We start from the raw sequence: 57671 nt of genomic DNA, 5'->3' as shown, positions 1-57671 counted from the left end.
CCGCAGGCTCGCCGGCTTCGAGCCCAGCCGCGGCCAGGTCGGCGTGCGCAACCGGCCGGGTGTCGTGCAGGTCGGTGACCGGACCGTGCGGGTGGGCGCGTTCCCGATCTCCATCGCCTCCACCGAGCTGGACAAGCTGGCGCGCAGCAAGGACGTTCAGCAGCGCGTCAAGAAGCTGCGCGCCGACCTGGGCAACCCGCGCAAGATCATGCTCGGCGTGGATCGGCTGGACTACACCAAGGGCATCGACGTGCGGCTGCACGCGATGCACGAGCTGCTCGCCGAGGGCCACATCAAGGCCGAGGACGTGACGATGATCCAGGTCGCCACGCCCAGCCGGGAACGAGTCGAGCACTACAAGCAGATGCGCGAGGACATCGAGCGCGAGGTGGGCCGGATCAACGGCCTCTTCGGCCGGGTCGGTCACCCAGCCGTGCATTACTTGCACACGTCGGTGGACAAGAAGGACCTCGTCGCGCTCTACACCGCCGCCGACGTCATGGTCGTCACCCCGGTGCGCGATGGGATGAACCTCGTCTGCAAGGAGTACGTCGCCTGCCGCCACGACCTGGGCGGCGCACTGGTCCTCAGCGAATTCGCCGGGGCCGCCGCGGAACTCACCAGTGCGTTCTTGGTCAACCCCCACAACCTGGATGGCGTGAAGGACGCGCTGCTCGCCGCCCTGGAGATCGACGAGGCGGAGGGCCGCCGTAGGATGCGCGCTCTGCGTAGGCAAGTGCTCACGCACGACGTCGACCGCTGGGCGCGGTCGTTCCTCGAAGCGTTGGGCGCACCCCTCGTGGAGTAGCTGGCGGCAAACCGGTCCGGAACACGGATCGCGCGACGTCGGCGATACTGAGCAGAACCGGTCGCCAGCAGACGGTCTTCGCCGGCGGCGAACCGGATCGATCCATCCAGACTTGACCCGCCCCCAAGGAGTATGGCGTTGACCGCCGAAGCCCTGCCTGCGGAGCTGCGACGCATGATCGTGCAGCTCGCGCGGACGCCTCGACTTCTGGTCGCCTGCGACTACGACGGCACGCTCGCACCGATCGTGGCCGACCCGACTCAGGCCAAACCGCTACCCGAATCGGTGCACGCGCTGCGGTCGCTCGCCGCGCTGCCCGCCACCACCACGGCGGTGATCTCCGGACGCGCGCTGCGCGACCTGGCCACCCTGTCCCGGCTGCCGGCGGAGGTCCACCTCGTCGGCAGCCACGGCTCGGAGTTCGACGTCGGCTTCGTGCACGGCCTCGAACCCGAGGCCACCCAGTTGCGCACCGAACTCCAGGTATCCGTCCAGGACATCGTGCGCGGCCAGCCCGGCGTGACGCTGGAGGCCAAGCCCGCCAGCGTCGCGGTGCACGTCCGCCGCGCCGAGGACGACGTGTCCGAGTCCGTCCTCGACGCCGTCCGCAACGGCCCCGCGCGGTGGGAGGGCGTGCAGGTCACCGAGGGCAAGGCCGTCATCGAGCTCTCCGTGGTGCAGACCGACAAGGGCAACGCCCTCGACGCGCTGCGCCACCAGGTCAGTGCCACCGCCGCGATCTTCCTCGGCGACGACGTCACCGACGAGAAGGCGTTCGCTCGGCTCCAAGGTCCTGACCTGGGGATCAAGGTCGGCGAAGGCGACTCGCTGGCCGCGCACCGGATCAGCAGCACCACCGACGTCGCCACCGTGCTGGCGTTCCTCACGGAGGAGCGGCGCACCTGGCTCTACGGCGAGCAGGCGCCGCCCATCGAGCGGCTGACCATGCTGTCCAACGAGCGCAACATCGCCCTCGTCACCCCGGACGCCCGGGTGACCTGGATGTGCCACCCGGGTCCCGACTCGGCCGCGGTGTTCGCCGATCTGCTCGGCGGTCCCGCCGCCGGTCACTTCAGCATCCGCCCGCACGTCGGCGGCAACGGCGGGCAGCGCAGCCCGCTGCCGCTCGGCCAGCGCTACGTGCCCAACACCATGACGGTCGAGACCCGCTGGTCGCGGCTGCTGGTCACCGACTACCTCGCGCACGGCACCGACACGCACCGCACCGACCTGGTGCGGGTCCTCAGCGGCAGCACCACGGTGTCGGTGGACTTCGCGCCACGTCCCGAGTTCGGCCAGGTGCCGGTGCGGATCACCCCGGAAGCCGGGGGTCTGCGCGTGCAGGGCACCTCCGAGCCGATGGTGGTGTACTCGCCGGGCGTGCAGTGGGAGATCGCCTCAGACGGCGTGCACCAGTCGGCGAGGGCCGTCATCGAGCTCACCGAGGGCGAGCCGGTCGTGCTGGAGATGCGCGGCGGCACCGAGGACCTCACGCCCACCGACGAGCCCGCCCGTCGGGCCGAGACCGAGGCGTACTGGTCGGAGTGGATGAAGACCCTGTCGCTGCCGGAGGTCGAGCGCGAACTGGTGGCCCGCTCGGCGCTGACGCTGCGCGGCCTGGTGCACTCCGACACCGGAGCGATCATGGCGGCCGCGACCACCTCGCTGCCGGAGGAGATCGGCGGCGTCCGCAACTGGGACTACCGCTACTGCTGGCTGCGGGACGGTGCGATGACCGCTCAGGCGCTGGTCACGCTGGGTTCCAAGGCTGAGGCGGAGGCGTTCCTGGACTGGCTGCACCGGGTGCTGGAGACCGTTCCCGGCCCGGAGCGGCTGCACCCGCTGTACTCGCTGCAGGGCACCGGTCTGGGCCCGGAGGCCGTCATCGACAGCCTGCCCGGCTACGCCGGATCGCGTCCGGTGCGCGTCGGCAACCTCGCCGACCAGCAGGTCCAGCTGGACGTGTTCGGTCCGGTCGTGGAGCTCATCGCGCACCTGGCGCAGGCCACCGGCACGGTCCGGGACAACGACTGGGAACTGGTCACCGCGATGGCCGATGCGGTCAGCAAGCGCTGGTTCGAGCCCGACCACGGCATCTGGGAGGAGCGCGACGCGCCCCGGCACCACGTCTACTCCAAGGTGATGTGCTGGGTGACCCTGGACCGCGCGATCAAGATCGCCGAGGCCTACGGCCGCGAGGTCGAGGACGGCTGGGTCCCGCTGCGCGACCAGATCTCCGAGGACGTGGTGAAGAACGGCTGGCACCCGGACGTGCAGGCGTTCACCACCGCCTACGAGGGTTCCGACCTCGACGCGGCCTCGCTCTACGTCGGGTTGTCGGGGTTGATCGACCCGTCCGACGAGCGGTTCCGCGCCACCGTCACCGCGATCGAGGCGGAGCTGCGCAGCGGCTCCACCGTCTACCGCTACCGGCGGGACGACGGTCTGCCGGGTGACGAGGGCGGTTTCCACCTCTGCGCGGCGTGGCTGATCGAGTCCTACCTGCTCACCGGTCGCCGCACCGAGGCCGAGGAGCTCTTCCAGCAGATCGTGGACACCGCCGGGCCGACCGGCCTGCTGTCCGAGGAGTACGACCCGATCGCGGAGCGCTCCCTGGGCAACCACCCGCAGGCGTACTCCCACCTGGGCCTGATCCGCTGCGCCCAGCTGCTGTCCGCCTGATCAACCCTGGAACGGGCCGCTCACCGATCGGGTGAGCGGCCCTTCTCCTCTTCCCGCCGCGATTGGTCACGTTTCGGGGTTTTGGGCCACTCGGGTGATCCGCGAGCGATAGCCTCGGCCCGGAAATCGCGCGGAAGGGGCGTACCGGAATGGCCGAAATGCTGGTCGTCTTGGTGTTGCTGCTGGTTGTGGTCGGGGTCGTCGCCGTGGTGCTCGGGATGCGGGCGCGGCGGGCGGCCCGGCAGGGGGAGTCCCGGGCAGGAGTGCCGCAGGACCCCTTCGGGACCGGCGACCAGGACTCGTTGCGAGGTGATCCCCGTGCGCTCAAGGCCGGGGACATCGTGGAGATCCGCTCGACCACCTACACCGTGCGCGGGAGCCTCCGGCTCGACGAGGGCGGTTGGGGCTGGTCGGAGCACCTGCTCGACGACGCCAAGGGCACGCAGCTGTGGCTGGCGGTCGAGGAGGACCCGGACCTGGTCCTGACGCTGTGGAAGCCGGTCACCGGCGTCGGTGCCCCTGGTGAGGCGACCGTTGAGCACGACGGCCGCACCTACCGCTCGGGCGAGTCGGGCTCGGCGACCTTCCGCAGCGAGGCCACGACGGGTCTCGATGCCGAGGGAACCGTGCGCTACCACGACTACGAGGCCTCCGACGGCGCGCTGCTGGGCTTCGAGTCCTACGGCGGCGCCGCGTGGGAGGCCTCCGCGGGCGAGGAGCTCGGCCGCTACGACGTGCTCATCTACCCGACGGCGGATTGATCGATGAAACACAAGTACTGGTTCGTCATCGCGGCGGTGGCCGTGGTGATCGCCTTGATCGTCGGGCTCGTGATGATCTTCTCCGGTGGTGGCGGGGCGCGCGGCTACGTCGCGCAGACCTACACGCGCGCCGCGCACCTCGACATCGCCGGTGACGACGACAACGAGGCCTACACCAGCCCGAAGCCACCGCAGACCGTCGCCGCCGAGATCACCGCCAAGTGGCGTCCGCAGGCGCAGTCCTCCGACGCCTCGGGCATCTACTTGCGCTACTCCGACGACGCCGTGATCATCCAGCCGCACCAGCGCGGATCGGTCATCCACCTGATGGACGCCGACCGCGCCTACCACCGCTACCACAGCCACGTCGGTCACGTGTGGGGCTGGACGTCCACGCGCGGCGAGAGCTTCCGCGGCGGCGGACCGGGAGTCGGCAAATGATGAGCGGACTCGCCGCCGGAACCGCGCACCGACCACGACCTCCGCGGGCGGCTCCGGCCGGGCCCCCGCGCTGACGCACCACGACACGGGAAGGGCACACCACCTTGCTCAACGAACTGCTCGCCGGCCTGCTCGCCGCGGTCGCCTACGGGGTGATCGGCGTGGCGATGATGGCCCTCGGCTACGTGCTCGTCGACCTCGCCACCCCCGGCAAGCTGCGCGACCTGATCTGGGTCAACCGCAACCCGAACGCCGCGCTGCTGCTGGTCTCCGGCCTGATCGGCGTCGGGATCATCCTCACCACCGCGATCATGGCCAGCGCCAACGACCTGCTGCTCGGCCTGGTCGGCACGGTCGCCTACGGCCTGCTCGGGATGGTGCTGATGAGCCTGTCGTTCCTGCTCATCGATGCCATCACGCCGGGCAAGCTCGGTGACGAGCTGGCCTCGCCGAACATGCACCCGGCCACCTGGGTGTCGGCTGCTGCGCACGTGGTGATCGCGGTGCTCATGGCCGCATCGATCTATTGACGACCACCGAAGCCGCTCCGGCGCAGGACGAGACCGCTGGAGCACCGCGAGGCCGCACCGCGCGGTTCGCGGTGCTGGTGGCCGTGTTCGTCTGCGCCGCGTGCGGACTGGTCTACGAGCTCGCGCTGGTCGCGCTCGGCAGTTACCTGATCGGCGACACCATCGGGCAGGCATCGATCGTGCTGTCGCTGATGGTGTTCGCGATGGGCATCGGCGCGCTGACCGCGAAACCCCTGCAACCGTGGGCCGCTGCCGCCTTCGCCGGGATCGAGCTGCTGCTGGCGCTGCTCGGCGGGCTCAGCGTTCTCGGGCTGTACGCGGCGTTCGCGTGGCTGAGCCTGTACTTACCGGCGCTGATCGCGACGGCGCTGGTGCTGGGACTGCTGATCGGTGCCGAGATCCCGCTGCTGATGGTGCTGCTGCAGCGCATCCGCAGGCAGGACGCGGGTTCCGCGGTGGCCGACCTGTTCGCGGCCGACTACGTCGGTGGGCTCGTGGGCGGCCTGGCCTTCCCGTTCCTGCTGCTGCCGCTGTTCGGGCAGGTGCAGGGTGCCCTGCTGGTCGGGATGGTCAACGCCGCAGCCGGTTTGGGCCTGGTGCTCACGGTGTTCCGCCGCGAGCTGACCAAGCGCGCCCGACTGCTGCTGATCGGCGCGTCGATGCTGGTCGGCGGCCTGCTGCTGGGGGCGTACGCGTTCGCCGACGACTTCGAGATCACCGCCCGGCAGGCGCTCTACGCCCATCCCGTGGTGCACGCCGAGCGCTCGCCCTACCAGGACGTGGTGCTCACCGAGTCGGTGTCGCTGAGCGGGGCGAAGGACACCCGGATGTACCTCAACGGCGATCTCCAGTTCAGCTCGGTCGACGAGTACCGCTACCACGAGGCGCTGGTCCACCCGGCGATGAACGGCCCGCGCGAGCGGGTCCTGGTCCTCGGCGGCGGAGACGGCCTGGCGGTGCGGGAGGTCCTGCGCTACCCCGATGTCCGGGACGTGACGCTGGTCGACCTCGACCCGGCGGTGCTAAAACTGGCACGCACGGATCCGCGCGTGTCCTCGCTGAACCGCAACGCCTTCGACGACCCGCGGGTGCGCGCGGTGGCGGGCGACGCCTTCAGCTGGCTGCGGGAGAACCGCGAGCGCTACGACGTCGTCCTGGTCGACATGCCCGACGCGGACTCCACCGCCACGGCCAAGCTGTACTCGGCGGAGTTCTACGGCCTGGTCTCCCAGGCCATGTCCGACCACGCCCGCGCGGTCGTGCAGGCGGGATCGCCGTACTTCGCGCCGAAGGCGTACTGGTGCGTCGAGGCCACGCTGCGCTCGCTGGGCCTGCGCACCACGCCCTACGAGGTGTCGGTCCCCGCCTTCGGCGAGTGGGGGTTCCACCTGTTCACGCAGGAGGGGCCGCCGGAACCGCGCTTGCCGCAGGACGTTCCGCCGCTGCGCTCGCTCGACGCCGAAACCCTGCGCGCCGCCCAGACCTTCCCGCCGGACCGCGCCCGGCTCCCGGATCTCGCGCCCTCGACGCTGATGCACCCCACGATCCTCGACTACGCCCAGGGCGAGTGGGTCAACTACTGACTCCGGACGTGAACGATCGCCGCCCACCTGAGGTGAACGGCGATCCCTCCGCGGCTGCGGGAATCAGGGGCCGAACCAGAACTCCTCGCCGGAGCGGGGCGGACCCGACGTCGATCCGGTGATCAGCTGCGTTTCGAGCTGGATGTGACGGGGACGGCTCGGTTCGCTGGTCTCCAGCAGGAGGCGACCCGCCGCGCGGCCCTTCTCAAGCCAGGGCTGGCGGACCGTGGTGAGCCCGGCGCGCTCGGCGTCCGGGATGCCGTCGAAACCGGTGATGGTCAGGTCTTCCGGCACGCGCAGGCCGCGGTTACCGGCCTCGCGCAGCGCGCCGAGCGCCAGGATGTCCGAGGTGCACACCAGCGCGGTGATCTCCGGGTCGATCTCCAGCGCCTGAGCGGCGGCGGAGGCGCCCGAGTCGAGGGTGTGGTCGAAGCGCTCCACCACGGGCACCGTCGTCCAGTCCACGCCGGCCTCGCTGAACTCCTCGGCGAGCGCGGTCAACCGAGCCTTCTGCACGTGGAAGCTGGCGTTGGCCTGCCGCTGCACGGTGGCCGGGCCGTCGTTGCGGCCGCGCGCCAGGCGCATGCACAGCACGCCGATGCGCCGGTGCCCGAGACCGATCAGGTGATCTGCGACTGCCTTGATGGCCTTGCGGTCGTCCGGCCCGACCCAGTCCAGGTTGTCCAGGCGCGGCTGGTCGCAGACCACCACGGGCACGGGGCGTTCCAGCACGGCGGCCAGGTGCGGGTCGTCCTCGGGAACGGAGTAGACGACGAAGCCGTCGACACCGGCGCGGTGCACCGCCGCGACGTCCTCGCGCTCCGGGCTGGCCGGTATGAGGGTGAGGCCCTGTCCGGCGTCCTCGCAAGCGAGCGCGAGTCCTTCCAGGAATCCGACGGCGCCGGGGTCGCGGAAGGCGTAGGAGAGGTTCTCGGTGAGGAGCAGGCCGACGGCACCCGCCTTGCGGGTGCGCAGCGAGCGCGCGACAGGGTCCGGTCCGGGGTAGCCGAGCCGCCGCGCCGTCTCCAGGACGCGCTTGCGCAGCTCAGGGGACAGCTGATCCGGACGGTTGTAGGCGTTCGACACCGTCGTCCGGGAAACCCCGAGTTCCGCAGCGAGCGACGCGAGGGTCGCAGGCCGCCGGGCATTCGTTGACCGCGCCATGGAGGAACCGTAACGGTTCAGAACCCGAGCGTGAAGCGAGCATGACCTACGTCCCACTGATGTTCGAATGGTGAACACGGAGCGACGCGGAGTGATCACGCTCCGGAATTGGTTCAGTCGGTGGGGTGACGTTCGGACAAAACGACGCTACTTTCTCGGGGACCGATTGTAGTGAAGGGTGTCACAAATGGCTGAGGTCGCGTACGTCAACGCCTCTCGCGTATATCCCGGCAGCCCGCCGGTCAAGGCGGTTGACCAGCTGGAACTGGACGTCGCCGACGGCGAGTTCCTCGTTCTGGTGGGGCCCTCCGGCTCCGGAAAGTCCACCGCGCTGCGCATGCTGGCCGGACTCGAGGACATCGACGAGGGTGGTATTTCCATCGGTGGCAACGATGTCACCAACACTCCGCCCAAGGCTCGGGACATCGCGATGGTGTTCCAGTCCTACGCGCTCTACCCGCACATGACGGTCGCCGAGAACATGGGCTTCGCGCTCAAGCTCCGCAAGGCGCCCAAGGCGGTCATCAACGAGAAGGTGACCGAGGCCGCGCGGATGCTGGACCTCGAGAAGTACCTGGACCGCAAGCCCAAGGCGCTCTCCGGCGGTCAGCGCCAGCGGGTCGCGATGGGACGCGCGATCGTCCGCGAGCCCAGCGTCTTCCTGATGGACGAGCCGCTGTCCAACCTGGACGCGAAGCTGCGCGTGGAGACCCGGGCCAACATCGCCGCGCTGCAGAAGCGGCTGGGGACCACGACCATCTACGTCACCCACGACCAGGTCGAGGCGATGACGATGGGCCACCGCGTGGCAGTGCTCAAGGACGGTTTGCTGCAGCAGGTGGCGACCCCGCGCGAGCTCTACGAGAACCCGGCCAACGCGTTCGTCGCGGGCTTCATCGGCTCGCCGGCGATGAACCTCAAGACGGTCCCGCTGACCAGCGAGGGCGCGGTGCTGGACGGCACCACGGTCCCCCTGTCCCGCGAGGCGATGGCCGCTGCCGGCGATCTCGAGGAGGTCACCTTCGGCGTTCGCCCGGAGGCATTGGAGCTGGCCTCCAGCGACGCCGACGGTCTGGACATGACCGTCGAGCTCGTCGAGGAACTGGGCGCGGACGCGCTGATCCACGGCTCGATCTCGGTCGGCGGCTCCTCGGAGCGCTTCGTGGTCCGCGCCGACGGCCGCACGCCTCCGGCCCTGGGGCAGCAGGTCAAGGTCGCCCTGCGCGACGCGGGCGAGGTGCACCTGTTCCACCCCGAGACGGGTGACCGCCTGGCCGCCTGATCTCGGACGGCTGCTGGTGGTCCCGCTGCTCGGCGGTCGGGCGGCGGAACCCGAACGGAAAAGCGCAGCGGTGACGGCTGCGAGGGTGGTTCCACGCCTCGCGCCGCGCCGCTCGCGCGAGATCTTGAGAGCAGTTCCGATCGCCGCTGCCTCCTGCGGGGCAGGTGATCTCGCGAACGCCTCCGCCTGGTTCCCGGGCGGAGGCGTTCTTGCTGCGTGTGGTCGATGTCGCGTTCGGGGAGTACGCCTGGTGCTGGAGCGTTCGGTCCAAGGGTGCTTAAACTGTAGTTGACAACGGTTCCCGTTACCGTTCGCATCTGGAGTCGCTCGAAAGCGTCCACCTGATCACCCGGGAGTGCACTCATGACCGTCCGCAGCCACACCGCTGTGACCGCTTTAGCCGGACTGACCGCCGGCGCCATCGCGCTGACCGCTTGCTCCTCCGGTGAGACCGCAGCCCCCGGGCCCGACGACAAGATCAAGGTGGTCGCCTCGACGAGCGTGTGGGGCAGCGTCGCGCAGGCCGTCGGCGGAGATGCCGTGGAGGTCGAGTCGATCATCAACGACGCCGGAGCCGACCCGCACTCCTACGAGAGCAGCCCGCAGGACGCGGCGAAGATCAGCGACGCGAACCTGGTGGTGCTCAACGGCGGCGGCTACGACGAGTTCATGACCCAGGTGCTGGGCGACAACCCCAAGCCGACGGTGCAGGCGGTCGATTCCGAGCACGAGCAGCCCGCGCCGCCGCAGGGCGAGCAGCCCGCGCCGCCGCAGGGCGAGCACGCGGGCGAGCCGCACGCCGGCGAGCAGCCTGCGGGCGAGCCGCACGCCGGTGAGCCCCAGGCAGGTGAACAGCACGCCGATGAGCACGCGGATGAGCAGCCCGCGCCGCCGCAGGGCGAGCAGCCCGCGCCGCCGCAGGGTGAGCCGCACGCCGGCGAGCACGCCGGGCACGACCACTCCGTCAACGAGCACGTCTGGTATGACCTGCACGTCGTGCACGAGGTCGCCGACGAGGTCGCCGCCGAGCTCGGCAAGGTGCAACCCGCCAAGGCCCAGCAGTTCGAGGCCAACGCCGCGGCGTTCGAGCAGCAGGTCGCCGGTCTGGAGAGCCGCGTCGGCGAGATCGCCGCAGCTCACCAGGGCAAGCCGGTGATCGTCACCGAGCCGGTCGCGCACTACGTGGTCGAGGCCGCCAAGCTCGACGACGTGACCCCGCCTTCGTTCGTCAACGCCATCGAAGCCGAGACCGACCCGTCGGCCGCCGCCGTCGCCGACATCCAGAAAGCGATCAACTCCCGCCAGGCCGTTGCCTTGATCTACAACCCGCAGACCGAATCGCCGGTCACCCGCAACGTGCGCGCCGCCGCCGACTCGCAGCGCATCCCGGTCGTCGAGATGACCGAGACGCTGCCGGAGGGCCAGAGCTACGTGCAGTGGATGGACGCGCAGATCACCGCCCTGCAAGGTGCGCTCAACCGATGACCTCAGAACGAATCGCGGAAACCACGACGGACCCGGTGACGGCTGAGGCCGCCGCCGGGCCTCCGGCCGTCTCGCTGCGCGGCGCGACGCTGGCCTACGGCGAGCGGACCCTGTGGTCCGGCCTGGACCTGGACGTCGCACCGGGCGAGTTCGTGGCCGTGCTCGGTCCGAACGGGTCCGGCAAGACCAGCCTGCTGCGCGTGCTGCTCGGCCTGCAGGAGCTCAACTCCGGGACCGTCCACATCGGTGGGGAACCGGCCCGGCGCGGTAGCGACCGGATCGGATACGTCCCGCAGCAACGCGCGCTGGAAGCCAACGTGACCGTGCGCGGCAGCGACCTCGTCGGCCTCGGTCTCGACGGGCACCACTGGGGCCTGGGCTTCGGCGGTCGCCGCGAGCGCAAGCGCCGGGTCGCCGACGCGCTGCGCGCGGTCGAGGCCACCGAGTACGCGAAGATGCCGGTCGGCCTGCTCTCCGGCGGTGAGCAGCAGCGGCTGCGGGTGGCGCAGGCGCTGGTCAGCAACCCGTCGGTGCTGCTGTGCGACGAACCGCTGCTGTCGCTGGACCTCTCGCACCAGCGCAAGGTCTCGCGGCTGATCTCCGAGCAGGCTCGCCGCACGAACGCGGGCGTGCTGTTCGTGACGCACGAGATCAACCCGGTGCTGCCGCTGGTGGACCGGGTGCTGTACCTGGTCGACGGCCGGTTCCGGATCGGCGCTCCGGACGAGGTGATGAACTCCGGAACGCTCTCGGAGCTCTACCGCACCGACATCGAGGTCGCGCACGTCGGCGGGCGGCTGGTCGTGGCCGGAGCCGAGAACGACGATCACCACGTGGTGGGGGCGGAAGAAGCGTGAACGACGTAGTGGAGTCGCTGAGCAAGGTGTTCGACTTCGACACCATGATCGACCTGCTCGGCTACCCGTTCGTGCAGCAGGCGCTGCTGGCCGCCGCCGCGCTCGGCCTGGTGTCGGGATGCCTGGCGCCGCTGGTGGTCGCCCGCAAGATGTCCTTCGCCGTGCACGGCACCGCCGAGCTGGCCTTCACCGGCGCGGCCGCCGCGCTGCTGGTGGGCGCGAGCGTCGGTGTCGGCGCGCTGGCGGGCGCCGTGGTGGCCGCGCTGCTGCTCGGTCTGCTGGGGCAGAAGCACAGCGAACGCGATTCGGTGATCGGCGCGATCCTGTCGTTCGGGCTCGGCGTGGGCGTGTTCCTGCTGTGGCTGAACCCGGAGCGCGCGGCGAACAAGTTCAGCCTGCTGGTCGGGCAGATCGTCGGGGTGGACTCCTCCGACGTGCTGCTGCTCAGCGGCTCCGCGATCGTCGTGCTGCTGGTGCTGGCCTTCGTCTACCGGCCGCTGCTGTTCGCCAGCGTCGACCCGGACGTGGCGACCGCGCGCGGTGTGCCGACCCGCGTGCTGACCCCGCTGTTCGCGGTCCTGGTCGGCGTCGCGACGGCGCTGGGCGTCTACACCGTCGGCGCTCTGCTGGTCCTGGCCCTGATGGTCACGCCCGGCGCGGCTGCCGCGCGGGTGACCGCGAGCCCGGTGCGGGCGACGGTCCTGGCCGTGGTGTTCGCGGAGGTCGCGGTGCTGGGCGGCATCCTGCTCTCGCTGGCTCCCGGAGCCCCGGTGAGCGCCTTCGTCACGATCATCTCGTTCGTGATCTACCTCGTCTGCCGGGCCATCGGCACCCGCCGACTCGCCCGGGCATCCCGAGCGCCCGCTCCGGCTTGACTGGCGCGGCCGCCGACGTTGACCGACGCTGACGGCCGTGCCAAGGACGTACACCTCCGCCAGCACCGCCTTCGCGGTGGCGCTGTGCACCACCGGCTACTACCTGCTGCCGGTCGGCGAGCACGGCCTGGGAGGCACGGTCTGGGCGGTGGCCGCCTTCGCGGTCGGCCTGATCGTAATCGCGGTGCTGGTCTACTTCCAGGTCCGCGGGTACCGCTCCGGGCGCACTTCGATCGCCTGGGTGGTGGCGGCTTTCTACCTGGCGGTGCTGTTCTTCGCGGCGGTCTACCACGCCATGGCCGTCCACGCCCCGGACGCCTTGGCGGGGCTGAGCACCAAGACCGATGCCCTGTACTTCTCGTTGACGATCACGGGCACGGTCGGTTTCGGCGACATCCACGCCGTGACCCAGTCGGCCAGAGCCCTCGTCGCGCTGCACATCGCCTTCAACATCGCCTACCTCGGCACAGCCCTCTCCACGCTCCAGCCAAGCCTGCCGGCACGACGGGAGGAGTGAACGGGTCAGGCGAGGCCGAGGTAGCGGCGTTCGTTGAAGTGCTCTCCTGAGCAGGAGGCGCCGAGGTCGTGGCCGATGCGTTCGATGACGTCGGCCAGTTCCAGCCGGGCCAGCCACGGGCGGGGCAGGACGGCCGTGCCGTGGCGGGCGCCGAGGATGCTGCCGGTGACCGCCGCCGTGGAATCGCTGTGGCCGGAGTGGTTGACCGCCAACCGGATGGCGTCGGTGAACTGCTGGGGCTTGGGCAGGGCCAGCGCGCAGTAGACGCCGATGGCCAGCGCCTCCGGGCCCACCCAGCCCTGGCCGAGGCGTTCGATGTGTCCGACGCTGGCGCCGAGCCGGGCCAGGGTGGCGGCTTCGGCGAGGGCGTTGGCGGTCTCGTAGTCCTCCCGCAGCACCCGACCCGCGGCCTGGTCTACCGCTGCGGGCAACCGGCGCTGCTGCACCGCGACCAGGTGCACGATCAGCGCGAGCGCTCCCGCCGAAGCCCAGCCGCCGACGCCGCCGTGCGTCAGGGCCGCGCTCTGGCAGGCCAACTGGTAGGCCATCTCGGGCGTGGGGGAGAAGCCGATCGGGGTGCTGCGGTCCAGGCCGCCGCAGCCCCTGGAGGTGTTGCGCGGCCGGTCCGGCGTGCCCAGTTCGGTCTCTTGGAGCGCGCGCAGGCTGGTCAGGCCGGGTGCGCGGCTGACGTAGAGCTCGGGTTCGGCGAGCAGTCCGGTGGCTCCGGGGACGGGTTTGTCCTCCTGCTGCGTCAGCAGCCAGCGTCGCAGCGCTGCGGCGGTGGATTCGACCGGTCGCCACGGCCCTCCGCTGTTGCCTGTGGTCCACGCGTGCAGGTAGCCCTCACCGGCGAACAGCGCCATCTGCGTGGCGTCGCCGAGCAGCGCTTGGGGTGCGGGTTCGGTGAGCCCGTCGGGGCCGAACTCGGCGCGGATGTCCTCCAACGGGGCGTACTCCACCAGGGTGCCGAGCGAGTCGCCGAGGGCGCCGCCGAGCAGGCAGCCCACCGCCCGATCGACCACTGTGGACGTCGTCGGCACGGGTGGCGCTCCTTCCGCGGCGTCCTGCACGCCACTCGTTCGGGTGATCGACGCCCTCAGACCTTACTTGCCCGCCTTCACCGCTGGGAGAGGTTCTGCGGACTCGCGTCCTGCGCGGAACGCGCTCGAAAAATGGGAACCCGATCTTACGCCTAGGTCTGGGCGTACTCCATTGGTGTGAGCCTGGTGAACGCGTCGACCTGGCGTGCGGGGCGGATCGCTACCGTGTGTCCGGCGCGGGGGACAGGCCGGAAGTCGTGAACTTGGGGGAGAATGACGCCGCACGGCAGCTTGGAGAGGACCGCAGGGTTCGAATTCCGCCTGCTGGGTCCGCTCGAGGTGCACCTCGACGGCGTCGCCCTCGAAACGGGGCGCATGCCGGTTCGGGCGCTGTTGGCCTGCTTGCTCCTGGAGCCCAACCAGGTCGTGCCGATGGACCGGCTGATCGACACCCTGTGGGACCACGAACCGCCCGCCAGCGCGCGCACCATCGTCCAGGGCTACGTCTCCCGGCTGCGCAAGTTCTTGGGCAACGACGGTCCCGAGATCATCACCCGGGCTCCGGGATACCTGCTGCGCGTCAACGGCGACCGGATCGACGCCCACCGCGCCCGCAGTCTCATCAACCGCGCCCACGGCCTAGAACCCGCCGAACGATCACGCCTGCTCACCGAGGCCCTGTCGCTGTGGAGCGGGCCGGTGCTCGCCGACATCGCCGGCAGCAGGCTCTACCGGATGGTGGCGCCCAACCTCGACGAGCTCCGGCTGCTGGCGCTGGAGGAGCGGGTCGCCGCCGACCTGGAACTCGGCAGGCACCACCAGCTCATCTCCGAACTGTCCACTCTGGTCGACCAGCACCCGATGCGGGAACGGCTCACCTGTCAGCTGATGCTGGCCAACTACCGCGCCGGGCACCGGGCGGAGGCGCAGGCCCGCTTCCACGACCTGCGGCACCGGTTGTCCCACGAGCTCGGCATCGATCCCGGCCCCGAACTGCGCGAGCTCTACGAGAAGCTGCTGCGCGACGACCCCGCGCTGCGCAACCACCCCAGCCGCGTCGAAGCCGGCCTGGGCATCCGCCGCCCCGTGCCCGCCGAACTGCCGCCCGCGCCAGCGGGTTTCGTCGGCAGGCGGCTGGAAGCGGCGACGTTGGACGCCATGCGGGAGGCCAACGAGGAGGGCTTCAGCTTGATCACGGTGCTCACCGGCACCGCGGGCGTCGGCAAGAGCGCTCTCGCGCTGACCTGGTCGCACCGGGTCGCCGAGGAGTTCCCCGACGGGCAGCTCTACGCCTCGCTGCGCGGCTTCGACTCCGAGCACGAACCACTCACCCCCGGCGAGGCCCTGACCAGCATGCTCAAGGCGCTCGGCGTGGCCGCCGACGCGATCCCCGTCGAACTCGACGACCGCACCGCGCTCTACCGGTCGCTGCTGGCCAAGCGGAAGGTGCTGGTGCTGCTGGACAACGCCCGCGACTCCGACCAGGTGCTGCCGCTGCTCCCGGGCAGCGCGGCCTCGATGGTCGTGGTGACCAGCAGGCGGCGGCTCGACGGGCTCGTGGTGCGTTCGGGTGCCCGGGTGCTGCCGCTGGAGACCTTGCCGACCGAGACCGCCATCGAACTGCTCGACCGCGCGGGCGTGCCGGGCAAGTCGGCGGCCGAACCCGACGCCGCCGCCGAACTCGCCGAGCTCTGCGGCGGGCTCCCGCTGGCGCTGCGCATCGCCGCCGCCCGGCTGGCCGCCAACCCGGCGCGCGGCGTCTCCGACCTGGTGCGGGAGCTCACCGACGAGCGGACCCGGCTGCAGGCGCTGGACATCGACGACGACGCCGACACCAGCGTGCGCCGCGCCTTCGACCTCTCCTACCGCAGCCTGCCGCCCCTGCACGCCGAGACCTTCCGGAAGCTGGGCCTGGTTCCCGGGCAGACCTTCACCGCCCACGCGGTGGCGGCGCTGTGCCGGACCGACCCGGCGGGCGCCCAGCGCCGGCTGCGCGCCCTGGCGCTCGCGCACCTGGTCACCGAGCCGGAACCGGACCGGTTCGGCATGCACGACCTGCTGCGCGCCTACGCGCGGGAACTCCCAGCCGACGAAGGTGACACCGAGGCGCTGCGCCGGCTGCTGCGCCACTACCTGTGCGCCGCCGACCACGCGCGCCGCTTCCTGCGCCCGGCCCGCGACGAGCTCGACTTCTCCGACGCCAGCGAGCACCAGCCCGAGATCGGGTCGCGCTCGCAGGCACTGGAGTGGTTCGACGCCGAGTGGCCGAACCTCGTCACCGCTGTCCGCGCGGCCAACGCCGCGGGGCTGCACGACCTGGCCTGGCCGCTGGCCCGCCTGCAGTTCAACTACCTGATGGTCCGCTGCCCCTGGGAGGACTGGCTCCGCGTCTACTCCGACGGCGCCGATTCCGCCCGCACCGTCGGCGATCCGGTCGGCAAGGTGCTCATGTCCGCCGGTCTCGGCGTGGCCTGCGCCCGATCCGGCGACCTCGACGAGGCCCTGGCGCACTACGAGGAGTCGTACCGGGTCGCCGTGCAGACCGGGGATTCCGAGCGGCTGGCGATGACGCAGGTCAACCTCTCCAGCGTGCTGTTCCGGCTGCGCCGCTACGAAGAGGCCAAGGTGCACTCCGAGGACGCGCTCAAGGTCTACCGCTCGCTCGGCGACCGCTACTTCGTGGCGGGCGCGCTGAACAACCTCGCGATGGTCGAACAGGTCAACGGCGAGCTGGAAGCCGCGCTGCGGTACCTGCGCGAGGCCGAGGACCTCTACCGCGAGGCCGACGACCTGGAAACCCTGGCCATGGTGCTGAACAACTGCGGCGAGGTCAGCATCGAACTCGGCAGGCTCGACGACGGCGAGCGGTTCCACCACGAAGCCCTCGACGTCGCCCGGCAGTGCGGGTCGGCGGTGCGCCAAGGTTCGGCGAACCTCGGACTCGGCGACGCGGCGAGGCTGCGCGGCGAGATCTCGGTCGCCCGCACCCGCTGGGAGACCGCCCTCGCGATCTTCGAGGTGGAGGGCTCTCCCAAGGTCAGAGAGGTCCGCCAGCGCCTCGACGAGATCGCTGGACAGGGCGTTTAGCCCGCGTTTAGCGGACGTGTAGTTCCTGCTGCGAACTTGATCGTGCGGATCGATCCGTGCTTGATCCGCACGCGGGCGGCTCTGGGGGAGTCCTAGGGGGGATTGTCGCCCCGGTCGTCCCGGCCGTACGCGGTCGGGACGACCACGAGGGGGTCAAGGGCATCCGGGACTCCCGGGTGTGGGGGTGTGCAGGCGCTCGGACGGTTCGGGGGAGCCGCCCGAGCGCCTGTTTCTGTTCTGAGTTCTTCAGTGGCTGGGTTTCTCAGCCGTGCGGGGACCTCAGACGCCCGCTGGGTCCGGGACCCGAGACCCCGTGCATGCCCACCGATACGCGGCCGCCACGGCTGTCCTCCCCAGCGAACGCCTGAGCTCCCCCGGCGGTGCAGGTGCTCAAGGTCGGGTGAGGGGAGACCGGCTTCGCCGATCGCCTGACGATCTCCTGCCGACCTCCCGCGTTCTCCTCATCCGCAAGTGGTGGGGAGCTTCTCGAGGCAGGGGCGCTTGGCCGTGCGGCCGTCCCCGCTGGAGACCCCTCGCAGGCGGCGGCTGATCCACGGAGCCAGGTGCTCGCGCGCCCACCTGATGTCCTCGGCGGCCTGCTCCTGCCAGCTGCGCTCGTCGAGGTCCGGCCAGGGCTCGTTCCAGTTCTCCGACGTGGGCAGGCCGAGCGTCTCGCAGGCGCGCAGCGCGACCCGTCGGTGGCCGTCGGCGGACAGGTGCAGCCGGTCCTCGCACCAGGCGCGGGGGTCCTGCAGGACCCGCATCGACCACAAGTCCATCACGTAGCAGCCGTGCGCGTCGGCGATCGAGCGCAGGTGCGAGTTGTAGGTGCCGACCTTCCCCCTGACGTGCCTGAGCACCGGGGTGCGCGCGGTGTCGAAACCCGTGCCGATCAGCACGTCGGCTCCGGTCGCGCGGATTCGGCCCACGGCGTCCTCGAACAGCGCCGCCACCAGGTCGGGATCGCTGCCCGGTCGGATGATGTCGTTGCCGCCTGCGGTCAGCGCGACCAGCGACGGCTTGAGCTCGATGGCGTGCGACACCTGGTCGGTGACGATCTGGCGGATGAGCTTCCCGCGCACCGCCAGGTTGGCGTAGCGCAGGTCCGGGTTGTGCTCGGCGATGTGCAGCGCCAACCGGTCCGCCCACCCCCGGTAGACGTCGGTCTCGGCAGTGGTATCAGCCAGACCTTCGGTGAAGCTGTCTCCCAGCGCGACGAAGCTTTCCCAGCGCCCCGATCCCATTTTCGACTCGTCCCTCCTGCTCATCCGCCACGCCCGTGTTGGTGCGAAATCAACAGTGGCCCTCCGGGACGTACCTACGCCACCGAAGGTTCCCGCCAAGTGACAAACGGCACTGGACGGTCTAGAAACTATGTCCGATTGGTCTGCCGACTTCGCCGAAACGATGCTCTTCCTTGATGCGCGGTGCATCCGACCGTCACGGGTCGAGAAGGTGGATCTTGGCAGGAAACACCGGTACGGGTGAAAGTCAGCTGCTAATGTCCTTCGGCGGTAGCAGAAGTGGCAAGGGGGCTCACGATGACGCGATCGCTGCAGGTCACAGCTCGACGTGCGTCCGCTCGCAGGACGTCCGAGCGGGTGTTTCGCGCGCTCTTCGTCGTGTCCGGTTGATGGGGAACGACGACATGGGGCATTGCGTCGATTCCACGAGGACCACGACTCTGATCGTCGGTCTCCGCAACCGTCCTGCAGATCTGGGGGAATCGTGACGGCACCGCAGAATCCGGCGTCCGCGCCGGGGCCGGCGGGCTTCGAGGCACCGAACCGGCGGGCTCCGGAACCAGGAGGTAGGCGCCGAGCGGACCCGCTGTTGCGAGGTTCGCTGAGCGACGCTGGACCGGGAGGTCCGCCGCCCGCGCCGCCCGCGCCTCCCGCGCGCCCGGCTCCGGCCGCGCAACGCTCGGGGCAGTTCGACGTGCGCGCCGAACTGGCCGCGCTCGCCGCCGAGCCGCACCCGTTCGCTTTCTGGCAGCGGGCGGAACAACTTCCCGACCGCTTCGAGCAGGAGCAGCGCGGGTCGGGACCGGCCGGCAGGCCCGTCACCGAACCCTCGCGCCCGTCCACCGGCGGTCTGCCCTCGCTGTCGGGCGATCTCGGTGGCGCTCCGGCGCGACCGGCCGAGATGTCGGGCTCCCTGGAGCGCGACGAACCGCGCCACGGCCGACCGGAGAGCGCGAGCCTGAGCGGTTCGCTGCTCCCGCCCGCCGAAAACCACCGCCCAGCACCGAATCCGGCTCCGGACAGCGGTCCGCAGCCGCAGGTGCGCGACGGAGTCCTGCGCGGCCCGCTGGCTGAAGGTCCGCCGAGCGTCCCGGTTCCACAGCTCTCCGACGCACCGCCTCCGGTGGAGGCGCCGCGACCGCCCCACCCGCCGATGGACCAGCCGCCCGTGCCCGAGCCGCCGGTGACTGAGCCGTCGATGCCTGAGCCGCCCGTGGCCCAGCAGCCGATGCCCGAGCAGCCGATGGCTCACCCCCCGATGACCCAGCCGTCGATGCCCGAGCAGCCGGAAGCGCCCTTCGCCGAGCAGGTGTCATCACCGCAGCGCCCGGACGCCGCCCAGCGCCCGGACGGCCCGCCTCCGAGCCCGCCCGCCGGGGCACCTCCGGCCGGCCCGCCGAGTGGTACACGTCCGCAGGGCCCGCCACCGGGTCCGCCGAGCGGCCCGATGCCGCAGGCAGGCCCGCCGCCGGGGAACCAGGCCCCGGCCGGACCTCCGCCTCCGCCGCCCCCCTCGCCGCCTGCGGGAAGGCCCGCGCCGCCGAACGGCGGTCAGCAGCGCCCGCCGCGTCCGCAGGGCCCGCCGATGGCACCTCCGCCGCCGCGACCGGCAGGGCCTCCGCCTGCCCCGCAGCAGCAGGCGGAGCAGCCGGTCGCGCAGCAACCGCCGCGCCGACCGGAGCCTCCGCGCCGGCCGGAGCCTCCGCGCCCGCCGGAGCAGCACTCGGCGGAACCGCCCCAGCAGCAGCCGGATCAGCAGCGTCCGAAGAGCAGGACGCTGCGCACGCCGAAGATCAACGAACGCGCCGACGGCGGGTTCGGCCCGATGGGTTCGGTCGGCGCCTGGTCGAACGGCACGGGTCGCGCAGGGTACGGGCGCAACACCTCGTGGTCGGCCGACGACTTCAAGGAAGAGCGCCGCGAGGGTGGCGACGACCTGCGCGCCGGTTCCGGTTACAAGCCGGGCGAAACCGGAAGCGGTGCCGTGCCGCAGTTCCTCATCGAGGCCGACGAGCTGTGGGACGACGATGACGGCGGTCGTCTCGTGGCGCCGCCGGTGCTCGGCGAGTCGCCGGCGAGCTTCCGGGACTTCTGACGCGGCGAAACCCCTGACGAACCGGCTTTCGGGCCGGTCACGCCGGGGCGCACTGATAACACTGGCTACCGCTGACGCGAAATGTGAGCTGTGATGGTTGAGACGATCACCTTGTCGGCCCCTGCGGTCGATCTGCTCGGTGAGCAGCTGAACCTCACCGTTCGGCAGTACCCGTTCGAGCTGCCGCGCATCTCAGAGCTCGCGGAGGACCGCAACGTCGTCGCCCAGCGGGTGTGGCAGGAGCTGGAGTCCGCGGGGCTGGCCCGCAACGGGCGCCCGGAACCCGAGGTCGAGGACGCGCTGTACCTGCTGTGCAGCTCGGAGGTGTCGGTCGCGGCGGCCGGGCTGCTCGACGTCCGCGCCGGGCACCGGCTGGCGGCCCGCGTGGTGGCCACCGGTGAGGTCGGCGTGCTCGGCACCTTCGACGGCCGGGGCATGCGGATGACCTTCCTACCGCCGAGCGACCTGCCGCGCACCGCCGCCGACCTGCTGCCGGACGCCCCGGTCGGCGCGGGTCCCGCGTTGCGCGCGGTCGCCGACCGGCGTGGCGGCATGCCCGCCGACGCCGACATCGAGGGGCTGCCGGAGCTGCGCGCGGTGACGTCGAGGCCGAAGTTCCGCTTCGGCCACTTCGTCGTCGCGGGTGCCCGGAGGGCGCGCGTGCCCAACCTCATCTGGTTCGACACCGACCAGGGCCGCTACGCGATGCGGGGCGAGCGGGTCGACGGCCAGGACGCCGTGGCCTGCCAGCCCGCCGACAAGCCGACGATCGCCGCCGAGATCGCGACCCTGGTGGAACGAGCCCGCCGCCTCGGGTAGAGGTGGGGTGACCGTTTCGCCGGGAGAGCCACCCGGTCTTGAGGCCGGGGTTTGGCCCCCCGTGGAAGTTAGGGCAGGCTTAGTGTCGTGACGCAGGGGCAGACGGACACGGGCTGGGACGATCGCGATTCGTTCATGCGGTTGCTCGGCGGGCGCAGCAGCGCGATCGACGCGAGCCTGCCGCCGGTCGCCTTCGGCGCCGGCTGGTTCTTCGGCGGCGAGTCGATCGTGATCGGCAGCGCGGCGGCCGTGGTGGTCGGTGCCGTCCTCGGGGGCTGCCGACTCCGCAAGGGCGCTCGCCCGCTCGCGGTCCTGATCAGCTTGCTGGCGGTGATGCTGGGAGCGCTCATCGCGATCCGCACCGGCGACGCCGCCGACTTCTTCCTGCCCCGCCTGGCCAGCAACGCGCTGAGCGCGCTGGCCTGGATGACCAGCATCGCGATCCGCTGGCCGCTGCTGGGCGTGGTCGTCGGCGTCGCGCTCCGGCAGGGCCGCAAGTGGCGGCGCGACCCGGATCTGATGCGCGCCTACAGCCGGGCCAGCTGGGTGTGGGTCGGGCAGTACGTGGTGCGGCTGGTCGTGTTCATCCCGCTGTGGCTGGCCGGGGCCACCGGCGCGCTGACCATCGCGCAGGTCGTGCTGACCTGGCCGCTGGTGGCGGTGTGCATCGCCGCGAGCTGGTGGGTGCTGCGCCGCTCGCTGCCCGACGATCATCCGGGCATGGGCCACCCGAGGGAACCCGCGATGTGACACCTCCAGGGCGCGGGCGCACAATGCGCTCATGTCTCTCGGCAGCGTGATCACCGCGATCGTGACCCCGTTCGACGACCGGCAGAAGGTCGACGAAGATGCGTTCCTGAACCTGTTCCGCCACCTGCTGGCCAACGGCTCCGACGGGGTCGTGGTGTGCGGCACCACCGGCGAGGCGCCGACGCTGTCGGACGCCGAGCACCTGCGGCTGGTGGAGCTGGCCGTCGGCGAACGCCCCGAAGGGGTCACGGTGATCGCCTCGACGGGCTCCAACAACACCGCGCACGCCTGCTGGATGACCGAGCGCGTCACCGAGATCGGCGCCGACGGCATCCTGTCGGTGACCCCGTACTACAACAAGCCCAACCGGCGCGGGCTCGTCCGGCATTTCACCGAGATCGGCAAGGCCACCGACAAGCCGGTGGTGCTCTACAACGTCCCGTCGCGGATCGGCCTGTCGCTCGACCACGACCTGCTCTCCGAGCTCGGCCAGATCGACAACCTCGACTACGTCAAGCAGGCCGACAACGACGCCCTGGCCCAGGTCGACGGCCTCGGCCTCTACGCGGGGAACGACGACGGCTTCGCGCTGGCCCTGGACCTGGGCGCCGTCGGCGGCATCCTCGTCGCCAGCCACCTGGTCGGCCCCCGGATGAAGCAGATGGTCACCGACCCCGCCCGCCGCTCCGAGATCGACGCCTCCCTCAAGCCCCTCTACTCGGCCCTGGGCGTCACCACCAACCCCATCCCGGTCAAGGCGGCTCTCAACCTCCTCGGCCACGAGGTAGGAGGCCCCCGCCTCCCCCTGGTCGAAGCAGATGACGCAGAACTCCAGGTGATCCGGAACGCCCTGACCGAACTCGCCCTCCTCTAGCCCCACCCGAACCACACCCCCGACCGCACCGGTCCACGGCTCCCGCCCGGCCGTGATCGACCGTGCCCCGGTGACCCGGAGTACCGCCGTGATCAGTGACCGGATCACCGGGTGTTCCGCCCGGTCGGCCTCAGCCGAGGAGGGTTTTGTGGAGGGTGACGGGGTCTTGCGCGAGGGGCAGGGCGGCTAGCCAGGCGGCTGCTGCTGCGCCGGGGCCCGCGGTGCGGGGTTCCGGCCAGGAGCGGGCTTCGAGCTCGGCGCGCAGGGCTTGGCCGATGCGGTTGCCCGGGTGGAGCAGGCCACCGGCCAGGACGACCGGGGAGTGCGGATCCGGCCGGGCCGTCGCCGCCGTGTCGGCCAGCAGGACCGCGGCGCGGTGCACGATGTCCTCGGCCGCGTCGTCCTCCGCGACCGTGACCAGCGGTGCGAGCTCGGCGAGGCGGATCGGGTCGCGCGCGTTGGCCGCAACGATCACCGCCTTGCGCTCCGCAACAGCGCCGAGGTGGCCGCACACCGCCTCGACCAGCCCCTCCACCGGGGCGCCGCGTTCCAGCGCGCGCAGGGTGGCGCGAACGGCTTCGCGGCCCAGCCAGTAGGCCGAACCCTCGTCGCCCAGCAACCAGCCCCAACCGCCGATGGTGGCCGCCGTGCGGTGGTCCTCGACGCGTTCGGCGACCGCGCCGGTACCGGCGATGAGCACCGTGCCCCGCGGCTCCGGAGTACCCGCGGCGAAGGCGACCACGCCGTCGCTGACCGGCGTGGTCTCGCAGCCCAACCCGAGCCGAGCCCACTCGCTGCGGAAGAACTCGCCGAACGCGGGATCGGCCATCTTGCTCACACCGGCCATGCCGAGCACGCATCCGCGCACCGCAGCCGGGTCCTGGCCACCGAGCGCATCGCGGGCGGCGCCGGCCATCTGCGCGACCGCGTCGGGCGCGGGGTGCGAGTTCGGGTTGCCGCCGGCCGCTTCACCGGTGCCCAGCACCCGGCCGGTCAGGTCGCTGACCAGCGCGCGACTGCTGGTGCCGCCGACGTCCAGCCCGAGGACGAGGGCCGTGTCATCACCGTGCATGCGCTCTTTGTACTCTCGCGCGGCGCGATCGGCGGGCGCCGCGACGGGAAGTGGCCAATTCGAGCCCTGGTCTCCGAAGCGGTGAGCCGATATACATCGACACGTCGTTCCATCCGTCGGGGAGAAGAGACAACATGGGCGAGGCCTGTACGAGCGCCTGCCGCGTTCAGTCTGATGTGGACATTCGCGGAGGCTCTCGATGACCGTGGACACCCACCACCACCTGTGGGACCTCGACGTTCGCGACCTGCCTTGGATGACCGGCACGGAGATGGATCCGCTGCGCTGCGACTTCCGCCCGGCTGACCTGCAGGCCGCGATGCGCGGAACCTCGGTGGACGCGACCGTGCTCGTGCAGACGGTCGCCGACCCGGACGAAACCCCCGAGATGCTGGTGCTGGCCGAGACCGTCGACCGGGTGGCCGCGGTCGTCGGCTGGGTCGACCTCACCGCCAAGGACGCCCGCGAGCGGATCGGCCGGTTGCAGACCCATCCCTCCGGCGGCTGGCTGCGCGGCATCCGGCACCAGGTCGAGGACGAGCCCGACCCGGACTGGCTGATCAGGCCGGACGTGCTGGCCGGGCTCGGCGCGGTGGAGGACTCCGGGTTGCTCTACGAGCTGCTCGTCCGCCCGCACCAGCTGCCCGCCGCGATCAAGGCCGCCGGGCAGTTCCCGCAGATGACGTTCGTGCTCGACCACTGCGCGAAACCGGACGTGGCCGCCGGAGAGCTCGAACCGTGGGCGAGCCGGATCCGCGCGCTCGCCGCGCACCCGAACGTCGTCTGCAAGCTGTCCGGCCTGGTCACCCAGGACGACTGGGCGGCGCAGCCGGACCCGTCCCGGCTGCGCTCCTACGCCGAGGTGGTGCTGGAGGCGTTCGGGCCGAGCCGGATCATGTTCGGCTCCGACTGGCCGGTCTGCCTGCTCGCCGCGTCCTACGCCGAGGTCCTCGGCGTGGCCAAGGACCTCACCACCGGGCTCAGCGATGCGGAGCGGACGGCGGTCTTCGACACCACCGCCCGCGAGATCTACGACCTCTGATCCCTAGGAGGTCACGTCGTCTTGGTGACCTTCTGCAGGCCGCGGGGGTTGTCGGGGTCGATGCCCCTGGCCAGCGCCAGGCCAAGGGCCAGCTGCTGGGCGGGCAGGATCTCCAGGATCGGAGCGACCTCCTCGGCCGATTCCGGGACCGGGATCCGGTGCGAGGCCGGGATCTTCGCCGCCGCTGAGCCGATCGCGCAGATGTCGGCGCCGCGCTGGTGCACGGCCTCGACGACCTCGCGCGTCGACTCGCCGCCCAAGCCCGCGCTGCACAGCGCGAGCACGGCGGTCTCCGCATCGATGGCGGCGACCGGTCCGTGCAGCAGGTCCGCGCCGCTGTAGGAGCGGGCCGACAGGTAGCTGGTCTCGGCCAGCTTCAGCGCTGCCTCGTGCGCGGTCGCCAGCGAGTACCCGCGTCCGGTGGTGACCATCCGGCCGGCGAAGCGGTACCGCTGCACGGCCTCCTCCACCGGGTCGGCGGCGTCGGCGAGCGTGGTGGCCGCGAGGTCGGGGAGGGTTCGGGCCAGGGCGGCGCCTCCGCCGCGAATGGCATCGATGAGCAGGTACAACGCCAGCAGCGTTGCGCTGTAGGTCTTGGTGGCGGCGACCGCCTGCTCCGCGCCGGCGCGGATGTTCAGCGACAGCTCGGCGGCCGAGGTGAGCGGGGAGTCGGTGGTGTTGGTGACCGCCACGGTGAGCGCGCCGCTGGCCCGGCCGGACTCGGTGACCGCGACCAGGTCGGGGGAGCCGCCGCTCTGGCTGACGGTCAGCATCAGCACGTCGGTGAGGTCGGGTCGCGCACCGTAGAGCGTGGTGGTCGAGGGGGAGGTCAGGCCGACGGGCAGTTGCAGGAGCACCTCGATCAGGTACTTCGCGTACAGCGCGGCGTGGTCGCTGGAGCCGCGCGCCGCGAGCAGCGCGAACCGCGGGCGGCGTTCGGCGACGACCGCCGCGACCTCTGCGAACTGCTCCTGGGCGGCCAGCAGGTCCGCGAAGATCGCGGGTTGCTGGCCGATCTCGTGCTTCATGTGGGTGCCGGGGGTGGCGGACATCTCGGCCCATCCCTTCCATAAGGTCCAGACCAATTCTACCTGGTCTGGAACCGGAGAGCACCACCGTGCGTCCGGTGGTCGGCTTCACCACGGCCCCCAGGGCGTCACGGAATGTGGTGAGCGACACTCATCGTCAACAGGAATTGGCGTAATGTGCACGCCACCGAAGTCTGAATTGATCAGTGCGAACGATCTGCCGGAGACGCGTTTCGCGAGGCCGCGCGGTCGGGCATGCTCGGAGGTCAGGCTGCGGCGGGTAGGAGGAACGATGCTCGACACGACCGTGTCCGGCGGGGCGGATTCGCAGGGCCGCGCGCCACGGGAACCGAAGTACTGGGGGCTCAAGCAGCACCTGCTCGACCTGCTCAGGTCGATGCCGCCCGGTTCACCGATCCCGACCGAGCGTTCGCTGGCCACCGAGTTCGACGTCTCGCGCACCACCGTCCGCCAGGCGCTGGCCGAACTGACCGTCGAAGGCCGGCTGCTCCGCGTGCAGGGCAAGGGCACCTTCGCCGCCAAGCCCAAGGTCGCTCAGCGGCTCCAGCTGTCCTCCTACACCGAGGACATGCGCGCCCAGGGCAGGCAGCCGACCTCCCGGCTGCTGGAGGTCGTCGAGGAAGCCGCCGATGAGGAGCTCGCCGTCCTGCTGGGCACCAAGGCCGGTTCCGCCGTGCTGCGGCTGCGCAGGCTGCGGTTGGCCGACGCCGAACCGATGGCCATAGAGACCACGCACCTGCCGCTGGCCCGCTTCCGCGGACTCACCGCGAAGCTGGAGTCAGGCGGATCGCTCTACCAGGTGCTGCGGGAGACCTTCGAGGTCGAGCTCGGGCACGCCGAGGAGACCATCGAGACCGCCCTGGCCAGCCCGGAGGAGGCCGAACTGCTCGGCTCCGACGTGGGTCTGCCGATGCTGCTGCTGTCCCGGCACTCGTTCGACACCGAAGGTCGCCCGGTCGAATGGGTCCGCTCCATCTACCGCGGTGACCGGTACAAGTTCGTCGCGCGACTCAACCCTCCCGCTTGATTCCCGCAACGGTGCGCGATCGCGTTCTCGCGCAGTGACACCGCTTTTCGTTACACGTCGTGGGAGTCCTCACGAAAGTGGCCGAGGCGGAGAAATTCGACCCGGTGCGCGCGTTGGTGTTGCAGATGTGCAACTCCAATTGCGTGTGTGAGGGAAATGGCGAGGGGTGCAGCGGATTCGGCTGAAGATCAGCCGGAGGAGCTGAGGGAGAAGAAGACGCAGGTGTCACCGGCGCAGGTCGGTGGCGCGGCGCTGGCGTCGGTGACGGCGGCGTTCCTGGGCTCGCGGCTCGGGGTCGCGGGAACCGTCGTGGGCGCGGGACTGACCAGCGTGATCATCACGATCGGTGGCGCGCTCTACCAGCGGTCGATCGAGAAGACCAGGGAGAAGGCGGTGGTCGCCGCCGCTCGGGCCTCGGTGCTGCGGCAGCGCCGGAGCCAGTCCGGCCAAGTCGCCGGGACCGAGGAGGCGACCCGGAAGATCCAGGTCACTGGCTTGCAGTGGCCGGGAGGCGAAGCCGTCGAGGAACCGGCCGCCGAGCGTTCCAGCACCCGGACCGTGCTCTCCCCGCCGGTGTCCCGCCGCAGGTGGGGGCGCTGGACCCTGGTCGGCGCGACCTGCGTGGCGGTGTTCGCGGTGAGCATGCTGCTGGTGACGGGCTTGGAGGGCATCACCGGCCGCCCGCTGTCGGGTGGTGACGGCACGACGCTCGGCCGGGTGCTCCAGCCCGCGCCGCGGGATCCGGTCGAGGTCGAGCCATCCGAGCAGATGACCAGTCAACGGGTGCCGAGCAGCGAGACTCCGTCGCCGCAGCGACCCGCTCCGCCGACCGGTTCGCAGCAACCCGTCCCGAGCGAGCCGCCGGTGCAGCAGCCGAGCAGGACCGGTTCGCCCTCCACGCGATCCCCGACCACAGAATCGGCACCCGAGTCGATCGTTCCGGGACTAACGCTCGAATAAGTGCGAAAAACGGTGAATGCTCTAATTCCGCTGTTGATCGAGGATCAATCGGAGTTGTTCGCGCACATTGCGCTAAAAGCTGGATGTGATTCCCCTGAGGAAATCTGATACTGGACCGGCGACGGGGCCTTGAGAGATCAGGTCATCACAAGGGAGACACGAGATGAAACGTAGACTCGCGGCTCGCATTGCCGGGACCGTCCTGGTCACCGCGGGCACGGTCGCCGCGCTGACCATGCCGGCCACCGCCACCGCACCCAACGCCATCCCGGTGGCGGGCACGCTGCTCGACGCGATGCAGCGCGACCTCGGCCTCACCGAGGAGCAGGCCCTCGACCGGCTCCAGCTCGAAGCCGCCGCTCAGCGCACCGAGAGCACCCTGCGCGACGCGTTGGCCGACTCCTTCGGCGGTGCCTACTTCGACGCCGCGACGGGCAAGCTCGTGGTCGGCGTGACCGACGCGGCCCGCTCCGAGCAGGTCCGCGCCGCCGGTGCAGAGGTCCGCCAGGTCGCCTTCAGCGCCAAGCAGCTCAACGGCGTCGTCGACGGTCTCAACGCGGGCAAGGCGCAGGCGCCGAAGAGCGTCACCGGCTGGTACGCCAGCAACGAGCAGAACGCCGTCGTCGTCACCGTCAAGCCGGGTGCCGCCGCCGAGGCCGCGCAGTTCGCGCAGGCCGCAGGCGTGCCCGCCGAGGCGGTGAAGGTCGTCGAGTCGCAGGAGCAGCCCCGGACGCTGATGGACGTGGTGGGCGGCAACGCCTACTACATCGGCAGCGGCGCTCGCTGCTCCGTCGGTTTCGCCGTGGAGGGCGGGTTCGTCTCCGCCGGCCACTGCGGCGGCACGGGCGACACCACCACCGAGCCCAGCGGCACCTTCGAGGGCTCGTCCTTCCCGGGTGATGACCACTCCTTCATCTCCGTCGGCACCGATGACAGCCCGCAGGCCGCGGTGAACGACTACAGCGGCGGCACGGTGGCCGTGGCCGGTTCCACGGAGGCCTCGGAGGGCGCGTCGATCTGCCGCTCCGGTTCCACCACCGGCTGGCACTGCGGCACGCTGGAGGCCAAGAACCAGTCCGTGCAGTACGAGCAGGGCACCGTCGAGGGTCTGACCCGCACCGACGTCTGCGCCGAGCCGGGCGACTCCGGTGGATCGTTCATCTCGGGCGACCAGGCGCAGGGCATGACCTCGGGTGGTTCGGGCGACTGCACCAGCGGTGGCACGACCTACTTCCAGCCGGTCAACGAGGCCCTGTCGGCCTACGGCGTCTCCCTGCTGACCCAGTGATCGGTGACGGCGGTTCCCGCTGACACCAGCTCACGCCGCGACGACCCCCCCGGGATCTTCGGTCCCGGGGGGTCGTTCGTCGTCAGGTCAGGGGAGCCGCGACCGGAGGTCGCGGGCGGCGGCTGTGGGATCGTCGGCCTCGGTGATCGCGCGGACCACCACGATGCGCTCGGCCCCTGCCTCGATCGCCTCGTCGAGGTTCTCCGGACCGATGCCGCCGATGGCGAACCACGGACGGCCGTGCCCCCGGTGCTCGGCGGTGTGCCGGACCAGCTCGATGCCCGCAGCGGGACGCCCGGGCTTGGTCGGAGTCGTCCACACCGGCCCGGTGCAGAAGTAGTCCACGCCTCGTTCGGTCGCCGCCGAGTCGGCCTGGGCGGTGTCGTGCGTGGAGCGGCCGATCACCACATGGTCGCCGATGATGCGGCGGGCGACGTCCACCGGCAGGTCGTCCTGGCCCAGGTGCAGCACGTCGGCCTCCGCGGCCATCGCGACGTCCGCGCGGTCGTTGACCGCCAGCAGAGCGCCGTGCCGCACGCAGGCCTCGGCCAGCACCTCCAGCGCGGCGAGCTCGTGGCGGGCCTCCAGCGGAGCACCGCTCGGGCCCTTGTCGCGCAGCTGGATGATGTCGACACCACCGTCGAGCGCGGCGTCGGCGAACTCCGCGAGGTCACCTCGCTCCCTGCGAGCGTCGGTGCACAGGTACAACTTCGCCTCGGCGAGGCGCGCGCGGATCCCGAAGCCGTCCAAACCAGGCATGAGCCCAGCCTAGCTGTTGCGGAAGAGCGACGTAGCCGCTGCTGGTGCGGGACCCGACCTTGCCCCCTCGGTGTTTCCGCCACCCGCACAGCCCGGCAAGAGTCCCACCGGACCAGACGCTGACGTCGCGATCTGTTGACGGGTACGGTGGACGGTGGTGAGCACGGGAGCCCGGCGGACCGGGCTGAGAGGGAGCGCAGGGCTCCGACCGTCGAACCTGATCCGGGTCATGCCGGCGCAGGGAGCGTGGAGTTGTCTGAGAAACGAACCGATCATGTCGTCGTGGTGGGCGGCGGGGTCGTCGGCCTGTCGGTGGCTTGGCGCGCCGCTGCGGCCGGTAACCGGGTGAGCCTGGTCGATCCGGCGCCCGCCTCAGGTGCCTCGTACGTCGCGGGCGGAATGCTCGCACCTCTCGCCGAGGCGTGGCCCGGCGAGGAGGAATTGCTCGAACTGGGCTCGACGTCGCTGAACCGCTGGCCGGACTTCGCCGACGAGCTCAGCCGCGCGGCCGGTCTGCCGTCCGGGCTGCGCACCGAGGGCACGTTGATGGTCGGCGTCGACGGCGCCGACCGCGAGGAGCTCGACAACGTCGCCGGGTACCTCGCCGGACTGGGCCGCAGCGTGACCCGGTTGACGGGCCGCGAGCTGCGCAGCCGAGAGCCCTCGCTGGGCCCCGCGGTGCGCGGTGGGTTGGAAGTACCGGGTGATCTCGCGGTGGACAACCGGCTCGCGCTGACCGCGCTGCGGGCAGCGGCGGAGGCGGCGGGCGTGGAGTTCATCGCCGAACGCGCCGAGGCGGTCCGGCCGGGCGGGGTCGAGCTCGTCGAGTCCACTGTGGAGTGCGATGTCGTGGTGATCTCCGCAGGCGCGCAATCGGGTTCGCTGCACCCGGCGCTTTCCGACCGGATCCGTCCGGTCAAGGGCGAGATCCTGCGGCTGCGGCGACGTGCCACCGCGCTGCCGCCGCCGACCCGCACCGTGCGCGGCCCGGTGCGCGGCAGGCCCTGCTACCTGGTGCCGCGCGACGACGGGGGAGTGGTGCTCGGCGCCACCCAGCACGAGGTCGGCTTCGACACCGAGGTCACCGTCGGCGGCGTCCGCGACCTGCTCGCCGACGCCGAGACCGTGATGCCGGGCATCGCCGAGTACGCGCTGGTCGAGGCCACCGCCGGGCTGCGCCCGAGCACCACCGACAACCTGCCGGTGATCGGCTGGCTGGAGCCGGGAGTGCTCGCCGCCACCGGACACCACCGGGGCGGGTTCCTGCTCACGCCGGTCACCGTCGATGCCGTGCTGTCGCTGCTGCGCGGCGAAGAGCCGGAACCGCTGATCAAGGCCACCGATCCGAGCCGTTTGGGAGGGCAGCAGTGAACGTCGTGATCAACGGGGACGCACGGGAGGTCGCCGCAGGCGCGACCCTCGCGTCAGTGCTGGACGACTTCGGCGTGCCGGAACGAGGCGTGGCCGTGGCTCTGGACGGTGCTGTGGTGCCGCGCGCGTCGTGGCCCGCCACGGCGTTGCGCGCCGACGCCACCATCGAAGTGCTCACCGCAGTGCAAGGAGGGTGACCGTGGACGACCCATTGCTGATCGCCGACCGCGAGTTCGGTTCGCGCCTGATCACCGGTACCGGTGGGGCGAACAACCTCGCCGTGCTGGAACGCGCGCTGATCGCCTCCGGAACCGAGCTGACCACCGTCGCGATGCGCCGCGCCGACGCAGGTGGCGGCACCGGTGTCCTCGACCTGCTGCGCAAGCTCGGCATCGAAGCGCTGCCCAACACGGCGGGCTGCCGCACCGCCGCGGAAGCGGTGCTCACCGCGCAGCTCGCACGCGAGGCCCTGGGGACCAACTGGGTCAAGCTCGAGGTGGTGGCCGACGAGGACACCCTCCTGCCCGACCCGATCGAGCTCGTGGACGCGGCGGAACAGCTGGTGGACCAGGGTTTCGTCGTCCTCGCCTACACCAACGACGACCCGGTCCTCGCGCTGAAGCTGGAGGAGGTCGGCTGCGCGGCGGTCATGCCGCTGGGCTCGCCGATCGGCACCGGGCTGGGGATCCGCAACCCGCACAACATCGAGATGATCGTTTCCCGAGCCACCGTCCCGATCGTCCTCGACGCGGGCATCGGCACGGCCTCCGACGCGGCCTTGGCGATGGAGCTCGGCTGCTCGGCGGTCCTCCTGGCCACCGCCGTCACCCGCGCCCAAGACCCGGAGCGCATGGCCACGGCGATGCGGAGCGCCGTCGAAGCGGGCCGCCTGGCCTCGCAAGCGGGACGCATCCCCCAACGATTCTGGGCCCAAGCCTCGAGCCCGGGCACCCCCATGAGCTGACCACGGGCCGCGTCGACCACGCGGTTCACCAGCTCCGTCGAATCGGTGAGCAAGAGGTCGAAGGTCGCCGACGACGTGCGCTCTGATCTCGCAGGTCTGCTGCCCGTTCATGCGGAGCCTCGCGCATCGGGGGCCGATGGCGATGGGACATCCCCGCAACTGGGGACTACGGCGTCTGACCGACCGCCGGGTCGGGGTTGTGCGAACCCAACCCGGCGGTCGGACTTCGCGCGGGGTTCGGGAGTCCCGGCCTAGCGGATGTGGAGGCGTTCGGGGCGGACGAAGCTGATCGTGTAGCTCTTCCAGGGGTTGTCGTAACCGAAGGTCCGGTCGATGGCCTGGCGGGCGTGGAGGGCGTTCTCGACCAGGGAGCTCGCGAGGAGTTCCGAGGCCGGTGCGCCGCTCGACGGGATGTCTGGGATCTTCGCCGTGGACTTGCCGCCGAGCAGGTCGTCGACCGCGCGCAGCGCCGGAACCGCGACCTCGCGCTCCTCGGCGGGGCGGAAGGCCAGCGTGGCGACGTCCTGGCGCAGCGCGTCGAGCGCGATCGCCGCGGCGCGGGTGGCGTGGTTGTCGTCGGTCTCCTCGCCGGTGCCGTCCAGCAGCGCGGGCATGCCCAGCAGGTCCTGGGTGCGGCGCAGCGCTAGCACGTTCGCGGACTGCAGCGCTCTCGGGAGATCGGCGCCCTGACCGGAGGCGCGGACGCTGCGCAGCAGCTCCGAGACCGACCAGACGGTGGAGCGGACCGCGCCGCGCACGTCCGGCACGATGCTGCTCGGCAGCACGAGGTAGCTCACGTAGCCGACGATCAGCGCGATCGCCGCGCCCACCGCCGTGTTGGCCGCGAAGCTGATGCCGACGTTGACCAGCGGGCGGTCCAGCGCCATCGCCTGATCCACCACGGTGATCACGATCACGCAGCCCAGCACCGCCTGGTACTCGGCGCGCAGCCTCGGCATGTTCAGCAGCATTCCGCCGATGACCAGCGGGATCAGCAGGTAGGCGCCCGGCAGCAGGGTGATCAGGATGGCCAGGGCGGTCACGCCCAGCACCGCGCCACCGGTGCGTTCCAGCGCGCCGGTCATGCTGTCGCGCGCCGCCGGAGCGAGCACCACGTACAGCGCGAGCAGCAGGCTCGACGCCGACGGGTCGCGCAGCAGCAGCACGATCACCATGCCGACCGCGACCGCCAGCGTGCAGCGCAGCGCGTGCCGGAACAGCGAGGACCGGAACGACAGGTGCGCGCGCACCGCGCCCAGCAGCCGTTCCCGCAGGGCGCCGTCCTCGGCGGGTGGCACCGGGCTCTCGTCGCGGTCGACCACGGCGGCGCGGATCCGGTCCAGGCCCTGGTTCACGCCGGCGACGGCGTCGGGCATGTCCTGCCGGCCGCCCCGGGCGATGACGGCCTGGGCGGGGGCGCGGCGGGCGGCCATCGGCAGGCCGGTGCAGGCGCGGGAGCGGATCGCGCGGGCGAGCTCGGCGGCGACCCGGTCGGCCTCGGCGACGATCTCGCGGAGCCGTTCGGCCTCGATGCGGTCGCTCTGCTGGGCTTGCGCGAGCAGCGTCTCGCGGGCGGCGCGGAAGCGGGCCGAACCCGCCAGGACCTGTCCGAGCCAGGTGCTGGAACCGTCGGCGCGCCACGCGGCGGCGGCTGATTCGAGCACGCCGGGACCGGGTGTCAGCAGCGTCCGGGCCACGGCGACGCGGGTCGCGTGCCCGGGGTCGCCGACCCCGATGATCATCCGCAGCAGCAGCGCGAACAGCCCGCCCGCGGCGGTCGAGGCCAGCAGGATCAGGAACGGCTGGTCGTTGCCGATGCCGGTCGTGGTGGTCACCAGGGTCGCGGCGGCGAAGATCTGCCCGCCGATGCGGTAGTGCTCACCCAGCGCGGGCAGCATCCCGGTGCCGAACACGACCACCGCGACGGCCAGTCCGGCCAGCACCGGGACCTTGGTCAACATCGGCCCGACGGCCATCATCAGCACCAGCACGGGCGTCAGCCACACGAACCTGCGCAGATCGGAGCGCAGCGCCTGACCGCTGGTGGCGGTCAGCGCCAGCACGGTGGTCAGCGCTCCCAACAGCACCGGCGTCTGCAGCTCGAAGAACCAGCCCGCGAACGTTCCGGCGATCACGGCGAGCACCACCAGCAGCACGTATTGGCGCTGCCGGGGGTCCGGCGCACCCGCCTCGGTGGCCATCCATCCCCGTGCCCTTGTCAACACCGCTCCAGCCACGCTCCCGCAAACCCCTGTCGTCCCTCGCCGCGCCCTCCAGGCCCACGCCTGGATTTGAGCCCCTCTTCGACATATGTCGGCGAGTAGCACCTAACGGGTTACAGGATGCGGACGAGAATCACTCAATGATTGGTCAGTACGAGCGAGGGCTGATCCGCCAGAAGGTTGAGACCGGTCCCACGCCGGAGCCGAGGGGGTAGGCCTCGGCGACGCTGCGGGTGACGAACCGCTTGCCGCCGCGCACCGCGTCCGGCATGGAGGCGCCCTTGGCCAGCGCGGCGGTGATCGCCGAGGCGAACACGTCACCTGCGCCGTGGGTGTGCTCGGTGGCGTAGCGCGGGCCGGGCAGCTCGATGGACTCCGTGCCGTTGAAGAGCAGATCGACGCACTCGGGGTCGTCGGGCAGGTGACCGCTCTTGATCAGCACCCACTCCGGCCCGAAGGCGTGGACCGCCTTGGCCGCGTCCAGCAGGTCCTCGCGGGTGCGCGCGTCGATGCCGGTGAGCAACCGCACCTCGTCGAGGTTCGGGGTGACCAGAGTGGCCCGGGGGAACGCCCGGTGGCGCAGCGCGTCGAGCGCGTCCGTCCGCAGCAGCGGCTCGCCGCTGCGCGACGCGGCCACCGGATCCACCACGAACGGCGTCCGGCCGCCGCGGCCGATCCCGTGCCGGTCGCAGGCGTCCAGGACGGCGTCGATGGTGGCGGCCGAGGCGAGCACCCCGGTCTTGGCCGCGCCGACGCCGATGTCGGAGGCCACCGCGTCGATCTGCGCGGCCACCGTCTCCGGTGGGATCTCCACCAGCCCGGTCACCCCGACGGTGTTCTGCACGGTCACGGCGGTCACGGCGGTCGTGCCGTGCACCCCGCAGGCGAAGAAGGTCCGCAGGTCGGCGTGCATGCCCGCACTTCCGCCGGAATCCGATCCGGCGATGGTCAGCGCGGTGGGCGGCGCGGTCTCGTCGTGCATTCCCAGGATGCTACGTGCCGCGTGATCCCCTCCGATCGCGTAGCCGCTGACGCCTCGGTGGCTTTTCGGGGGAGCTCGTGACCACGCAGGCCACGAGGTCGGCCGAGTCGGTGGGTGCGGTGCGTGAGGACAACGGCGCAGGAGGTGACCGCGGCTATCGCTGCCGCGGCAAGTCGGTCGAACTCGCCGCACCGTTCGACCCGAGCGTCCGCACTTAGATCTGAGGCGCTGGGGCGGCTCGGGGGAGCCGCCCCAGCCTCGCGATCAGTCGTTGGCCGCGAGCGGCAGGTAGACCTCGCCGCCGGTGCGGGTGAACTCCTCGGACTTCTCCGCCATGCCCGCCTCGATGGCCTCCACGCTGGTCAGACCGTGCTCCTCGGCGTACTTGCGGACGTCCTGGGTGATCTTCATCGAGCAGAACTTCGGGCCGCACATGGAGCAGAAGTGGGCCGTCTTCGCCGGTTCGGCGGGCAGCGTCTCGTCGTGGAAGGCGCGTGCGGTGTCCGGGTCCAGCGACAGGTTGAACTGGTCGGTCCAGCGGAACTCGAAGCGGGCGGTGGACAGCGCGTCGTCCCGCTCCTGGGCGCGGGGGTGGCCCTTCGCCAGGTCGGCGGCGTGCGCAGCGATCTTGTAGGTGATCACGCCGGTCTTGACGTCGTCCCGGTTCGGCAGGCCGAGGTGCTCCTTGGGCGTGACGTAGCAGAGCATCGCGGTGCCGGCCTGGGCGATCATCGCCGCGCCGATGCCGGAGGTGATGTGGTCGTAGGCCGGTGCGATGTCGGTGGTCAGCGGTCCGAGCGTGTAGAACGGTGCCTCACCGCACAGCTCCTCCTCCAGCCGCACGTTCTCCGCGATCTTGTGCATGGGCACGTGGCCGGGCCCCTCGATCATCACCTGCACGTCGTGCTCGCGGGCGATGTGGGTGAGCTCGCCGAGGGTTTCCAGCTCGGCGAACTGGGCGCGGTCGTTGGCGTCGGCGATCGAACCCGGACGCAGGCCGTCGCCCAGCGAGAACGTCACGTCGTAGGCGCGCAGGATCTCGCAGAGCTCGCGGTAGTGGGTGTAGAGGAAGCTCTCCCGGTGGTGCGCCAGGCACCAGGCCGCCATGATCGACCCGCCGCGCGAGACGATCCCGGTCACGCGCTGGGCGGTCAGCGGGACGTAGCGCAGCAGCACGCCCGCGTGCACGGTCATGTAGTCCACGCCCTGCTCGCACTGCTCGATCACGGTGTCCCGGTAGATCTCCCAGGTCAGCGAGGCCGGATCGCCGTCGACCTTCTCCAGCGCCTGGTAGATCGGCACGGTTCCGATCGGCACGGGGGAGTTGCGCAGGATGCGCTCGCGGGTCTCGTGGATGCGCTTGCCGGTGGACAGGTCCATCACGGTGTCGGCGCCCCACCTGGTCGCCCACACCATCTTCTCGACCTCCTCCTCGACGGAGGAGGTGACCGCGGAGTTGCCGATGTTGGCGTTGACCTTGACCAGGAAGTTCTTGCCGATGATCATCGGCTCGCTCTCCGGGTGGCACCGGTTCGCCGGGATCACCGCGCGGCCCGAGGCGACCTCGTCGCGCACGAACTCCGGCGAAACCCCTTCGCGGTGCGCGATGTACTCCATCTCGCGGGTGATCGCGCCCGCCTTCGCCCAGCCCAGCTGGGTGTTGTGCTCCCGTCCGTCGCGCCATCCCGCCCGCGTTCGAGGTAGTCCACTGTGGACGTCCACGGTGGTGTTGTCGTCGGTGTACGGCCCTGACGTGTCGTAGACGTCGAGGTGTTCACCGTTGGTCAGCTCGATGCGGCGGAACGGCACTTGCAGCCCGGACTCGGTGCTGCTGAAGACCTTTCGTGACCCCTCGATGGGTCCCGTGGTGATTCCGGATGCGTTCGGATGCACGTCGGCCATTGCCGTCCACTCCCTACGCCGGCATTACCCGGTCAGGTTCGTGCGGTCGGCGACCCCGGAGTTCTCCAGTCGCCCTCTCAGCCCGCTGTTGGTGCGAGCTCCCGCGGATTGACTTGTTCGTGGCCGAGGCTACGGGGGTGTCGGGCCGATGACAACAGTTTCATCCGTCCGGCCGCGCCCGGCTCACTCGGCGAACGGGTCGCCCATCTCCGCCGGGTCCCAGCTCAGACCGGGGACGCCCCACTCGTTGCGCTTGACCATCTTCTTGGCCGCGCGGGCGTGCCTGCCGGTGAGCCGGTCCAGGTAGACGTAGCCGTCGAGGTGATCGGTCTCGTGCTGCAGGCAGCGCGCGAAGAAGCCGGTCCCCTCGACCTCCACCGGATTGCCGTCCACATCGGACCCGGTGACCTTCGCCCAGCTCGCCCGTCCGGTCGGGTACGACTCGCCGGGGACCGACAGGCAGCCCTCCCAGTCGTCGTCCGGATCGGGCATCGTCTCCGGGACCTCCGAGGTCGTCAGCTCGGGGTTGATCACCAGGCCGCGGTGCTGCACGCCTTCGTCGTCCGGGCAGTCGTAGACGAACAACCGCAGGTCGACGCCGATTTGGTTGGCTGCGAGGCCCACCCCGTTCGCGGCTTCCATCGTCTCGAACATGTCCTCGACGAGAGTGCGCAGCTCCTCGTCGAAGCGCTCGACCCGGCGAGTCGGGTGGTGCAGCACGGGGTCGCCGTAGACGCGGATGGGGTGAACAGCCATGCGCGGACTCTATCCGGTTCCCCAGGTGGCCCGGCCGGGTGCGCTCTTGCGCGTGGAACAGGGTTCTGATCGGCTCACTGCCCGGATCACGGCATGGTTCAATTGGTCACCGGGAATGACAGCCGTGTGATTCTCCGCGACCGAATCGCGAGGCGAGGAGCCGGATGGACGCCGCTCAGATGCTGACCGCGCAGGAGATCGCCCGTCAGTGCGAACAACTCGCGCGCACGCACGGGCGTCAGCAGGCGCCGGAGCGCCGGCGGCTGTTCCTCGCCGAGCCGATCACCCAGCCCATCGAGCGGATCGTCGAACCGCCGGCGGACGAGCCCGAACCGGGCCCCGCGGGCCGAGATCTGACCGATCGGGAGCGGGGGATCCTCGCCTTCGAAGCGCAGTGGTGGAAGCGCTCGGGCAAGAAGGACATCGCGATCCGGGAACTGTTCGACATGTCCGCGTCGCGGTACTACCAGCTGCTCAACACGCTGCTGGATTCCCCCGCTGCGTTCAGCGCGGACCCTATGCTGATCAAGAGACTGCGCAAGGCACGGGCGGCCCGACAGCGCGCGAGGGCCGCTCAACGACTGGGAATCGAGTTGCACTGATGAGTGTTGGGGAACCGTCCGGCGGGCCCGGCGGGGCCAAGCTGATCGGCCTGGGCCTGATCGGAGCCGGCGTGCTCGCGGGCGTGTTCGGGACCGTGACCCTGATGTCCGGCGAGTCCTCGGACACCGCGCAGCCGCTGCCGCAGGAGCCCACCTCGCAGGTGCAGCCGCCGCCGAAACCCGCGCCGTCCCCGGTGGTACCGCCCGTGCAGCCCCCGGCGGCCCAGCCGCCGGTCGCCGAGAAGCCGCAGCCGGGTTCGGGCAACGCCCAGCCCCCGGGTTCGGGGCAGGACGTCCCGGTCGGTTCCGGCAAGGGCAGCGAGCAGATCATCGTGCGGGTCTACAACAACTCGACGATCTCCGGGCTGGCGCACCGCGCCGCCGAGGACCTGCGCAAGGCCGGGTACGACGTGCCCGAGGTCGGCAACTACGCCAAGGGCAAGATCCCGACCACCACCATCTACTTCCGCCCCGGCACGGACGAGGAGCGCCAGGCCAGGGAACTCGCCGTCCGCATCGGTGCCCGCGCCGACGTCCGCTTCGACGGGATACAGGACGCCACGCCGGGCCTGATCGCCATCATCACCAACGACTACAAGGGCCCTTCGACGGGGAAGTGATCTGTGGTCGGTTCGCGCCGCGGTGCGCGTAGCTCAGGCGGGGTGGAGGAAGGCGGCTGCGCGCTTGGCCGGCAAGTGAGCCGTCAGGACCGTTGGTTCTCCGCGTAGGCGGCGAGGGTTTCGAGTTGGGCCGGGTCCAGGGACGGGCGGACCGCCTCGCGAGCCGTGGCGAGGTGCGTGGCCGTGACCTCGGCCGCGGTGATGGATTCCCGCATGGCCGTGAGCGCTGCTTCGCGGACCAGGGCCGTGCAGTCGGCGGCCGAGTAGCCGTCGAGGGTTCCGGCCAGCTCCGCGAGGTCCACGTCATCGGACAGCGGGGTGTTCTTCACCGCCGCGGCGAGGATGGCCTGTCGGGCTTCGGCGTCCGGCGGCGGGACGTAGACGAGGCGTTCGAGGCGGCCGGGGCGAAGCAGGGCCGGGTCGATGAGGTCCGGGCGGTTCGTGGCGGCCAGCACGACGACGTCGCGCATCGGTTCCACGCCGTCGAGCTCGGTGAGCAGGGCGGCGACCACCCGGTCTGACACGCCGGAGTCCGAGGACTGGCCCCGTCGCGGGGCCAACGCGTCCACCTCGTCGAGGAAGACCAGCGCGGGCGAAGCGCCCCGGGCGCGCAGGAACAGCTCGCGGACAGCGCGCTCGGACTCGCCGACCCACTTGTCCATCAGCTCCGCGCCCTTGACGGTGAGCACGTTGAGCCGGCCGCTGCCCGCCAGCGCTCGCACGAGGTAGGTCTTGCCGCAGCCGGGAGGGCCGTAGAGCAGCACGCCGCGCGGAGGGTCCACTCCCAGGCGGGTAAACGAATCCGGGTACTGCAGCGGCCACAGCACCGTCTCGGTGAGGGCCTGCTTGACCTCGGTCATGTCGCCGACCTCGTCGAGGGTGAGCCCGCCGGTCTGCAGGTTGTCCGATGTGGACATCGAGATCGGCCGCACGGAGGTCAGCGCGTCCAGCAGGTCCTGACGGCTGATCCGCGGGTCGGCGGGGTCGTCGCGGTGCCGCAGCGCGGAGCCCAGCGCGGACTCCCGGCACAGCGCCAGCAGGTCGGCGGCGACGAAACCCGGCGTGCGCTCGGCGATCTCGTCCAACCGGATGTCCTCGTCGAGCGGGGCGCCGCGCAGCAGCACGCCGAGCAGGTCGGCGCGGGTGGCGTCGTCGGGCAATCCGATGGTGAGCTCGCGGTCGACCACGCCCGGTTCCCGCAGCCGCGGATCGACCGCCTGCGGGTTCGAGCTGGTGACGATCACGGTCAGCTCGTCGCGGCCGATGGCGTCACGAATCGTCTCCAGGGCGACGGTGGCCAGCGGCGGCGGGTCGGATTCCGGCAGCAGCGCTTCGACGTCGGTGAGCAGCAGGACCGCGTCACCGGAGGCGGCGGTGGCGCGGTCGACGGCCTCCCGCAGCCGGTTGGCGGCGGAGCGCGCTTCCAGGGCGGCGATGGTCGGGGCGGCGACCTCGACGAGCTCCACGCCGATCTCGGCGCACACGGCGCGCACCAGCGTGGCCTTGCCGACTCCGGGCGGGCCGCTGATCAGCGCGCCCAGCCGGGGTTCGGCGCCGAGCCTGCGCAGCAGCTCGGGCTGGTCGAAGGCCAGCCGGAGCCATTCGGTCAGGCGGCGCGCGGTGTCGCGCGAGCCCACCAGGTCGGCCACCGGTACGGGTGCGTGCTGCTCGTCGACGGGCTCGGGAGCCGTCGGCTGCGAAGTGGGCTCGGGTGAGGCGGAGCGGTTCTCGGACGTCGCGCCGTCCAGCCACTCGACCACTGTGGAGGTTTGGACGGCCACGGTTCCGGCGGGCTCGGTCGCGGCGACGGTGATCAACTCGTTGGTCCAGGTCAGGCCGATGGCGGCCGACATCTGGCGCCGCACCTCACCTGCGCGGGACGAGGAGGACGGGGAGAGGTCCTGCGGCAGAAGCGACACCGCGTCGCCGACGGAGAAGACCTTGCCGGTCAGCGCCAGCCGGGCCGTCTCGGGCGAGACGGTCGCCCGCGCCATCCGCGAGCCGGTGATCGAGACCCGCTTGGCGACCTCCACCTGCGCCGGGGCGACGGCCACGGACGAGCCCTCGGCCACCCCGAGGTTGAGCAGCGCGACGTCGTCGAGCAGCAGGAACCCGGTCGGTGAGGTGCTCTCCGCGGCGGCGGCCAGGGCGACGGTTTCGCGCGCGCCGGTGAGGCGCACCGCGCTCCACGGTCGCAGGCCCAGGGCGTCCAGCACTTCGGGGTGCAACCGCACGACCCCGCGCCGGGTGTCGCGGGCGGACGTGGAGACGCGGGCGGTCAAGCTGATCGAAGCCACCCCACCGACCCTAGCCGCTCACAGCGGAGACGACGTGGTCAGCGGCGGTGGGCAACCGGCAGTCCGCCCCTGATCGATGTCCCTCTTCGCCTGGACGGTTCGGACCAGAACTGCCCGTTGCCTCAGTAGTCGTCGCGATTGCGGCGGAGTTCGAGGCGGCGCCAGCTGCGCCGGGGGTGTCCCGGCCCGGTGGGGCGCCGGGGGAGTCGCACTCGACGCGCGGCACCGGCCACGCTGCGGCGCAGCGGAGGGCGGATGCCCAGGCGGCGCTGGGTGCTGCGGCGGATCGCCCGGCGCTCCCGGGGAGCGGCGTCCCATGCCTCCGGGTGCCGCGAGAGCCACTGGTAGCGGTAGACCGCGTAAGGCACGTGCAGCAGGTACAGCACCATCGCGACGGCCAGCGAGATCAGCGGGAACACCACGACCAGCGCGGCCAGCAGCGCGACGCCCACCAGCAGCGGGGCCACGAGCTCCGGCGGAACCTTCACCGTCTTCAGCGACAGCGTGGGCACCCGGCTGACGGCCAGCGCGGCGATCAGCACCATCCACACCATGACCACGCTCTGGTTGGCCCACCAGCCCGGGTAGCCGAAGTGCGCGGTCAGGGCGAGCGGCAGCAGCGCCAGCAGCCCGGCCGCGGGGGCGGGCACGCCGACGAAGAACTCCTTGGTGAACGGCGGCTGCTCGGCGTCGTCGAGCAACGTGTTGAACCGGGCGAGCCGCAGCACCATGCAGACCGCGAAGATCAGCGACACCACCCAACCGGCCCGGTTGTCCTGCATGTGCCAGGCGTAGAGCGTCAACGCCGGGGCCACGCCGAAGGACATCGCGTCGGCCAGCGAGTCCAGCTCGGCCCCCATCTTGGAGGTGGCGTCGAGCAACCGGGCGATCCGGCCGTCGAGGCCGTCGAGCACCGCAGCGGCGGCGACGGACCCGATAGCGAAGGTCAGCTGCCCGTTCAGGGCGAACTGGATCGCGGAGAGGCCCGCGCACATCGCCAGCACGGTGATCGCATTGGGCAGCAGCCGGACGCCGGGGGTGGTCCGCATGCTCATCGGTCGCGCTTCCCCCTGGGCAGTTCGGCGAGCGGGGTCTCGCCGCCGATGGTGCGCTGCCCGGGCTCGACCAGGACCTTGCTGTCGGCGGGGACGTAGAGGTCCACGCGGGAGCCGAACCGGATGAGGCCGTAGGTGGCGCCGGTGGTCACGGTGTCGCCCTCGGCGACCTCGCAGACGATGCGGCGGGCGACGAGCCCGGCGATCTGCACGACGGCGACGCGGGTGCCGTCCTGGGATCGGATGGCCACCGAGTTGCGCTCGTTGTCCTCGCTGGCCTTGTCCAGGTCGGCGGAGAGGAACTTGCCCGGCCGGTAGACGACCTTGTCGATCTTGCCGCTGACCGGGACGCGCTGGACGTGCACGTCGAAGATGGTCAGGAAGGTGCTGATGCGGATCATCGGCGTCTCGCCGAAGCCGAGCTCGGCCGGCGGGACGGCGCTCTCGACGTGCGCGACGGCGCCGTCGGCGGCGGCAACGGCCAGGCCCTCGCGGGTCGGGGTGGTGCGTGCCGGCTCGCGGAAGAACCACGCGCACCAGGCGGTGAGCACGGCGCCGACCACGCCCAGCGGGCGCCAGATGCGGCGGAGCACCAGCGTGGCGACGGCGGCGCCGATGACGAACGGCCTGCCTGCCGGGTGCATCGGCGGAACGGTGTCCTTGGCCAGCGCGATGAGGTGCGCCAGCGGGCTCTCTTGGGTGCTGCTCATCGAGGTAGTCGCGCCCCTGCGTCGGAGGTCATGTCAGCGCGGCGCGGTAGTCCTGCGTGCGCCGTAGACGTACAGCATCGCGGACGCCTCGTTCACACCGTCGCCAGGGGGCGCAGTCGATCAAGAACAACCCGCATGACCTGCACGTATCTGAAGCGGAATGCTACCGCCCACACACCCAGTGAGTCACACGTACGGGTGAACTCACCCGCCAGGCGAGCGGCGAAGGCGCTCTCTCAGCGCCCCACCCGAGCAACTCGCACCGCCGGGGTTCTGGCCGTGCGTGGCGAGCGCGCCGCGACGCCGTGCACTGGCTGGCATGCATCAGGAGTGGCGCGCGGAGTCCACGGCGCGGCTTAGGTTCCCCCACCCGCACCGCCAGCAGGATGACCACGACCGGCGGGAACAAGAACAAAGAGGCCGTTCGGCGCCTCCCCGTAGGTGCCGAACGGCCTCTTTGATTTCGGGTCCGTGCGCCCCCCGACGGCGCACGGCCCTCTTATCGCGGTCCGCGACACCCGGCAAGCGAGGTGCCGTTGCGGACACGAAGGGGAAGGACGTGATCAACGTTTCGTGACGCAGTTTCTAGTGTAATTGAGTTCACAGCATCTCCGTAGCCGCTAACGGAGGACGTTGGGAACGCCTTCAGTAACTCCGCGTCAACAGGACGTCTACCGGCTCCACGTCAGGGTGGCGGTCATTCCAGGGACAGGGCGGGTTCGTCCAGCTCCATGCGGGCTCCCATCAGCTCGGTCAGCCCGTGGTACGGATCTCCGTGCTCGATCCCGTCGGCGGTGCTGCTCAGGGTCAGCACCGACACGCCGTCGTCGCTGCCCGGGGCCACGCGCACCTCGTCGAGCGTCGACATCGCGTACTCGTCGAGGTAGAGGTCCAGCTCCAACGACCAGCCGGACTTCTCCTCGTCGAGGCGGGCGCTGGCCACGTCGCGGCTGTCCACCCACTGCGCTCCGGAGCGCTCCCGCAGCTCGTTGATCGGTCGCGAGGCCAGCTCGCTGAGCTGTTCCTGCTCGGCTTCCCTGAGCCGGGCCAGGGTGCCCGCGAGCAGCCGTTTCGCGGCGCTGGCGTCGCTGGGGAGCAGCAACAGGCCGCGGTCGCTGACCAGCAGGTCGTAGGCCTCGCCGGAGCACTGCACCGGACTGACGATCCCGGACAGCGACGGCTCCGGCTCCTCGGCGGGCTCGCGGGTGTGGTGCAGCGGGACGCCCAGGTCGACCAGCACCCGGTGCAGTCCGGGGATGAGCCGCGGGTCGGCGACGGCGGGGCGGACCAGGCGGTCGGGGTCCAGCGGCCGGCCGTTGACCAGTCGCACCGCGGGCGGGCCGCCCCAGTCGAGTTCGTGGTGGGCGCGGCGGGCGCAGATCAGCGCGTCGATGACGGTGCAGCCGAGCAGTTCGGTGAGCGTGTCCTCGGCCGTCTGGTCGATCGTCGACGGGTGCAGGCCCGGGTTGAGCACGGGGTTGACGAGGTCGCGGCCGTGGCCGCGGTGGATGGCGGCGAGGACGCCCTGGATCGTCGGGTCCACGCCCAGCCCGCACTTGTGGGCGGCCGCGCTGAGCTGCGCGGCCTTCTCGGCGGACTGGGCCGCTCCGGCCTGCCGGACGACCTCCGACCACGGCATCCGGGGGCCGAGCGAGTCCACCAGCAGCCGGTCCTCCAACTCGGGAACGGCGTTGCGCGGCTTGCGCAGGATCGCGAACGCCGGGCGCTCGTCGGCCTCCTGGTCGGCGGCCTTGAGGCGCTTCATCAGCTCGACCCTGGCGCGCACCGGTAACTCGCCGAGCTCGTCGGCGATGGTCTGCTTGGCACGCTCGGCCAGCGCGGGTTTGCGCGCCGGGTGGTCCATGAAGTTGCGGAAGCCCAGCAGCACGTCGGGTGCGTGGCCGATGCTGGCGGCCATGCTCAGGTACGCGTCGGCGTACTCGCGCCAGCCGAGCTCGACCGCGACGGACTTGCGCAGCGCCATCACCGCGGTCCGCTTGCCCGCGACGCGCACCGCTGCGGCGTCCCCGGCGAGCACGAGCTCCTTGGTGGTGGTGACCGCGATGGCGGTGAACAACCGCGCGTACCCGACGAAGAGCCACTTCACCGGGCCGGTCGTGAGCCCGTCGACGGTGCGCTGGACGCTGGCCAGCACCCGGTGAGCGGTCACCGTCAGCCTGCTGCGACCGGTGAGGCGGCCGACCGCGTGCGCCAGCGACGCACCGAGTTCGGAGGTGGTCAGCGCCGCCAGCATCGGCAACCCGATCTCCAGGTACCGGGTGCGGGTGCGCAGGCCGAGCAACGCGGTGTCCTCGCGGATGGCGACGCCCGGCTCGGAGGTGATGCGGACTTCGTCGGGCAGCGGGGAGTCGGTGGCGTCGACGAGCTGGTCGATCGTGCGCCACAGGTTGGGTTGGGAGACCCGGTCCACGGGCACGCCGCGCGGGCGGACCCGGTTGCGCAGCACCGCCCGCAGGCCGATGGCGAAGATCGCGCCGACGACGACGGCGGCGAAGGCGACCTTCATCCCTCCGACGGTGTCGCGGCGGAAGGTCATGCCCGCCATCATCAGCAGGCCGGCGACCAGGCCGAGGGACACGACGAAGAAACCGATGTGCAACGCCAGCGCCAAGGCGGCGCGCCAGGGGCCACGCACGTGCAAAACTCCGGAGGGGAAGTGGAAGGTCGGACTCGCAGTCTTCGCGACCGGAAGTCGAACCGTCAACGATGGTGTGACAAGCGATATCGACTTGAACTAGTCCAGCAACACCACGTCCACAGTGGACCCAGCTTGCAACTCGGTCACGTCCTCCGAAATCGCCAGCAGGCAGTTCGCCTTCGCGAGGCTGCCCAGCAGGTGTGAACCCGGGGCTCCTTGCAGGCTGACCTCGCCGGAAACCGGGTTGAACACCCCGCGCCGGAATTGCTGCCTGCGCGAGGGAGCTGTCAGCGACTCGGCCAGCACCGCCTGCCGCTGGTGCCGCGTGGTCGTGGCATGCCCGGCCGCGGCCAGCATCGCCGGACGCACGAAGACCTCGAACGAGACCATCGAGCTCACCGGGTTGCCGGGCAGCGTGACCACCGCGAAGGCGTCCCGGTAGCGGCCGCATCCCTGCGGCATGCCCGGCTGCATCGCGACCTTGGTGAACTCCACGCCGTTGCCGGCCAGGGCGTCCTTGACCACCTCGTACGCCCCGGCGCTGACTCCTCCCGAGGTGATCAGCAGGTCGGCGGAGTCCAGGTGAGCCTGCAGCACCTCGTGGAAGGCGTCGACGTCGTCGGGTACGAAGCGCAGCATCGTCGGCTCACCACCGGCCTCCTGCACGGCAGCGGCGAGCATCAGCCCGTTGGACTCGTAGATCTGCCCGAGCTGCAGCTCTTCCCCGGGCGCTACCAGCTCCGAGCCGGTCGAGAGCACCAGCACCCGCACCGGTCGGTGCACGGGCAGCTCAGCGATGCCGACGGCGGCGGCCACGCCCAGCTGCGCGGCGCCCAGCCGGGTGCCCGCGGTGAGCACGGTCGTGCCCTCGGAAACGTCCTCGCCCGCGCGGCGCACGTGGGCGCCCGGCTGCACGGAACCGAACAGCGCCACCGTCTCGGTGCCCGCGTCGGTGCGCTCCACCGGGATCACCGCGTCGGCGCCCGGGGGCAGCTGCGCGCCGGTCATGATCCGGTGCGCGGTGCCGGGCTGCAGCGGCGGCACGTCCACCCGGCCGGCCGGGACGTCCTCGGAGACCGGCAGCTTCACCGGCTCGTCCTGCGTCGCCTCGGTCAGATCGACCGAGCGGACCGCGTAGCCGTCCATCGCGGAGTTGCTGAACGGCGGCAGCGGGATCGGGGCGACCAGGTCCTCGGCCAGGGCCAGGCCGAGGCAGTTCTGCAGCGGACGGGTCTCGACCGGCGTGCGGGTCAGCAGCGAAGCGACCTTCGCCCGGTGATCGGCGACCGACGTCAGCTCGTGGGCGGGGTTGTTGGACGACACGCACGCATCATCTGTCATGGGTGCCCGTCGTGTCGCCATCGGCGTGGGATTGGTCGCTCCTCGGCGCGATGGCACAATGCCCCGTTCTCCGTGCGCCGCAACCCGAGCACCGGTTCTCCGGGTGGTGGCGCGGACTTCCCCCAGGCTCGGAGCCAGCTACATAGAATCGCCGTGCCCACGCCGACCGGTGGGGCCCTGAAGGGGGTTGTGCTGTGCAGGTCCGTACTCGTCACACGCCGTCGTACGGGGTCGCCCGGTTGATGCTGGCACCGGGGGAACCGGTGCGGGTGGAGTCCGGTTCGATGCTGGCCACCAGCTACGGCGTGACCGTCGAATCGCGCGCGCAGGGCGGTTTCTTCAAGTCGCTTGCCCGATCCGCGCTGGGCGGCGAATCGTTCTACGTCTCCACCTACACGGCGCCGCAGCAGGGGGGCTGGGTCGACGTGGCGCCGACGCTGCCCGGTGATCTCAACGTGCTGGAGCTCGACGGCCGGGTCGGCTGGTGCGTGACGAGGGGTTGCTGGGTGGCCTCGGCGAGCACGGTGCAGGTCGAAACCCAGTGGGGCGGTTTCCAGAACCTCTTCGGCGGCGAGGGCGGCTTCCTCACCCGGGTCAGCGGGCACGGCTCGGCGGTGGTGGCCTGCTACGGCGCGCTGGACGTGGTCACCCTGCAGCCCGGCGAGTGCATCACGATCGACACCGGTCACGTCGTCGCCTACGCCGACACGGTGCAGAGCCAGCTGCGGCAGATGAACCAGGGCGTGGCGCAGTCGCTCAAGAGCGGCGAAGGCCTGGTCTTCGACTTCGCCGGGCCGGGACAGGTGCTGACGCAGACCCGCAACCCGCGCGGCCTGGTCGGTTGGCTGCGGGCGAATGGCCTCGGTCCGCGTTCCTGATCAGCGCGTTGGAAATGATCGCTCATCGCGCCGGACCGCGATTGGTCTGACCCATTCGCTCCGATCGTCATCGTGATCGGTTTCCCGTCGGGAGCATTCGTTGCCGTTTTTTCGTCCGGGTTTGAAAGCGATTGCGACAGTCGGGGGAATTAGCTCCCGTTGATGACGGAACGTGTCCGGAGAAGCCACTCGTTCGGCCCAGCGCTTAACGGAAAAGTCGTATTGCTGGACCCGCGACGAGCCCGATTTTCCGGAGTAGTGTGGCCGATGCTCCAGCGGCGCTAGCGTCGTGCATCACATTTCTTGAGGAGGACGCCGTGGCGGTCGGCACGGTCAAGTGGTTCAACTCGGAGAAGGGCTACGGATTCATCGCGACGGACGGTGGATCCGATGTGTTCGTCCATTACTCCGCAATCGACATGTCTGGTTTCCGCACCCTTTCTGAAGGGGATCGGGTCGAATTCGAGGTGAAAGCCGGCCGTGATGGCCGAACTCAAGCCGACGGCGTTCGCAAGGTCTGAAGAGAACTTCGCACCAGGTCGTCGTGCGGCCCGGTTCTCCTGGTGGGAACCGGGCCGCAGCGCGCCATCCCGCGAAACCTGCACCCGCACGTGATCTCAGCCGGTTAGGCTTCGTGACGTGTCGGAAGATTTGACCGGTCGCAGGCTCGGCCACTACAAGATCGACGGCGTGCTCGGTCGCGGTGGGATGAGCGTGATGTACCGCGCCACCGACGTCCGGCTCGGCCGCAAGGTCGCTCTGAAGGTGATGGGGGAGCACATCACCGGCGACGCGGAGTTCCGCGAGCGCTTCGTCGACGAAGCCCGCAACACCTCGGCGATCGACCACGCGAACATCGTGCCGCTGTACGACTTCGGCGAGGTCGACGGCATGCTGTTCATCGCGATGCGGCTGGTCGAGGGCACCGACCTCGCCGGGCTGATCTCCGATGGGCCGATCTCGCCGAAGCGCAGCTTGGAGCTCCTCGGGCAGATCGCCGAAGCGCTGGACATGCTGCACGAGCGCGGCCTGGTGCACCTCGACCTCAAACCGGCCAACGTGCTGGTCACCTCGCGCGAGTCGTCGCACGAGCACGTCTACCTCGCCGACTTCGGGCTGACCCGGCGCGGCGCGACCGGCCACCGCACGTCCTCCGGGGACTTCCTGGGTTCGCCGACCTACGCGGCTCCCGAGCACCTGCGCGGCGAGCCGGTCGACGGCCGCACCGACCAGTACGCGTTGGCCTGCATGCTCTTCGCCTGCCTGACCGGGCGTCCGCCGTTCCCGGGCTCGGTCCAAGAGGTCATCCAGGGGCATCTGGGCGCCGAGCCGCCGACGCCCGGATCGCTGGTGCTTCTGCCGCCGCCGATCGACGAGGTCCTGCGCCGGGGCATGTCCAAGCGCGGCGACCAGCGCTACGCGAGCTGCCAGGACCTGATCGCCGCTGCCCGCGGCGCGCTCGGCCCGGCCGCCGGGGAGGCACCGGCGCCGCCGCGCGTCGCGCAGCAGCCGGTCCCACCGCCGCCCGCGAACCCCGCTTCCCAGCCGTTCCCGCAGCAGATGCCCCAGCAGGCCGGGCCGTACCCGCAGCAGTCCTACCCCGGCTACCAGCAGCAGCCGGTGCGGCTGCGGCCGCCGATGCCCGCCGGGTCCTCGTCGTTCACCAGGACGTCGTCGGGCGGTGCGGCGAAGTGGATCGTGCCGGTGCTGGTGGGCGTCGCGCTGCTGGTGATCGTGCTGCTGTTCGTGGCGATGGCCACGTCCGGGAGCGGTTCGGGCTCCGGGAGCACGCCTTCGACCGCCGAGTTGCCCACGTCGGTGCCGACCGCCGACGGGTGAGACCGAGGCACGACGCTTGCACTCGCCATCGGTGAGTGCTAAACACGGTACTGGCACTCATCAAGGTTGAGTGCCAGGTCGGGACGGTGAGGTCGTTCCGGCGGCGCCACATGACGGCGTCGTCGCGCGATCGTCCGTCGCGGGCACCGAGCCTGGCCGAGCAGAGTCCTGCCGTCGTGCACGCCCCAGTGTGCACCGTCGGCGTCCAGACAGGTGGAGGACCACACCGCAATGGCCAAGATGATCGCGTTCGACGAGGACGCCCGCCGCGGTCTTGAGCGCGGCATGAACACCCTCGCCGACGCCGTCAAGGTGACGCTCGGCCCCAAGGGCCGGAATGTCGTGCTCGAGAAGAAGTGGGGCGCGCCGACCATCACCAACGACGGCGTCTCGATCGCCAAGGAGATCGAGCTCGAGGACCCGTGGGAGAAGATCGGGGCCGAGCTGGTCAAGGAGGTCGCGAAGAAGACCGACGACGTCGCGGGTGACGGCACCACCACCGCCACCGTGCTCGCCCAGGCCCTGGTTCGCGAGGGTCTGCGCAACGTCGCGGCCGGCGCCTCCCCGATCGCTCTGAAGAAGGGCATCGAGAAGGCCACCGAGGCGATCGCCGAGCAGCTGCTCAAGAACGCCAAGGAAATCGAGACCAAGGACCAGATCGCCGCCACCGCTGCGATCTCCGCTGGCGACCGCCAGATCGGCGAGCTCATCGCCGAGGCGATGGACAAGGTCGGCAAGGAAGGCGTCATCACCGTCGAGGAGAGCAACACCTTCGGGCTCGAACTCGAGCTCACCGAGGGCATGCGCTTCGACAAGGGCCTCATCTCGATGTACTTCGTGACTGACACGGAGCGCATGGAGGCCGTCCTCGACGACCCGTACATCCTCCTGCTGAGCAGCAAGATCTCCAACGTCAAGGACCTCCTCCCGCTGCTGGAGAAGGTCATGCAGGCCAACAAGCCGCTGCTGATCATCGCCGAGGACGTCGAGGGCGAAGCCCTGTCGACCCTGGTGGTCAACAAGATCCGCGGCACCTTCAAGTCCGTCGCCGTCAAGGCCCCGGGCTTCGGCGACCGCCGCAAGGCGATGCTGCAGGACATGGCCATCCTCACCGGTGGTCAGGTCATCAGCGAAGAGGTCGGCCTCAAGCTGGACACCGCTGACCTGAGCCTGCTGGGCCAGGCTCGCAAGGTCGTGGTGACCAAGGACGAGACCACCATCGTCGAGGGTGCTGGCGACGACGAGCAGATCGCCGGCCGGGTCAACGAGATCCGCGCCGAGATCGAGCGCTCGGACTCCGACTACGACCGCGAGAAGCTGCAGGAGCGCCTGGCCAAGCTGGCCGGCGGTGTTGCGGTCATCAAGGCCGGTGCGGCGACCGAGGTCGAGCTCAAGGAGCGCAAGCACCGCATCGAGGACGCGGTCCGCAACGCCAAGGCCGCGGTCGAGGAGGGCATCGTCGCCGGTGGTGGCGTGGCTCTGCTCCAGGCCGCGCAGACCGCTTTCGACGGCCTCAAGCTCGAGGGCGACGAGGCGACCGGTGCCAACAGCGTGAAGCTGGCCGTCGAGGCTCCGCTCAAGCAGATCGCGGTCAACGCCGGTCTCGAGGGTGGCGTCGTCGCGGAGAAGGTCAAGAACCTCACCTCCGGTCACGGCCTCAACGCCGCGACCGGCGAGTACGAGGACCTGGTGCAGGCCGGCGTCATCGACCCGGCCAAGGTCACCCGCTCGGCGCTGCAGAACGCCGCGTCGATCGCCGCGCTGTTCCTGACCACTGAAGCCGTGGTCGCGGACAAGCCGGAGAAGGGCGGGGACGCGGCTGCCGCCGCCGACCCGACCGGTGGCATGGGCGGCATGGGCTTCTGAGTCCAGCCCCAAGCTGAGAAGGGCCGTCCCCGCGGGGGCGGCCCTTCTGCTTGCGTCAGACGGGGCAAGGCGACCCGGTCGGGTCATCTTCCCGTGTGTTGAACTGGGGGCGTCGCCCGAGGATTGGATGGGGAGCTCGATGCGCGGTTTTTCCAGGTCGTTCGCGGTGTGCGTGGCCGGGGTGATGGCCTTGGCCGGCTGCACGAACTCCGCGCCCCCACCGGAGCGGCCTGCCCCGCAGAGCTCCGACGCGCTGCCAGGTGAGGGAGTGCCGTCGTTGGTGCCGCAGCCGGAGCTGCTCGACAGGCTCGGCGACGACGTCGCGGTCCGCGGGAAGGTCGAGGTCGTGGTGGACCCGCTGGTCGACCGGCAGACCAAGGACCTCGCCAAGCAGGTGCTCGAACTCGCCGGGGCCGACGAGGTCGCGATCCGCGAACCGGGCGCTCCCGCAGCGGATGCCTCACTGCGGGTGCGGATCGGCGAGCGCACCTCGCCGACCGTGGTCAAGGGTTTGCAGGAGACGCGCATGAACGCCCCGGTCCCGATGGAGGAGGAGGCGTACGCGCTCGCGGTGCGCCCGGACACCGAGTTCGAGGTGTTCATCGGCGCCTCCGACCCGGCCGGGGCCTACTACGGGGTGCAGACGCTGCGGCAGCTCGTCTCGCCCGGCCGCATCGCGGGCGTGACCGTGCTGGACCGGCCGGCCATGCCGCTGCGCGGCGCGATCGAGGGCTTCTACGGCCCGCCGTGGACGCACCAGGAGCGGATGGACCAGCTGGCGTTCTACGGCGACGTCAAGCTCAACACCTACATCTACGCGCCCAAGGACGACCCGTACCACCGCGAGAAGTGGCGTGAGCCCTACCCGGCGCGGGAGCTCGGGGAGGTTCGGGAGCTGATCCGGCAGGCCGGTGCGCACCACGTGAAGTTCACCTTCGCGCTCTCGCCGGGGAACTCCATCTGCTACAGCGATCCGCGGGATCTCCACGCGCTGCAGGCGAAGTTGCAGGCCATGTACGACGAGGGCATCCGCGACTTCTCGCTGCCGCTGGACGACATCTCCTACACGCGCTGGAACTGCGCCGGTGACGAGCGCGCCTACGGCCGTCCCTCGGAGGGCTCGGCCGGGCGGGCGCAGGCCGACCTGCTCAACAAGGTGCAGCGCGAGTTCGTCGACACCCACCCCGGGGTGGCGCCGCTGCAGTTCGTGCCCACCGAGTACTCCGATGTCGAGGACTCGGAGTACAAGAAGGCGATCCGCGAAGCGCTTGACCCGAGGGTGCTCGTGATGTGGACCGGTGACGGCGTGATCCCGCGCCAGATCACCGCTTCCGACGCCCAGCAGGCCGAAACCGTTTGGGGCCGCAAGGTTTTCCTGTGGGACAACTACCCGGTCAACGACTTCGACGGCTCGCGCGGCCGAATCATGCTCGGCTCCTACGACAAGCGCGAGCGCGGGCTCAGCGATCAGCTGGCCGGAGACGTGGTCAACCCGATGAACCAGGCGGCGGCGAGCAAGGTCGTGGAGATCGGTGCGGCCGATTTCGCCTGGAACGACGAGGACTTCGACCCGCAGCGGGCCTGGCGGGCCGCCGCCGAGTACCTGGCGGGCAAGCGGTTCGCCGGTGATTCGCCCGGTGTGCAGGCTGACCCGGCGACGCGGGAGGCGCTGCTGGCGTTCTTCGACCTGGAGCACATGGCCCCGGTGGCCGGCGGTTCGGCCTGGCTGCCGCCCGCTCCGGAGCTCTCCCGGCGTCTCGACGCGTTCCGCGCGGCGTGGGCGGGTGGCGACCGCCGCGCGGCGGTGCGGGACCTGCGGGCCTACGCGGAGCTCGTCGCCAACGCCCCGGAGCGCATCCGCGCCGGGGCACCGAGGGACTTCGTCACCGACACCGATCACTGGCTGACCGCGACCGACCAGTGGGGTCAGGCCCTGCTCGCGACGGCCGACGGCCTGCGAGCCCGGGCTTCCGGTGATGAGGCGATGGCCAACGCGCGCTTCGACGAGGCGCGCTGGGCGGTGGACGCGGCCGAGCGCATCCGCTCGACGACCGCGGAGGTCCGCCCGGCGGGCCAGGTCCTGGTCGCCGACGGAGTCCTCGACAGGTTCCTGGCCGAAGCTCCCGGCCTGCGGTGATCAGGGCAGTGATCGGTCCGGTCCATGAACCGTCCATGATCAACCCGGTCGGTTCGGACTAGAACTGGCCGCTGCCCGCGTCATCCCGGTAGATGTCGGCCAGGTCGGTCCCCTGGGCCTCCCACCGGTCGTAGAGCGCGTCGCGGCCGAAGCGCGCAACCAGCTGCGACTCCGCGCGGGTGATCGGGACGAGCGTGATCAGCTGCAGGACCGGGACGCCCTCGTCGAGCAGGACGTCGAACTCGTCGTCCAGGTACGGGTGCGGTGCGGCCATCGCGCCTGCGATCGCGGTGTCCGGCAGCAGGATGCGGTCGTTCATGATCAGGGCGCCGTAGCCGACGCGCGCCTGCGACTCGGTGAGCAGCTCGGCGACCACGCCCACCAGGTGCTTGGCGTAGACCTCCTGGTCCTGACGCAGCGTGCACAGCAGCTCCTGCGGAAGCGGCGCCCCCGCGGTGTGCTCGCGGAGCCCGCTGGTCAGCACGGTCACGTGGGTGCCGTCGGCGTGGTCGCAGTACACGAGGTTGTAGGCCCGCTCCCGCCCACCGGCGCTCCTGCTGTCGGCTCCCCGAACGCGTCCGACGTGCTTCTCCACGTGCGCCGGGAACCCCTTGAACCTGCTCATGCCCCACCTCTAGTTCGACCGACGCGCATCCTATGGGGTGGATGCGTCCGGTCGAATAGGCTCGGGGGGTGGCTGACGCTCTCGAGATGAAATCACCGGCCGAGGTCGCGGCGGCGCTGGACGAGACCGGTTACCTGCCGGACGACGGGATCGCGACCGCGGCCTTCCTGGCGATGCGGATGCGTCGCCCGCTGCTGACAGAAGGCGAACCGGGCACCGGCAAGACGGCGCTCGCGCAGGCGCTGGCAGCGGCCCTAGGCGTGAACCTGATCCGCCTGCAGTGCCACGAGGGCATCGACGCGGCCCAGGCGCTCTACGACTGGGACTTCCCGCGGCAGCTGCTGCACCTGCGCACCCTGGAAGCGGCCTCCGGCGGTGAGCTCGATGCCGACGCCGCCGAGTCCTCCCTCTACACCCCGCGATTCCTGCTGGCCAGGCCGCTGCTGCGCGCTCTGCAGGAGACGCCGTGCGTGCTGCTGGTCGACGAGGTCGACCGCGCCGACGACGAGTTCGAGGCGTTCCTGCTGGAGGTGCTCTCGGAGTACGCGGTCAGCATCCCGGAGTACGGCGAGGTCCGCGCCGAGGAACCGCCGGTCGTCATCCTCACCTCCAACCGCACCCGCGAGGTCCACGACGCGCTCAAGCGCCGCTGCCTCTACCACTGGCTGGAGCACCCGGACCTGGACCGAGAGGTCGCCATCCTCCGCCGGCGCCTGCCGGGCGTCGACGGTCGCCTGGCGGAGCAGGTCGCCGCGGCCCTCCAGCGGATGCGCCAGATGGAACTCCTCAAGCCCCCGGGAGTCGCCGAAGCCCTCGACTGGACCCAGGCCCTCCAGGCCCTGGGCGCAGGTTCCCTCGACACCGAAACCGCCGCCACCACCCTCGGCGCGGTTCTCAAGTACCGGGAGGACGCGGAGCGAGTCCGCTCAGCAGGCGTCCTCACCCCCTGACCCGTTCCACCCCGGTGAGCAGGCACCGGATCACGACGGTATTCGCGAGGACCAGGTGGGAGGGGAGGTGTGGTGATGGTGGAGACCGTGACGGGGTTGGTGGGGTTCGCCCGGGCCCTGCGGCACTCGGGGATGGCCGTGGGGCCGAACCGGGTGCAGAGCTTCCTGGCCGCCGTGGACCAAGTGGGGGTGGACGAGCGTGAGGGCGTGTACTGGGCCGGACGCCTGACCCTGTGCTCCGATCCCGACGACGTCGCCCGCTACGACGCGGCTTTCGAGACCTGGTTCAGCGCGGAGCCGATGGGGGTGGAGCAGCCCGGGAAGCCGGTGCCGCGCCCGGCGAAGATCGCGGCGCTGACCGCCGAGACGTCCGACGGCGGGGGCGAGGGGGAGTCCGAGGACCCGCTCGCGGCGGCCGCCAGCGACGCGGAGGTGTTGCGGAACCGCGATGTCACCGAACTCAGCGCGGCAGAGCGCGACCACCTGCGGCGGATGCTGGCGGTGCTGCGCCCCGAACCTCCGACGCGCCCAGCCTTGCGGCGCGAACCCGGCAAGCGCGGAGGGCTGAGCCCCCGCGCCACGCTGCGCGCGATGCTGCGGTCCGGGGGCGAGCCGGTGCGCCTGCCCCGGCAGCACCGCTCGCGGCGTGCTCGTCGCGTCGTGCTGCTCATCGACATCTCCGGTTCGATGAGCCCGTACTCCGACGCGCTGCTGCGCTTCGCGCACGTCGTGGTCCGCCGGGCTCCGGCGAGCACCGAGGTCTTCACGCTCGGCACCAGGATGACCCGCGTGAGCAGGCAGTTGCGCCAGCGCGATCCGGAATCCGCGCTGCAGGCGGCTTCTCGCGCGGTCCCCGACTTCTCCGGCGGCACACGACTGGGCGACACTCTCCGGGTGTTCTTGGACAGGTGGGGGCAGCGCGGCATGGCGCGCGGTTCCGTCGTGGTGCTGTTCTCCGACGGATGGGAGCGCGGCGACGCCACTGACCTGGCCGAGCAGATGCGCCGGCTGCGCAGGTTGGCTCGCGGTGTCATCTGGGCGAACCCGCACGCGGGCCACGACGGATATCAACCCGTGCAATCCGGAATTGTGGCGGCCCTCCCGCACGTTGACCGGATGGTGGCCGGTCACAGTCTGAGGTCGCTCGAAGACATCTGGTCATGGGTTCGCAGACTTTCCCAGTCCGGGGAGCAGCTCCCCGGCGTGCCGGTCGGTTTCGCCTGACACCGACCCGGGTGGATGCTTGGAAGGGCCAGGACGGCCCGTGGAGGTAGGTGCACCGTGCGTGACGTGTTGGATGACTTGACCAAGCGCTGGGAGGCCGGCGAGTCCGTCGGGCTGGGCACCGTTGTGGCCACGTTCCGCTCCGCCCCTCGCCCGCCCGGTGCGTCGATGCTGGTCACGCAGGGAGGCGAGGCCGTGGGCAGCGTCTCCGGTGGCTGCGTCGAAGGCGCGGTCTACGAGGAGGGCTCCACGGTCCTGCAGGGCTCGGAGCCGGTGCTGCGCCGCTACGGCGTCAGCGACGACGACGCCTTCGCGGTGGGTTTGACCTGCGGCGGAATCCTCGACATCTTCGTCGAGCGGATCGACCGCGAGACCTTCCCGGACCTCGACGAGGTCGCCGCCTCGGTGCGCGCGGAGGAGCCGGTGGCGGTCGCGACCGTCATCGAGCACCCCGAACAGGCCAAGGTCGGCACCCACCTGCTGATCTGGCGCGAGCGGGTGCGCGGCACGCTCGGCGCGTCGCGGGTGGACGACGCGGTGATCGACGACGTGCGCGGCATGCTCGCCAGCGGTCGCAGCG

General features: G+C 70.9%; 49 protein-coding genes and 1 riboswitch (2 of these 50 cut by a window edge). Of the genes, 33 read left to right on the top strand and 16 right to left on the bottom strand.

Annotated elements, in window-relative coordinates; translation table 11 throughout:
- The 6 genes from E1161_RS13755 to E1161_RS13730 form a co-directional block, all read left to right on the top strand.
- A protein-coding gene (locus E1161_RS13755) for an alpha,alpha-trehalose-phosphate synthase (UDP-forming) (protein ID WP_235875008.1) crosses the window boundary here: on the top strand, positions 1-808 show its 3' portion. Its footprint begins 644 nt before the window's first position; only the last 808 of its 1452 coding nucleotides appear in the window; its start codon lies beyond the left edge, outside the window; the stop codon is at positions 806-808.
- Positions 809-940: 132 nt separating this feature from the next.
- Positions 941-3490 (top strand): trehalose-phosphatase, encoded by a 2550-nt coding sequence (gene otsB, locus E1161_RS13750; protein ID WP_207920235.1) that lies wholly within the window; start codon positions 941-943, stop codon positions 3488-3490.
- 149 nt (positions 3491-3639) lie between these two features.
- Positions 3640-4251: a DUF4178 domain-containing protein gene (locus tag E1161_RS13745; RefSeq protein WP_235875007.1), complete on the top strand. Its 612-nt coding sequence runs from the start codon at positions 3640-3642 to the stop codon at positions 4249-4251.
- A 3-nt stretch (positions 4252-4254) separates the two neighbouring features.
- Complete coding sequence (locus E1161_RS13740; protein ID WP_132623329.1) at positions 4255-4692, top strand: DUF4247 domain-containing protein; 438 nt, start codon at positions 4255-4257, stop codon at positions 4690-4692.
- Between the two features lie 104 nt (positions 4693-4796).
- Positions 4797-5222, top strand: coding sequence for a DUF350 domain-containing protein (locus tag E1161_RS13735; protein WP_132623327.1), 426 nt, complete (start codon positions 4797-4799; stop codon positions 5220-5222).
- Positions 5219-6805, top strand: a complete 1587-nt coding sequence (locus tag E1161_RS13730) for a polyamine aminopropyltransferase (protein ID WP_132623325.1) — start codon at positions 5219-5221, stop codon at positions 6803-6805. Before E1161_RS13735 ends, E1161_RS13730 begins: the two co-directional genes overlap by 4 nt.
- A 63-nt stretch (positions 6806-6868) precedes the next feature.
- Here E1161_RS13730 and E1161_RS13725 read toward each other — a convergent pair whose 3' ends face one another.
- The gene (locus E1161_RS13725; protein WP_132623323.1) at positions 6869-7969 is read right to left on the bottom strand and encodes a LacI family DNA-binding transcriptional regulator; all 1101 of its coding nucleotides are present in this window, start codon (positions 7967-7969) and stop codon (positions 6869-6871) included.
- A 187-nt stretch (positions 7970-8156) separates the two neighbouring features.
- Here E1161_RS13725 and E1161_RS13720 point away from each other — a divergent pair, with 187 nt between their 5' ends.
- From E1161_RS13720 to E1161_RS13700, 5 genes are all read left to right on the top strand, one after another.
- On the top strand, positions 8157-9251 hold the full coding sequence (locus E1161_RS13720) for an ABC transporter ATP-binding protein (RefSeq protein ID WP_132623321.1): 1095 nt from the start codon (positions 8157-8159) through the stop codon (positions 9249-9251).
- Positions 9252-9614: 363 nt separating this feature from the next.
- Complete coding sequence (locus E1161_RS13715) at positions 9615-10736, top strand: metal ABC transporter solute-binding protein, Zn/Mn family (protein WP_132623319.1); 1122 nt, start codon at positions 9615-9617, stop codon at positions 10734-10736.
- Positions 10733-11593: a metal ABC transporter ATP-binding protein gene (locus tag E1161_RS13710; protein WP_132623317.1), complete on the top strand. Its 861-nt coding sequence runs from the start codon at positions 10733-10735 to the stop codon at positions 11591-11593. The genes E1161_RS13715 and E1161_RS13710 overlap by 4 nt, the downstream gene beginning before the upstream one ends.
- A gap of 17 nt (positions 11594-11610) precedes the next feature.
- A complete protein-coding gene (locus E1161_RS13705) occupies positions 11611-12468 on the top strand; it encodes a metal ABC transporter permease (protein ID WP_408011987.1) in 858 nt (285 codons plus the stop codon).
- A gap of 37 nt (positions 12469-12505) precedes the next feature.
- Entirely contained in the window at positions 12506-12985 is a 480-nt protein-coding gene (locus E1161_RS13700) for an ion channel (RefSeq protein WP_132623313.1), read from the top strand.
- 5 nt (positions 12986-12990) lie between these two features.
- On the opposite strand, the gene E1161_RS13695 is transcribed toward E1161_RS13700, so the two are convergent.
- On the bottom strand, positions 12991-14025 hold the full coding sequence (locus E1161_RS13695; protein ID WP_132623311.1) for an ADP-ribosylglycohydrolase family protein: 1035 nt from the start codon (positions 14023-14025) through the stop codon (positions 12991-12993).
- Positions 14026-14298: 273 nt separating this feature from the next.
- Here E1161_RS13695 and E1161_RS13690 point away from each other — a divergent pair, with 273 nt between their 5' ends.
- Positions 14299-17112 (top strand): AfsR/SARP family transcriptional regulator, encoded by a 2814-nt coding sequence (locus tag E1161_RS13690; protein WP_132623309.1) that lies wholly within the window; start codon positions 14299-14301, stop codon positions 17110-17112.
- Positions 17113-17573: 461 nt separating this feature from the next.
- Here E1161_RS13690 and E1161_RS13685 read toward each other — a convergent pair whose 3' ends face one another.
- Positions 17574-18356: an SGNH/GDSL hydrolase family protein gene (locus E1161_RS13685; RefSeq protein ID WP_132623307.1), complete on the bottom strand. Its 783-nt coding sequence runs from the start codon at positions 18354-18356 to the stop codon at positions 17574-17576.
- A 694-nt stretch (positions 18357-19050) separates the two neighbouring features.
- Between E1161_RS13685 and E1161_RS13680 the strand changes: the two genes are divergently transcribed.
- The 4 genes from E1161_RS13680 to dapA all read left to right on the top strand — a co-directional run bounded on the left by E1161_RS13680 (position 19051) and on the right by dapA (position 22894).
- Positions 19051-20451 carry a hypothetical protein gene (locus E1161_RS13680; RefSeq protein ID WP_132623305.1) on the top strand — a complete coding sequence of 467 codons (1401 nt, stop codon included), beginning with the start codon at positions 19051-19053 and terminating at the stop codon, positions 20449-20451.
- 93 nt (positions 20452-20544) lie between these two features.
- Positions 20545-21270, top strand: a complete 726-nt coding sequence (locus E1161_RS13675; protein ID WP_132623303.1) for an ESX secretion-associated protein EspG — start codon at positions 20545-20547, stop codon at positions 21268-21270.
- A gap of 135 nt (positions 21271-21405) precedes the next feature.
- Complete coding sequence (locus tag E1161_RS13670; protein WP_132623415.1) at positions 21406-22020, top strand: DUF3159 domain-containing protein; 615 nt, start codon at positions 21406-21408, stop codon at positions 22018-22020.
- Positions 22021-22051: 31 nt separating this feature from the next.
- Positions 22052-22894, top strand: a complete 843-nt coding sequence (gene dapA, locus E1161_RS13665) for a 4-hydroxy-tetrahydrodipicolinate synthase (protein WP_132623301.1) — start codon at positions 22052-22054, stop codon at positions 22892-22894.
- A gap of 130 nt (positions 22895-23024) precedes the next feature.
- Here dapA and E1161_RS13660 read toward each other — a convergent pair whose 3' ends face one another.
- Positions 23025-23966, bottom strand: coding sequence for an N-acetylglucosamine kinase (locus E1161_RS13660; protein WP_132623299.1), 942 nt, complete (start codon positions 23964-23966; stop codon positions 23025-23027).
- 199 nt (positions 23967-24165) lie between these two features.
- On the opposite strand from E1161_RS13660, the gene E1161_RS13655 reads away from it, so the two are divergent.
- The gene (locus E1161_RS13655; RefSeq protein WP_132623297.1) at positions 24166-25008 is read left to right on the top strand and encodes an amidohydrolase family protein; all 843 of its coding nucleotides are present in this window, start codon (positions 24166-24168) and stop codon (positions 25006-25008) included.
- 11 nt (positions 25009-25019) lie between these two features.
- Here the strand turns inward: E1161_RS13655 and E1161_RS13650 are convergent, their stop codons facing one another.
- A complete protein-coding gene (locus E1161_RS13650) occupies positions 25020-26060 on the bottom strand; it encodes an SIS domain-containing protein (protein WP_132623295.1) in 1041 nt (346 codons plus the stop codon).
- Positions 26061-26328: 268 nt separating this feature from the next.
- Here E1161_RS13650 and E1161_RS13645 point away from each other — a divergent pair, with 268 nt between their 5' ends.
- The 3 genes from E1161_RS13645 (at position 26329) to E1161_RS13635 (ending at position 29332) form a co-directional block, all read left to right on the top strand.
- A complete protein-coding gene (locus tag E1161_RS13645; RefSeq protein ID WP_132623293.1) occupies positions 26329-27084 on the top strand; it encodes a GntR family transcriptional regulator in 756 nt (251 codons plus the stop codon).
- A gap of 222 nt (positions 27085-27306) precedes the next feature.
- Positions 27307-28044 (top strand): superantigen-like protein SSL4, encoded by a 738-nt coding sequence (locus tag E1161_RS13640; RefSeq protein ID WP_207920233.1) that lies wholly within the window; start codon positions 27307-27309, stop codon positions 28042-28044.
- Between the two features lie 163 nt (positions 28045-28207).
- Positions 28208-29332: a S1 family peptidase gene (locus E1161_RS13635; RefSeq protein WP_132623291.1), complete on the top strand. Its 1125-nt coding sequence runs from the start codon at positions 28208-28210 to the stop codon at positions 29330-29332.
- A gap of 87 nt (positions 29333-29419) precedes the next feature.
- On the opposite strand, the gene thiE is transcribed toward E1161_RS13635, so the two are convergent.
- A complete protein-coding gene (gene thiE / locus E1161_RS13630; protein ID WP_132623289.1) occupies positions 29420-30091 on the bottom strand; it encodes a thiamine phosphate synthase in 672 nt (223 codons plus the stop codon).
- Between the two features lie 153 nt (positions 30092-30244).
- Positions 30245-30352, top strand: a riboswitch (TPP riboswitch).
- Here thiE and thiO point away from each other — a divergent pair.
- The 3 genes from thiO (at position 30344) to thiG (ending at position 32426) form a co-directional block, all read left to right on the top strand.
- Positions 30344-31462 carry a glycine oxidase ThiO gene (thiO, locus tag E1161_RS13625; RefSeq protein WP_132623287.1) on the top strand — a complete coding sequence of 373 codons (1119 nt, stop codon included), beginning with the start codon at positions 30344-30346 and terminating at the stop codon, positions 31460-31462. (Overlaps the previous riboswitch by 9 nt.)
- Positions 31459-31659, top strand: a complete 201-nt coding sequence (thiS, locus tag E1161_RS13620) for a sulfur carrier protein ThiS (protein WP_132623285.1) — start codon at positions 31459-31461, stop codon at positions 31657-31659. The genes thiO and thiS overlap by 4 nt, the downstream gene beginning before the upstream one ends.
- Before the next feature lie 2 nt (positions 31660-31661).
- Entirely contained in the window at positions 31662-32426 is a 765-nt protein-coding gene (gene thiG, locus E1161_RS13615) for a thiazole synthase (protein ID WP_132623283.1), read from the top strand.
- A gap of 251 nt (positions 32427-32677) precedes the next feature.
- Here thiG and E1161_RS13610 read toward each other — a convergent pair whose 3' ends face one another.
- The 4 genes from E1161_RS13610 to E1161_RS13595 all read right to left on the bottom strand — a co-directional run bounded on the left by E1161_RS13610 (position 32678) and on the right by E1161_RS13595 (position 38288).
- A complete protein-coding gene (locus tag E1161_RS13610; RefSeq protein ID WP_235875006.1) occupies positions 32678-34627 on the bottom strand; it encodes an FUSC family protein in 1950 nt (649 codons plus the stop codon).
- Between the two features lie 169 nt (positions 34628-34796).
- On the bottom strand, positions 34797-35630 hold the full coding sequence (gene thiD / locus E1161_RS13605; RefSeq protein ID WP_132623279.1) for a bifunctional hydroxymethylpyrimidine kinase/phosphomethylpyrimidine kinase: 834 nt from the start codon (positions 35628-35630) through the stop codon (positions 34797-34799).
- Positions 35631-35894: 264 nt separating this feature from the next.
- Positions 35895-37532, bottom strand: a complete 1638-nt coding sequence (gene thiC / locus E1161_RS13600) for a phosphomethylpyrimidine synthase ThiC (RefSeq protein WP_132623277.1) — start codon at positions 37530-37532, stop codon at positions 35895-35897.
- Between the two features lie 183 nt (positions 37533-37715).
- Positions 37716-38288: a peptide deformylase gene (locus E1161_RS13595; protein WP_132623275.1), complete on the bottom strand. Its 573-nt coding sequence runs from the start codon at positions 38286-38288 to the stop codon at positions 37716-37718.
- Positions 38289-38581: 293 nt separating this feature from the next.
- On the opposite strand from E1161_RS13595, the gene E1161_RS13590 reads away from it, so the two are divergent.
- Together E1161_RS13590 and E1161_RS13585 are read left to right on the top strand one after the other, a co-directional pair.
- On the top strand, positions 38582-38890 hold the full coding sequence (locus tag E1161_RS13590; protein WP_235875014.1) for a DUF3263 domain-containing protein: 309 nt from the start codon (positions 38582-38584) through the stop codon (positions 38888-38890).
- Complete coding sequence (locus E1161_RS13585) at positions 38890-39510, top strand: LytR C-terminal domain-containing protein (protein WP_132623271.1); 621 nt, start codon at positions 38890-38892, stop codon at positions 39508-39510. The genes E1161_RS13590 and E1161_RS13585 overlap by 1 nt, the downstream gene beginning before the upstream one ends.
- 83 nt (positions 39511-39593) lie before the next feature.
- Here E1161_RS13585 and E1161_RS13580 read toward each other — a convergent pair whose 3' ends face one another.
- From E1161_RS13580 to moeA, 5 genes are all read right to left on the bottom strand, one after another.
- Positions 39594-41807: an AAA family ATPase gene (locus E1161_RS13580; protein ID WP_132623269.1), complete on the bottom strand. Its 2214-nt coding sequence runs from the start codon at positions 41805-41807 to the stop codon at positions 39594-39596.
- 122 nt (positions 41808-41929) lie between these two features.
- Positions 41930-42862 carry a CDP-diacylglycerol--serine O-phosphatidyltransferase gene (gene pssA / locus E1161_RS13575; RefSeq protein ID WP_132623267.1) on the bottom strand — a complete coding sequence of 311 codons (933 nt, stop codon included), beginning with the start codon at positions 42860-42862 and terminating at the stop codon, positions 41930-41932.
- A complete protein-coding gene (locus tag E1161_RS13570; RefSeq protein ID WP_132623265.1) occupies positions 42859-43572 on the bottom strand; it encodes a phosphatidylserine decarboxylase in 714 nt (237 codons plus the stop codon). The genes pssA and E1161_RS13570 overlap by 4 nt, the downstream gene beginning before the upstream one ends.
- Positions 43573-44269: 697 nt before the next feature.
- The gene (locus E1161_RS13565; protein WP_132623263.1) at positions 44270-46228 is read right to left on the bottom strand and encodes a M48 family metallopeptidase; all 1959 of its coding nucleotides are present in this window, start codon (positions 46226-46228) and stop codon (positions 44270-44272) included.
- 99 nt (positions 46229-46327) lie between these two features.
- A complete protein-coding gene (gene moeA / locus E1161_RS13560; RefSeq protein ID WP_132623261.1) occupies positions 46328-47572 on the bottom strand; it encodes a molybdopterin molybdotransferase MoeA in 1245 nt (414 codons plus the stop codon).
- A gap of 194 nt (positions 47573-47766) precedes the next feature.
- Between moeA and E1161_RS13555 the strand changes: the two genes are divergently transcribed.
- From E1161_RS13555 to E1161_RS13530, 5 genes are all read left to right on the top strand, one after another.
- The gene (locus E1161_RS13555; RefSeq protein WP_132623259.1) at positions 47767-48450 is read left to right on the top strand and encodes a TIGR00266 family protein; all 684 of its coding nucleotides are present in this window, start codon (positions 47767-47769) and stop codon (positions 48448-48450) included.
- 317 nt (positions 48451-48767) lie between these two features.
- Positions 48768-48971, top strand: coding sequence for a cold-shock protein (locus E1161_RS13550; protein WP_132623257.1), 204 nt, complete (start codon positions 48768-48770; stop codon positions 48969-48971).
- A 118-nt stretch (positions 48972-49089) separates the two neighbouring features.
- A complete protein-coding gene (locus tag E1161_RS13545) occupies positions 49090-50289 on the top strand; it encodes a serine/threonine-protein kinase (protein WP_132623255.1) in 1200 nt (399 codons plus the stop codon).
- A 231-nt stretch (positions 50290-50520) separates the two neighbouring features.
- Entirely contained in the window at positions 50521-52155 is a 1635-nt protein-coding gene (gene groL, locus E1161_RS13535) for a chaperonin GroEL (RefSeq protein ID WP_132623251.1), read from the top strand.
- Positions 52156-52294: 139 nt separating this feature from the next.
- Positions 52295-54292, top strand: coding sequence for a beta-N-acetylhexosaminidase family protein (locus E1161_RS13530; protein WP_165939789.1), 1998 nt, complete (start codon positions 52295-52297; stop codon positions 54290-54292).
- 58 nt (positions 54293-54350) lie between these two features.
- Here the strand turns inward: E1161_RS13530 and E1161_RS13525 are convergent, their stop codons facing one another.
- Positions 54351-54917, bottom strand: a complete 567-nt coding sequence (locus tag E1161_RS13525; RefSeq protein ID WP_132623249.1) for a suppressor of fused domain protein — start codon at positions 54915-54917, stop codon at positions 54351-54353.
- Positions 54918-55003: 86 nt separating this feature from the next.
- On the opposite strand from E1161_RS13525, the gene E1161_RS13520 reads away from it, so the two are divergent.
- The 3 genes from E1161_RS13520 to E1161_RS13510 all read left to right on the top strand — a co-directional run.
- Entirely contained in the window at positions 55004-55867 is an 864-nt protein-coding gene (locus tag E1161_RS13520; RefSeq protein WP_132623411.1) for an AAA family ATPase, read from the top strand.
- A 75-nt stretch (positions 55868-55942) separates the two neighbouring features.
- On the top strand, positions 55943-57091 hold the full coding sequence (locus tag E1161_RS13515) for a vWA domain-containing protein (protein ID WP_132623247.1): 1149 nt from the start codon (positions 55943-55945) through the stop codon (positions 57089-57091).
- 57 nt (positions 57092-57148) lie between these two features.
- Positions 57149-57671, top strand: partial view of an XdhC family protein gene (locus E1161_RS13510; protein ID WP_132623245.1) — the start only. The gene runs 593 nt beyond the window's last position; only the first 523 of its 1116 coding nucleotides appear in the window; the start codon lies at positions 57149-57151; its stop codon lies off the right edge, out of view.

The organism is Saccharopolyspora aridisoli, assembly GCF_004348445.1.
Classification (GTDB): Bacteria; Actinomycetota; Actinomycetes; order Mycobacteriales; family Pseudonocardiaceae; genus Saccharopolyspora; species Saccharopolyspora aridisoli.
The sequence above is the reverse complement of the archived record's forward strand: the minus strand, read 5'-3'. Positions and strand labels throughout refer to the sequence as shown.

Coding starts and splice junctions, on each gene's coding strand:
- thiC (WP_132623277.1), bottom strand. CDS start 37,532: ATGGCCGACGTGCATCCGAACGCATCCGGAATCACCACGGGACCCATC.
- E1161_RS13525 (WP_132623249.1), bottom strand. CDS start 54,917: ATGAGCAGGTTCAAGGGGTTCCCGGCGCACGTGGAGAAGCACGTCGGA.
- E1161_RS13690 (WP_132623309.1), top strand. CDS start 14,299: ATGACGCCGCACGGCAGCTTGGAGAGGACCGCAGGGTTCGAATTCCGC.
- E1161_RS13685 (WP_132623307.1), bottom strand. CDS start 18,356: ATGGGATCGGGGCGCTGGGAAAGCTTCGTCGCGCTGGGAGACAGCTTC.
- E1161_RS13570 (WP_132623265.1), bottom strand. CDS start 43,572: ATGAGCAGCACCCAAGAGAGCCCGCTGGCGCACCTCATCGCGCTGGCC.
- thiD (WP_132623279.1), bottom strand. CDS start 35,630: ATGCACGACGAGACCGCGCCGCCCACCGCGCTGACCATCGCCGGATCG.
- E1161_RS13520 (WP_132623411.1), top strand. CDS start 55,004: ATGAAATCACCGGCCGAGGTCGCGGCGGCGCTGGACGAGACCGGTTAC.
- E1161_RS13715 (WP_132623319.1), top strand. CDS start 9,615: ATGACCGTCCGCAGCCACACCGCTGTGACCGCTTTAGCCGGACTGACC.
- E1161_RS13635 (WP_132623291.1), top strand. CDS start 28,208: ATGAAACGTAGACTCGCGGCTCGCATTGCCGGGACCGTCCTGGTCACC.
- pssA (WP_132623267.1), bottom strand. CDS start 42,862: ATGAGCATGCGGACCACCCCCGGCGTCCGGCTGCTGCCCAATGCGATC.
- dapA (WP_132623301.1), top strand. CDS start 22,052: ATGTCTCTCGGCAGCGTGATCACCGCGATCGTGACCCCGTTCGACGAC.
- E1161_RS13720 (WP_132623321.1), top strand. CDS start 8,157: ATGGCTGAGGTCGCGTACGTCAACGCCTCTCGCGTATATCCCGGCAGC.
- E1161_RS13725 (WP_132623323.1), bottom strand. CDS start 7,969: ATGGCGCGGTCAACGAATGCCCGGCGGCCTGCGACCCTCGCGTCGCTC.
- E1161_RS13675 (WP_132623303.1), top strand. CDS start 20,545: ATGGTTGAGACGATCACCTTGTCGGCCCCTGCGGTCGATCTGCTCGGT.
- E1161_RS13745 (WP_235875007.1), top strand. CDS start 3,640: ATGGCCGAAATGCTGGTCGTCTTGGTGTTGCTGCTGGTTGTGGTCGGG.
- E1161_RS13515 (WP_132623247.1), top strand. CDS start 55,943: ATGGTGGAGACCGTGACGGGGTTGGTGGGGTTCGCCCGGGCCCTGCGG.
- E1161_RS13660 (WP_132623299.1), bottom strand. CDS start 23,966: ATGCACGGTGATGACACGGCCCTCGTCCTCGGGCTGGACGTCGGCGGC.
- E1161_RS13645 (WP_132623293.1), top strand. CDS start 26,329: ATGCTCGACACGACCGTGTCCGGCGGGGCGGATTCGCAGGGCCGCGCG.
- E1161_RS13670 (WP_132623415.1), top strand. CDS start 21,406: ATGCGGTTGCTCGGCGGGCGCAGCAGCGCGATCGACGCGAGCCTGCCG.
- otsB (WP_207920235.1), top strand. CDS start 941: ATGGCGTTGACCGCCGAAGCCCTGCCTGCGGAGCTGCGACGCATGATC.
- E1161_RS13595 (WP_132623275.1), bottom strand. CDS start 38,288: ATGGCTGTTCACCCCATCCGCGTCTACGGCGACCCCGTGCTGCACCAC.
- E1161_RS13530 (WP_165939789.1), top strand. CDS start 52,295: ATGCGCGGTTTTTCCAGGTCGTTCGCGGTGTGCGTGGCCGGGGTGATG.
- thiE (WP_132623289.1), bottom strand. CDS start 30,091: ATGCCTGGTTTGGACGGCTTCGGGATCCGCGCGCGCCTCGCCGAGGCG.
- groL (WP_132623251.1), top strand. CDS start 50,521: ATGGCCAAGATGATCGCGTTCGACGAGGACGCCCGCCGCGGTCTTGAG.
- E1161_RS13650 (WP_132623295.1), bottom strand. CDS start 26,060: ATGTCCGCCACCCCCGGCACCCACATGAAGCACGAGATCGGCCAGCAA.
- moeA (WP_132623261.1), bottom strand. CDS start 47,572: ATGACAGATGATGCGTGCGTGTCGTCCAACAACCCCGCCCACGAGCTG.
- E1161_RS13710 (WP_132623317.1), top strand. CDS start 10,733: ATGACCTCAGAACGAATCGCGGAAACCACGACGGACCCGGTGACGGCT.
- E1161_RS13610 (WP_235875006.1), bottom strand. CDS start 34,627: ATGGCCACCGAGGCGGGTGCGCCGGACCCCCGGCAGCGCCAATACGTG.
- E1161_RS13740 (WP_132623329.1), top strand. CDS start 4,255: ATGAAACACAAGTACTGGTTCGTCATCGCGGCGGTGGCCGTGGTGATC.
- E1161_RS13585 (WP_132623271.1), top strand. CDS start 38,890: ATGAGTGTTGGGGAACCGTCCGGCGGGCCCGGCGGGGCCAAGCTGATC.
- E1161_RS13655 (WP_132623297.1), top strand. CDS start 24,166: ATGACCGTGGACACCCACCACCACCTGTGGGACCTCGACGTTCGCGAC.